Origin of the sequence: Paenibacillus sp. MB22_1 (assembly GCF_047200555.1) — a bacterium.
Taxonomy (GTDB): domain Bacteria; phylum Bacillota; class Bacilli; order Paenibacillales; family Paenibacillaceae; genus Fontibacillus; species Fontibacillus phoenicis.
Genome location: NZ_JBLADV010000002.1, coordinates 1,886,200 through 1,942,856, shown reverse-complemented (window position 1 = coordinate 1,942,856; position 56,657 = coordinate 1,886,200). Strand labels below are relative to the sequence as shown.

Here is a 56,657-nt window from a genome sequence, read left to right as displayed (position 1 = left end):
TCACTGCCGGTCAGCTTCGTTTTCTCCTCCGTAATGTTGGAAGAGATCACAAAGGCGAACAGCCCCAAGGCCAACATCGGCACGATCATGGACCCTGCAACAACCACCGACAGCTTGCGCTGAAGCGACGTAGTCAACCATTTATGCACCATCTTGCGCTCCCCCTTTGCTTCGGTGTAGGATGTTCCTCCCTTATCCTTTCACCGCGCCGGCCGTCATCCCCTTCATCATTTGTTCCTGAAACAGCAAATAGAGGACGATCGTTGGGATAACCGACAGCGTCATCCCCGCGAACGACAAGCCATAATCCGTCTGATAACCGTCAGCGAAGTTGGCGATAGCCAGCGGCAACGTTTTGAGCGCCGTCTTGTTGATGAACACCAGCGCGAAGGAGAAATCGTTCCAGGAATGCAGGAAGCTAAGAATCGTCACCGTCGCCAAAGCCGGAACCGACATCGGCAGCATGATGCGGAAAAATAACCCCCACAGACCGGTCCCATCGATAAACGCCGCCTCCTCCAGCTCACGCGGTACACTCGTCAGGTAGGCCGTCAACACGAACACGGCTGTAGGCAACGCAAAGGCGGTATAAGGCAGAATCAACGCCCAATACGTGTTCAGCAACGACATCTGCTTCATGAGAATAAACAACGGAACCAACGTACTATGAATCGGAATCAGCATCCCGATCACAAAAAAGGTCAGTACCCCGCCTTTCCATCGGAACTGGAAGCGGGCAAGAATAAACGAGGTTAGTGCGGCGATAAACAACGTCAGCACTAGCGAGCCGATCGCCACGAGCACCGAATTGCCAAACGCTGTGCCCAGCCGCGAGCTTTCCCAGGCCCGCGTGAAATTGTCGCCATGCCACACCTGCGGGAGTCCAAAGGGCCGGACGTAGAAATCTTCATTTGTCTTAAACGCACTGATGACCAGCCATAAGAACGGGTACAGCGTGATCACGCCATAAAGCGTCAACAGCCCCCAAAACAAAGTGCGGCCTGTCTTCCTTAACACCCGTCCGCCGCCGCCAACCCCTGTATTTTTCGCGGATAACGTTGTGGTTGTATTGATGTTCAAGTTCATGGTTCCTCCTTTCCTTAAGCGGCATCCTTTTTACGATTGGTCAGCCACTGGCTGGTTCCGATCAACAACAAACTAATGATCATGATGCTGGTGGAAATGGCACTCCCGAACCCGTACCGGTAGGTCGAGAACGTGGAGTTATACATATACGTCGCCAGCAGCTCCGTCGCATGCGCCGGTCCACCCTTCGTCATGATGTACACCAGGTCGAAGGACTTCAAGCTGCCCGAAATACATAGAATAACCGCCACCTGCACCGTGTTCTTAATCATCGGCAGCGAGATGGTTAGCAGCTTGCGGACGCCGGAGACGCCGTCGATTTTAGCCGCATCGTGAATCTCGCCCGGAATGTTCTGGAGCGCGGACATAAAGATGATGAGATACAATCCAACGTAGCTCCAGATCAGCGGCGGCAGCAGCGAATAGATCGCAATCTTGCCGTCCGAGAGCCAATCCAGCTTCCAACTGGACAATCCCAATGCATCCAGCAAAAAGTTCAGAATCCCAATCTGCGGGTGATAAATGTACTGCCAAATCATCCCGATGACCACCGTGGACAACACCATCGGCAAAAATACCGCTGAGCGCAGGAAGCGCTGCAGCAGGTTGCTCTTGTGCAGCAGCACGGCCAACACGAGAGCGAGTGGAATTTGTCCGAACACCGAGGCCAGCACGAACACGATGTTATTTTTCAGCGCCCGCCAGAATATGGGATCTCGCAGGATTTCCGCATAATTGCTGAGGCCGGTGTATTTCGCTTCGCCGATGCCCGACCAGTTGAAGAAGCCGTAGTAGGCCGACCAGATCACCGGCACGAAGACGAACAGCGAGTAAATCACCAGCGCGGGCAGCAGTCCGGTGATGATAAAGCTCTTGCTGCGCAATGCGTTCATGCTTTCTCACATCCTTAAGAGGAAAAATAATCCCCCTCCCCTGAGGGGAAGGGGTTCGCTTTAATTGGCGGCTACTGATGCAGCCTGTGCATCCTGGATTTTGCGGGCGATATCCTCTGCCTTGCCGCCCATCAGCAGCTCCTGCAGCCCGTTGTTCACCACTTCAACCGTGGCCGAGCCCAGCTTGGAGTCGTAAACCGGAACAATCTTCACACGTTGGATCAGATCGTACAGTTCAACAAACAGCGGATGCGCTTTGCTCTTGTCGAGCTCGATATTGTAGCTGACGAGCGTACTGCTCTCCAAGGTTGCCTTTTGTCCATCTGGACCTGCCAAGGCGTAGAACAGCTTCATCGCCGCTTCTTTCCGGGCTCCGGTCAGCTTCTTGCTAACCCCGAGACCGGTACCTACGACGCCCGAGGTGGTGTCTGGCGCACCTTTGCCTCCCGGGATTGTCGGAACGATGGTGATATGCGTGTTATCCAGCACTTCCGCCGGTGCGTTGTTCACCAGGTTTGCTAATGCCCAGCCGCCGTTTACAACCATTGCGGCATTCCCTTGGAAGTACAGCTGCATCATTTGCGTTTCATCGATACTGTTGAAGCCGTCTTGGAACGCCTTGATTTCACCCAGCTTCTGGAATGTAGTCAGCGCTTCGACAAACTCAGGATCCGTAAACTTCGCGCCGTCTTGATCAACTGCCTTCAAGAACCAGTCGGTACCGGTAATCCGGTCCGCCACGGTGCTAAAGAACGTCGACTGTGCGACCCAGTTCGCTTTGTTGCCCAGCGCGATCGGTATGACGCCGTTGTCGTTAAACGTTTTGACCGCCGTCTCCAGCTCTTCCCACGTTTCCGGTACTTTGACGTTATATTTCTTAAACAGGGCATCGTTGTAGAAAATAAACGAGCTTGGCGCCAGGTTCATCGGCACGGAGTAGATTTTTCCGTCCACGGTGTAGCCGTCCAGCGCATTCGGAATGAAATTGTTCTTCCAATCCGGATTGGCATCCAGCTCGTCATTGATCGGCTGCAGCAAATCGCCCTTCACGAATTCCTTCGTCATGGCGTCCGGCCACATGACGAACAAGTCCGGCATTTCGTCGGCCGCAGCTACCGTCCGCAGCCGAGTCTTTAACCCGTCAGTCGGAAGCCCTTCGTCGATGACTTCAATCTCGGGATGCTGGGCCCGAAAGTCCTCGATAATTTTTCGCATGGCCACCGCTTTCGCGTCTTGGCCTGTCCAGTTATGCCAGATGGAGATGCTTACCTTCTCTCCACCATTATCTCCGCTGCCGGAAGCTTCATTCCCCCCGCCGCAACCAGCTAGCAATACCATCAGCATGGCGGCGCTGCACAATAGTGATATCCATTTTTTCATCTTGTTTGATTCCCCCCTTGCTTTGATTAAACCCATTGTAATGTTAGCGCTCTCAAAACATAAGGAGAAGAATCGCGGCACCAGGGGTGAAAAATTTCGGCACTCCACACTCTCTTATGCTCTTAAATGTTAGCCCCTCATTCGACCTACAATTTCCTCCAGCGCTTTCTCCAGCGTATCGTAATGGAAGGTAAATCCCGCCCGTTGCAGCCGTTCCGGCAACACCCAGCGGCTCTTCAGCACCAGCTCGGTTTCCGTGCGAATGAAACGTGCGCCCAGCTCCAGCAACCAGCGCGGTGCGGGCAGGCCGATCGGAACGCCCATCGCCCGGCGCAGGCTGGCCATCAACTCCCGGTTCGTGACCGGGTTCGGAGCGGATGCGTTAAACACGCCGTCCAGCTCAGGGTGCTCCTGCAGGAACCTGACGATTCGGAACAGGTCCTCCATATGAATCCAGCTAAACTGCTGACGGCCGGATCCTTGAGCACCGCCCAGTCCAAAGCGAACCAGGTTCCGCAAGGGGGCCATGACCCCGCCGTCGTCCAGCACGATGGCGATCCGCAAGGCGATTTGCCTTGTAGCCGGGAGGTCAAAGGCAAAAAAAGCCTCCTCCCACGCCTTCGCAACGTCCACCGAAAATCCCGTGCCGATTTCTCCGCCCTCCTCCGTCATCGGGCGGTCTTCTGCATGCCGGTAAATCGTTGCCGTGCTGGAGTTGATCCATAACGCCGGCGGACGGCGGCAAGCCAGGACGCACTCCCCAAGCTGGCGTGTCGTTTCCGTCCGGGAGTTTAAGATCAGACGCCGGTTCTCCGGCGTATAACGGCAATTTACCGATCTGCCGGCCAAATTGATCAGCAGGTCTGCCCCTTCTAACGCCTCCACAATGGCGCTTTGATCCTCCCAAGGGATATGGGGAGCCTGTCTGGAAATGATCTTTACCTCCGCCCCCAGTTCCCGAAACCGCCTCGCAAACGCCTGTCCAACAAACCCCGTCCCCCCGGCCAATACCACTTTTGGCATGCGTTCCACTCCTTCGCCCTGATATTTTATTTAATTATATCATGGAGGGTAAGGAGGGGATTCCGCCTGGGAGTTGCAAACCGAGTAGGGGTAGGAGATAATTCTTCTAACTAAAGATGAGGAGGATGGCCGGTGGACAAGTTCGGCATGTACGCCAAATTCAAGGCGCAACCCGGGACGCGCGACCAGTTGGTCGACATCTTGTTGGAAGCCGCTGCGGGTGCGGGGGCAGCTCCGGACTGTGAGCTGTATGTAGTAAACGTTTCGGAGACGGAGCCCGAGACCGTGTGGGTCACCGAGGTCTGGAGCAGCAAGGAAGCCCACGACGCCTCACTGCAAGATGAAGCCACGCGGGCAATGATTCAGCGGGCCATGCCGTTGATCGCCGGCGTGGAGTCGATTCCGCTCCGCCCGATGGGCGGGAAAGGCATTAAGTAGCTGTAGAGTTGCAGAGTTTTGTATAGACGCAAAGTCGAATATTCGCAAAGTCACAGAGTTGCAAAATCGCATAGATGCAAAGCCACATACTCGCTTAATGGCATGGCCGCTAGTAGCAGAGTCGCATAGTTGCTGAGTCGTATATTCACATAGCCGAAGTGTCTCAATGTCGCATACCCTGCTAGTCGCAGAGTGACTACTCGCATAATCGCATTGCCAAATCCCCTGCTAGTCGCAGGTGGAATGTAAAAGTGCAGTTCATTTTCGTTATTTTGGCTCGATTTAGGGCGTTCAAATGTAAAAGTGCAGCTTAAATCCGGTAAAAACTCCTCTTTCCACGGATTTGATCCTGAATGAAATGCACTTTTACATTTCAGCCGCTAAAAATAGCCGGTTTCGCGGAAAATCAACTGCACTTTTGCAGTTGACCCGCCGGCGTCAGCTCCAATGGGAAAGCCGCTGAACGCAAAAAATCCCTGCTCCACTCCCGGAACAGGGATTTTCGTCATTAGGCTTGCAGTTCTTTTACGATGCCGCGAATGGCGTCCACGACCGGAGTTACCGGCCGGCCCAGCAAAGCTTCCAGGTCGCCGCTCGGAACGTCCAGCGCACCTTCGCGAATCGCGCTTTGGATGGAGACGAGGAACGGAACCACCGGTTCCGGCACTCCCGCACCGCGCATCGTTTCCGCATAGGCCGCATCGTCAACATGCTGGACGGGAACTTCACGGCCCAGAACTTCACCGATCTTTTTCGCCAGTTCATCATGCGTCAGCACGGGTCCCGACAGCTCATAAATCTTGTTCTCATGGCCGCTGCCAGCCAACACCGTTGCTGCGGCTTGCGCGTAATCCTCACGCGTCGCCCAGCCAACTTTGCCGTCTCCAGCGGAAGTTACAAGCGGGGCTCCTGCCAAAATGCCTTGGATCGTCCCTGTTTCATTTTCGATGTACCAGTTGTTCCGTAAGAAGGCGTACGGAATGCCCGTTTTCGCAATCGCTTCCTCGGTCGCTTTATGGACGGGAGCTAACGCCAACGGGTTCGCTGCAGCATTCACCACACTCGTATAGGCGATGAACTTAACGCCTTCACGTTCTGCTGCCGCGACAGCCGCCAAGTGCTGGCGAGTCCGCGTATCGTTGTCACCCTGCGTGGATACGATAAGCAGCCGTTCCACACCGGCAAAAGCCGTGTCCAGCGAAGCCGGATCATCAAAATCCCCCTGTCGCACGTCCACGCCGCGCTCGCTTAACGCACTAGCTTTCTGGGGATCGCGTACGCTCACTGCCAGCTGTTCTGCTGGCACCGAAGCCAGCAGCGCTTCAACCACCTTGGCGCCGAGTTGCCCCGTCGCCCCTGTCACCAAAATCTTCATCCAAGACTCCTCCTATCAAATGGATTGCCATGCAGTCTACATTCTCACCTGTAACTATTATAGTTACACACCATCGATAAGTCAAAAATATCTTACATGATGAATGGTGCCGGGAACGCGGGATGGGTAGACGAAACGGCCGGCTGCTCGATAACCCTTTACTTACTCCTCTCGCAGCAGCTCCCTTAGCATACCCTCCCGACGATTGACGAACTCCTTCATGATGATATAATGGTCGGTCTCCTCCAGCGTGGTTTTCTTGATCCCGTCCGGCGTGAGCTGATACATGAGACTGTCCGGATAGGCCATAAGGATGGGCGAATGCGTGGAAATGATAAATTGGGAGCGACGTCCGACCAACTCATGGATCCGCGACAACATCGCCATCTGCCGGAACGGAGACAACGCCGCCTCCGGTTCGTCCAAGATGTACAGACCGTACCCGCTGAAGCGGTTCATAAACGCAGCGAAAAATGATTCGCCATGCGACATCGCATGCAGCGATTTCCCGCCATAGGAGTTGCGTATAGGTGGGCCAAAACTGTGTTCCCGGTCCAACCGATCGATTTCCGAAGCCAAGTTATAATAGCTCTCCGCCCGGAAAAAGAAGCCGTCCCGCGGCCGCATCGGCCCCCTTACGGTTCGAAGATACCGATGCAGATCAGAGTGGGTCTCAGCCGTCGCGAAGCTGAAGTTCATCGTGCCGCCTTCCGGGTTAAATCCCAGAGCAACAGCGATGCCCTCCAGCAGCGTGGACTTGCCCATGCCGTTTTCGCCGACGATGTACGTGACTTTCGGGTGGAACTCCAACTGCCCCAGCGACGAGACCGCCGGTAAATGGAAAGGATAGTCGTCAAACGTCGGCACCTCGTCCCGCTGCAACATGATCCGCCGCAGATAGGCGTTCCACTCCATTAGGCGTCGCCCTCCTCTTGTTCTGCGTCCAAGCCGCCGTGGTACAAGCTGTAATAGAATCCGCGCCGCCGCAGCAACTCTTCATGCGAGCCCTGCTCGATCAAACGGCCTTCCTTCAGGACCAGAATCTTGTCAGCCTGACGAATGGTATTCAAACGGTGAGCAATCACGAAGCTGGTTCTTCCTTGCATCAGGCGTTGCAGGCCCTCTTGGATTTTGATCTCCGTTACGGTATCGATGCTGCTGGTCGCCTCGTCCAGCACAAGGATCGAAGGATCCGCCAAAATCGCCCGCGCGATGGCCAGCAGCTGCCGTTGCCCTTGGCTGATGCCGCCGCCGTCTGCGCCAAGCACCTTGTCGTAGCCGCCCGGCATCCGCACGATGAAGGAATGCGCATTCGCCAGCTTGGCGGCCTCCTCCACCTCCGCATCGGTCGCATCGAGACGGCCAAAGCGGATATTCTCGCGGATCGTGCCCTGGAACAGGAACGAATCCTGCAGCACAAACGCCATCTGCGATCGCAGGCTGTCGCGCCGGATCGTGCGGATATCGCGTCCGTCGACCGTGATCGTCCCCCGGGACGGTTCGTAGAAGCGCGAGAGCAGCTGGATCAGCGTCGTTTTGCCGGCCCCCGTCGGCCCGACCAAAGCGATCGTCTCGCCCGGATTCGCGGTAAAGCTGATTCCCTCCAGCGTATCGCCGCCCTCGTTTTTATTTTCTTCATAGGAGAAGTACACATTGGAAAAGACCACCTCGCCCCGAACGGACGACAGCTCCACGGCCCCTTGTTCATCACTGGCTTCGATCTCCTCATCCAGCACCTCAAACACCCGCTCCGCACCGGCGATCGCCGACAGCAGCGTGTTCCACTGGTTCGCGAGGTCGTTCAGCGGTCGGGTAAATTGCCGCGCATACTCAACGAACACAACGATCACCCCAACCGTCACTCCGGCGCTCCCGCGCACGGCCAGTACCCCGCCGATCCCTGCCACGATCGCAAAGCTAAGGTTGTTCAGCCCGTTCATCAGCTTTGGAATGAAGCCGGAAATCGTCTGCGCCCAGAAGCTGGAGCTGCGGATCGCACCGTTACGCTCGCGGAAGCCTTGCAGCACCCGCTGCTCTTGTGAGAACGCCTTGATGATCCGCTGCCCCGACAACGTCTCCTCGATGTAGCCGTTCAGGTTGCCGAGATCCTGCTGGCGCCGCTTGTACAGCGGCCCCGTCCGCTTCGTGATCCAACGCATCCCGGCCATCATCAGCGGCACGACGAGGAACGTCAGCAGCGTCAACAGCGGGCTGAGGTACAGCATGACCGTCAGCGTTCCGACCAGCGTCAGCACGCTGGAGAAAATTTGGATCGCCGAGCTGTTTAGCGTTGAGCTGACGTTGTCCATATCATTGGTCAACCGGCTCATAATCTCGCCCTGTTGGCGCTTGCCGAAGTACGGAATCGGCAGCCGGTGCAGCTGGGCGAACAGCTCGGAACGCATGCGGTACACCGTCTCCTGGGCAATGGTGATCATCCAGATATTTTGTAACCAGGAGGTGAGCGACGACCCTGCAAAGACCAGCGTTAGTCCGATGAGAAACAGCACCCACGGCCGGCCGCTGCCGGCCTCTAAGTACTCATCGATTGCCGCCCCAACCAGATAAGGACCCAACAGCGCTAATCCTGAGCTGAATACAACCATCAGCAGGACCGCGGCCAGCCGGGCTTTGTGAGCAGATAGATAACTCCAAATTCGGCTTAGCGTGCCGGACCAATTCTTCGCTCGCAGTTTGGGCCGTACGCTGCCGGGTCCACCGCCATGGCCGGGCCGGCGAGGCGCAGTCGCCGCAGGAGTTGGATCCTGCCGGGAGCCTCCGCCCTGCTGTGCAACCTGTGATAGTGGATCCAGCTTCGGGTACGGATGCCGGAACGGTTCAGTGAAGGTCTTGAACGGCATGAGCTTCCGCCTCCTTTCCTAGCTGGGATTCGCAAATCCGCCGGTATAATTCCGAATGCTGCAGCAATTCCTCGTGTTTGCCGCTGGCGATCAACCGCCCGTCATCCAGGAGCAGGATCAGATCCGCCGTCATTGTGGAGCTGATCTTCTGCGTCACCAGCAGCGTCGTGCAGGACAAGCGCGAGATCTCCTTCAACAAGGCCGCCTCCGTTCGGACGTCCAGCGCGCTCGTGCTGTCGTCTAGGATGAGGATGGCTGGGCGGCGGACCAAGGCCCGGGCGATCGACAGGCGCTGCTTCTGTCCGCCGGACAGATTCACGCCGCGTTGCCCAAGCCGCGTCTCATAACCCTGCGGCTGCCGCTCGATCGTGTCATGGATCTGCGCCTGCCGGGCTGCAGTCTGGATTTGCTCCAGCGTAGCGTCCTCGCGCCCCCAGGCGATATTTTCCCGGATCGTACCAGAGAATAACATCACTTCCTGCGGCACATAACCGATGGAACGGCGCAGCCGTTTCCGATCCAGCTCGCGAATGTCCGTTCCATCGATGAGGATCGTACCTTCCGTGGGCTCATACATGCCTGGAATCAACTGGACAAGCGATGATTTCCCTGAGCCGGTGGCCCCCAGGATGGCGATTCGCTGTCCCGGCTCCGCCGTAAACGAAATCCGCTCCAGCGCCATCACATCGCGACCCGGGTAGCGGAACGAGACCTCGAGAAATTCAATGCGGCCTTGGATCGGCGCCGCCTCTCCTTCCGCATCTGCACCGCTTGCCCCTCCTGCGCGGCTTTCCCGTTCGCCTACCGGATCGCTCTCCTCCAGCACCTCGCGCACCCGACCGGCGGATGCCGCTCCCCGCGACAAGGAGCTCATGATCCAGGACAACGCGGACAACGCGCCAATCGTACGCAGCGAATAGTTGATCACGGCGACGACTTCACCAACGCTGGCGCCCCCGTCCGCAATCTCGATTCGGCCAAACCACAGCACCGCGATGATCCCGGCGTTCATGATAAACAGCAGGAACGGCATTGTCGTCTCCGTCAGCTTCAAAGCGGCGACCGTGCCCTCCCGCAGCTCGCGGTTGCGCTGCTCAAAGCGCCCAATCTCGTGCGACATCCGGACGAACACGCGGATCAGCCGCATGCCGGTCAAATTTTCCTGGATCAGGCCGTTCACATTATCCGTTCGCCGCTGCACCGTACGAAATAAAGCGGACGCTTTACGGATCATCCACAGGACGAACGCCAGCAAGACGGGAACGGTCAACGTCAGCAGCAGCCCCAGCTTCACATGCACGACCAGCGCCATCACCACACTCCCGACAACAATCAGCGGCACCCGTGACGCAAAGCGCAGGCACATGAAGATCACGTCCTGCAACACCGTAATATCCCCGGTCAGCCGGGTGATCAACGACGAAGCAGCAAATCGGTTAAACACCTCGTACGAAAAAGACTGCACCTTCTCGTACAGCTTGTCGCGCAGATCGTACCCGAAGCCTTGGCTCACATGCGAGGCGAAAAAGGAACTGGCGATCCCGGCGAGAAATGCCGCCAACGCGCTTCCCATCAGCACCCCGCCCCAAATCCAGGCGACGGACACTGCGTGCTGCCGAATCCCGTGGTCGATGATCCGCGAGATGATCAGCGGTTGAACCAGTTCCACTGCCAGCTCAATCAGCAGCATCACTATCGCGGAGATGGCGGCGATGCGGTATTTTTTGAAAATAGCGGTCATGACGGACATCCTGATACCTCCAGTGCGGGTGATTCCGTAAGAATCGCCAATTTGGTGAACTATGTTGTTTTATTATAAATCAGTTGGGAGGGCTTGTGTATTTTTCCAGCGGAAAACAAGCGTACAACACGCTATAGCAAAAAAGCCCTTCCTGTCCGGAATCAACCGGATCTCAGGAAGGGCATGATGTATGCCTTTAGCTTAATTTTGTTCCCCAACGATAAATTGGTAAATGCCGTCCACTTTCTCCTCCGTCAGCTCGCCGCTGTTGTCGAACACAAGAATCGATGAAGACGGGATGTCCCAATTAATCTCCGGCACGAATTGCACGCGGTGCTTAAAATCGTCCCAATGCTCCAGCTTCCACGTATCGCGGTCCGTACAGCGCTCGATAATCCGTTCCTTTTGGGTTTCCATGTCCTTGAGCGTCACGACAACCACCTTCACGTCCACTTCCTTCTTGGTGAGACCCGCCTCTTGAAGCAGCGTTTCGATCCAGTCTTTGTTCTTCAGTTCCGCCGTGAACGGGGAAATCATAAATACGTTTTGGCCGGCCGCCAAATTTTCGATGCAGATGTCCCGCGTCGTATCGTATTCCAGATCACGCAGGTGCTGCTTGTAAAAATCGGAATCCCGGTCGTTCACGTCCAGACCGTTCATCGCCAGAATCTTCTCGACACAGCGGCCGCCCACCGTATCCCGATCCAAAAAAGCCGCCGGCATCCGTCTTGCCAGCTTGCGAGCCACCGTCGTTTTCCCCGTTCCAGCGACTCCTACGAAAAAGACCAATTTCAACATGATGTCCAAAAATCCCCCTTCGACAATTGCGAGCAGATATACCTTTTGTCCTATTGTACGATATTGGATTCTCCGCAATCCAAACATGTGTTGCCGTGATTCTTTTGGTTTGGCTTAAGACTGTTGGCGCAGGCGCGTTTCCCGGGCGAGCTCCTTCACGTTCTCCTCCAGCCGGGTGCGCAGCTCCCCGGCAATATCGAAGCCGCCGGATTCGGTGCGTGCTACCTGGGCGTCCACCGTATACACACCGCCCAAAATATAACGTGCGCCCAACGCGGACAAAACCGGCTTCAGCGCATAATCGATCGTCAGCAGATGCGCCAGACTGCCTCCAATAAAGAGCGGCAGCACGACTTTGCCGGCCAGGCCTTTTTGCGGCACGAGATCAAGGAACGTCTTCAGCACGCCGGTATACGACGCCTGATAGACGGGGCTGGCGACAACCACCGCGTCCGCCGCGGCGACCAGCGCATTCGCTTTGACGATCGCTTCACTTTCAAATTTCGTATGGATCAAATCCTCCGGCGGCAGCTCCACCACGTTCACATGGCTGACTTCGAAGCCCTCACCGCGCAGCAATTCCTCCGTCAACGCAATGACGGCCCCTAGCCGGGAGCCTGGTGTTGGACTGCCGTTAATAATCGTCACTTTCATATCGGATTCTCCCCTTATCTGCGACGGAGGTTCGTTTTCTCGCGAACCCCGGCCATTTGCCTAAATTTTAAAACGATGCTATCAATATTTGCTTGAAAAGTCAATGCAAACCGCGCCGCCGAAGGGCAATCCGGCGGCGGGCGGCATAAAGGCGCAGCGGGTTACAGCGCCTCGATGATATCCCCGGCGATGAGCGACGCCGGGTTACCCTTCCGGGCCGCGGCCGCGCGCTCGCCGGCCTGGCCGTGGAGGTACACGCCGAACGCCGCCGCTTGCACGGCGTCCAGGCCCTGGGCGAGCAGCCCGGCGATCAGGCCGGTCAACACGTCCCCCGAGCCCCCGGTCGCCATGCCGGGGTGCCCGGTGACGTTGACGAACACGCGGCCGTCCGGGGCCGCTACCACGGTGCGCGCGCCTTTCAGCACGAGCGTTACGCCGTGCTGAACCGCATAGCGCCGCGCCAGCCCGATGCGGTCCCGCTGCACCTCGGCCGTGGAGAGGCCGGCCAGCCGGGCCATTTCGCCGGGATGCGGCGTCAGGATCGCCGCCGCGTCCCGGCGAGGCCACGCCGCCGGCGCGCCCGCGGCGGCGAGGATGTTCAGGGCGTCCGCGTCCACAACGAGAGGACGCGGGGCGCCCTCCCAGACGGCGCGCAGGAAGCCGTCCTCGCCCGGGAAGCGGCCCAGCCCCGGGCCGATGGCGAGCACGTCGCGCGCCTCCAGCAGCCGCAGCAGCTCGGACGCCGCTGCGGCGTTCCAGGCGCCGGCTTCGCCGCCGGCCGGCGCCAGCATCAGCTCGGGCACGGCCCCGAGCACCTGCGGCAGCAGCGCCTCCGGCATCGCCCACGTGACGAGGCCGCTGCCGGCGCGGAGCGCGGCTTTGGCGGCCAGCAAGCCGGCGCCGCTCATCGTGAGGCTGCCCGCCGCCAGCAGCACGTGCCCGTACGTGCCCTTGTGGCCGTCGGCCTCGCGCCGCCGCCCCGGGTCCACCCTGAGCTCGCCGCGCAGCGACTCCTCGGTGAGCAGCACCCCGGCTTCCGCCATCCCCGGCGGAAGCGCGCGGGGAATGCCGATATAGCGGACGATCACGTCCCCCGCCGCCTTCGCGCCCGGATACTGCGTCAGCCCCGCCTTCAAGAAGGCGAGACAGACGGTGATCCGGGCCTCTATGCACGGGTCGTGTACCGCGCCGGTATCGGCATCCAGCCCGCTGGGGATGTCGGCTGCCACGATCGGCAGCCGGCTCTCATTCGCCTCCCGAATCAGGGAGGCGTAGGCCCCCCGGGGCGCTCCTTTCGCCCCGGTGCCCAGCAAGGCGTCCACGATCCCCGTCACCCCGCGGGATCGGGCCGCCGCCACCGCGCCGGGCGTGTACACCTCGCCCGGCAGCCCCAGCGCTGCAGCGATCGCATGCTGCAGCGCAGCTTCGCCGCCGAGTCGCTCCGGCTCCTCGGCGTACAGCAGGCTCACCCGAACGCCCGCATCCACCAAATGGCGGGCGCACACCAGGCCGTCGCCACCGTTATTTCCCTTGCCGATGAGAATCAGCCAATGCTCTTCCGGCCACGCTGGCGGGCTGCCCAGATCCCGGTCCAAGCTGTCCGCACCAGCTGGACGCTCGCGGATCGTCTCCTCGGGGCGCTCCGGCAGCCGCCCTTCCCGCCGTTGCCGGCAAAAAAGCAGCACCTCCTCGGCAATCGCCCGCCCGGCGTTCTCCATTAACGCGACCGCCGGAATGCCGATCTGCTCAATCGCATAGCGGTCGACGGCACGCATTTGCTCGGATGTCACGAATTTCACTGGTTCTCCTCCCCCATCTAACCTAGTACCCTACGGTAAAACGGGTGCCGATATAATACGGGTCCTCCGCTTCGTCCAGGAGGGCTGCTGCGTAATCCTCCGCCGTAATCCGGCTGTGATCCCGTTCGTCGACGACCAGACGGTCTAACCCTAAGCGGAACATCCCTGTGCGCTTCCCGGGCTCGATGAGCGCCGGCGGACTTAACACCGTCCACTCCAGGTCCGACGCCCGGTAGAGGTTCAGCGCTTCTTCATGGGCCCGGGCCAACGGCCGCACCTCCTCCGGAAACTCGGGCGTGTCCATGAGCCGCACACCTGGAGCAACTTCCAAGCCGCCTGCTCCGCCCACAGCGATCAGACGGCGGACACCGCCGCGCTTTACGCCTTCAATCAGCGAACGCGTGGCTTCCAGGAGCTCGTCCTCCTCCCCCAAGCGCGGCCCATACGCGCTGATCACAAGGTCTTGTCCTTGAACCAGCCGGGCGATGGAATCGGGGACCAAAATATCCCCTTCCTTCCGTATCAAATGCCCGGCCCTTTTGGAATCCGTCGGAACGAGATCAGTCACCCCCGTTTCGGCCGCCCGCGCCGGATCTCTGACCACTGCCGTCACTTCATGCCCGCGTTGCAGCGCCTCCACCGCGATTCTTTTTCCAATCATGCCCGTTGCGCCAAATAATACGATCTTCATCTATCGGTACGCCCTTTCTTCGCTGTTGGATGCGATTCCCAAGTTTTGCTGCTTACATTATAATCATCCTGCCCCCGCAAGTCCAAAAACAAAAGGGCTTCCCCCGCCGCGCGGTCAGAAAGCCCCAGATTCCCGCTGATTCCCTTAGCCCGCCTTCCCCAAAGCGAAGCTCAGGATCAAGATGATAAACACAATGGCAGTAATAACTACGTACCGGTAGTCCTTCTCCGCCCAGAACAAAAAGAGCGAGACGAACACCCGAAATACCGGCGTCAAAATGAGCAGCAGCAAACCGGTCTGGATGACCGCAACCGACTTCAAGGCCAGCAAGCCGGACATGATCGCGCCAAAGCTGGTAGGGTACGTATCCCCCGGGTATCCGCTGTCGCCCGTGACCAAAAACTGGATGAGCCCAATTACGATCACAGCGGCAGCGAGGATCACGCCAACCCGGAGCATTTTGCTGATGGCCGTCTCAATCTCAAAGGTGCGGTTTTGCGTTGTCTCGTTACGGTCGCCCATGTCAGCCCCTCCATCCTTGATAGATCATTTGAAACGCCACGTACACCATGACCGGGATAAACAGCTTGCGGATCGTTTTACTCTTCATGCGCTGCATCAGGCGTGAACCGACGGTGGCTCCGATCAAAACGCCCAGGGCAACGGGAGCCGAAATCACCGGAATTATGTCCCCGCGGAGCAAATAGATCCCCGCACTGGCCGCCGCCGTAACGCCCATCATAAAATTGCTGGTGGCACTCGACACTTTCAGCGGCATTTTCATAAACACGTCCATCGCCATCACCTTAAAACTCCCGCTGCCAATGCCCAATAGCCCGGAAATGACGCCCGCACCGTACATGACTCCAAAGCCTTCGTACACACGGTCTACGTTATAGGCGACGGTCTTGCCCAGCGCCTTGTCGTAATACTCCCCTTGCAGCCCCAGCTTTTCGGCCACCGGATGCAGCGGAACGTTTTCCGGAACCTCTTGTTTGCTTTTTTTGATCATGGCATAGGCCGAGTAGAGCAGCAGCAAGGCAAAAATAAAATACAAAAACTGCGGGGCTATCCAAGCCCCGATAAATGCTCCGGTAATCGCCCCGACCGTCGTGGCGATCTCCAGAAACATGCCGACCCGCAAATTGGTGATCCGGTCGCGAATGTACGCCACCGCCGATCCGCTTGAAGTGGCGATGACGGAAATGATGCTCGCCCCGATGGCATGGTTGATGTCCACGCCAAACAGCAGCGTCAGCGCAGGGGTCACGATAATTCCGCCGCCCAATCCGAGAATCGAGCCCACGATCCCCGCCAGAATCGCGATCATAAAAATTTCAATTACTGTCGTAGTCAATCCGATGGCATCTCCTTTGCCCTTTACTCACCGGAGGGCTTCACTTGCTGCAAGCCTTCCCCTTGCTCACGCTATCGTTGTCTCCAATACATCCCCAGTCCGCCAGGAGCGGTATATTCGAAGCCGAAACGCCGGTACAACTTGTCTGCCGGCACATCCGCGATCAGGCTGACATAAGTTAAAGGCGGCGCATGTTGCTCCAGGAACCCCATAATTTCGCTCATGATCAATGTGCCTAAGCCCTTTCCCTGAAGATCCGGGCGCACAGCGATGTCCACCACCTGCAAAAAGCAGCCTCCATCTCCCACGACTCTTCCCATCCCCGCTAATCCCGCATCATCGTACAACGAGACGGCGAAGATGGAGTTGCTTAGGCCAATCTCTGCTCCTTCTGCGCTGCGCGGACTCATTCCCGCTAGTTCACGAAGCCTCAGGTAATCCGTAACTTCGGGCGCTTCGTATCTGATCTTCACATCGGCCCCCGATTGTTGTTCATTCATGCCGTTCCCTCCGCCTGCCGTTTTTTTGTGTAAGTTTTCACCAATTTCAAGTATATCATATTTACAAAACTCCTGACTCAAGCTTGAATCCGAACGGCACCTGTGCAATAGTGAAAGGAGGAATATGGAAAGGGTGATCGCCGTGTCACTTTCGGAATGGGTTTCTTGGCTACAGAGCCCTGATCATGCCGCGCTGGCTGCCTTTCTGGCATTGTCTGCGTTCCTTGCACTTTATGTCGCATCGCGCAACAAACTCATTCGGGACGAGCGAATCCGGCTGGATTACATTAACTCGACCTTGGAACGCTATGCGGCAGCTGCGGGGTCGTTGATGTCTGCAACGGAATCATCTTCGTCAACGCTCCCGGACCCCAGCGCCCTGCGGGACAAGCTGCTGGCTTGCCGGGCCGCGCCTTATGTCAGCGAAAATGTGCTCGCGCAAATCTCCGCGTTTACCGAGGATGATGACGCCTCTCGCCTGCCTCTGCTGCTGAGAACCATCGAGCGGGAAAGCGAGACGCTGATCGCCGAACGGGACAAGCTGCTCCGCCAAATGGAAGGTCCTGGCTGGGGAAGCTGGCTATGGCGCATTTTTCGGCCCGTTTTGCCGGGAGTGCTCGCCGCCGCCTTCTTTATCTCACTGCTCTGGTTGTGGCACCTGCTGGACACAAGCCTCTCCAGCGGTGCGGGAAGCGAAAGCGCGCGGGAATTGGCGCTCGACTGGATGCAACTGGCCTCGACCTGGTTTGCGCTGCTCATGCTTTCCTTGGCCGTGATGGGCGGGCGGAACCGGCACGTTAACGCGGTACCGGCCCGGCTGCTAGCGGCCTTGATCGCCGTGCTGGCCGTAGGACATTGGGCCGGTTCTTGGCTTGCCCCATATCTACTCGGGGCACAGCTGCTGCTGTTTCTCGGCGGTTTCCGCCTCAACAGCCGCAAACCGCGGAGGGCGCGTCCGTACGTTGGCCATGATCCGCTGCCGATGACACCCAAGGCTTCAGACGCCGTCTCCTCCGAAGCCGTGCAAGCGCTAAGCCATAAGGGCGACGAAGGCGAAACGACGCAATAAGAAAAAAATCTGAAACGCAAACAACCCCGATTCCTTGAGGCGGACAGGCCTTCTGCCTGACTGCCCGGAATCGGGGTTGTTTTTTGCCTTGGATGATGTTTTCGATGTTATTCGGCTTGTTGTTTTCGTGTTGCTCCTCGTTCTCCATTTTGGATTCAGTCTTTGTGCTCGTTCTGGTTCTGGTTCTTGTGGAGCCTGGCAGCCGCTTAACGCTGTCTAGATTCACGCAAAGGTTTGGCCGTATGACGGGAAGCTCCGGTAGCCCTGGAGGCATTGCCCGGGTTCAACTCGTAACGTCTGCGCTCCGTACGTTCCATTTGCACGATTTGGCCTTCATGGACAACGATGTTCAATGAACCGAATTCCATGCCGCCCAGCAGCTCAGCAATCCGTTCCAGCCAAATTTCATCAACTTGCAATGGTTTCGCCATCCCCCTACCCCTCCCCTGATTTAGGTATATAGGTAAATCAATAGTTCTCGCTGGATCCCAGGCACTTTCGCTAAACAGCCCAGTCAGCGCCCAATCTTGAATTCAGCCGAGCCTTCCGACCACTTGCAACATCCCTACGCCAAGCTCATGCTCAAACGACTGCATGTTTCCACGTTCGTCACACACTTCTAACGGAACCTAGCGCCGCTAATTGTGCTTTTCGCGGGTGTTTCCAATTCTAACGGAACGAGGAGACCTTATTTCGGACGATCTCTGTTCTTTCTCTACTTTTTCTGCCCAATAAGGTCTCTTGGTTCCGTTACAGCGGGAAATGTCCGGGAAATAGGCCAATAAGGGCTTTACGTTCCGTTAGATGCTGAGCCCCACAGGATCTGGCGTGCGCTTGCACAGAATCCAGCCTTCACCCTTCGCGGAACCGCCTCCCCGGAAGCTATCCCCGGCTTCACCCAGAAGGCTCTCCCCGTGCTTCCCCGCTCCATCTCTTCCCAAGGCCAGCCTGCGCAACTGGCGCACCCCTTGTCCCTGGTCTCAACCCTCCCTAATGACGGCTTTGGCGAGTGAACCAGCCTTTGAGCAGCAGGGTCACAAGCGCCAGCAGAAGCAAGAGAGAGGCTACCGCAAAGGACGCGGAAAATTGGTATTCGTTATACAAAATCTCCACGTGCAGCGGCAATGTGTTGGTTTCTCCACGGATGTGGCCCGAGACGACGGAGACAGCGCCGAATTCTCCCATCGCTCGCGCATTACAAAGAACAATTCCGTACAATAAACCCCATTTGATGTTCGGGAGCGTGACCTTCCAGAAGATCCGGAAGCCCCGCGCTCCCAGCGTGATTGCAGCTTCCTCCTCCTGCTGCCCCTGGTCCTCCATCAGCGGAATGAGCTCACGGGCTACAAACGGGAAGGTCACGAACAACGTCGCCAAGATGATGCCTGGCAGAGCAAAAATAATCGAGATATGATGCTCCTCCAGCCACGGTCCGAACCACCCGTGCGAGCCATAGACCAGCACGTAGATCAGACCGCCGATCACCGGCGATACGGCAAACGGCAAGTCGATTAACGTGACCAGCACCTGCTTGCCGCGAAATTTAAATTTGGTGACGGCCCAAGCGGCAGCCACTCCAAAGATGGTATTCAGCGGGACGGTAATCAAAGCGACGAGCAGCGTCAGCCGCAGTGCGGATAATGCATCCGGGTCACGGATGGCTGCTACGTAGACGTCCCAGCCTTTCTTGAGCGCCTCCGTCAGGACGACGGCAAGCGGCAACACGATGAGCCACAGCAGGACCAGTGCGGCCGCCGTGATCAGCACCCACTTGATTACGCCAGAACCCTGCCCCGCCTGCTTCCGCGGAGCCGTTGGCTTGCTTGCTGCTAATGGCACAGAACCGGCCATCCTCTTCCCTCCCTATCGATTGGTGTTCCCGAGCTTGCCTATGCTCACCGGGCAGATAGCATCTCGTGATCGTCAGCTCTCCCCATCGGCAACACTCGTTATCGTGAGTCCGCGCTCTCAATCTCCTACCGCGCGGTCTTGCGAATCCGGCGCTGCAGCGTGTTGATGAGCAGCAGCAGCACAAACGAGATCAGCAGCAGCATCAGCGCAACCGCCGTCGCCCCGGCGTAGTCGAATTGCTCCAGCCTCGACATGATGAGCAACGGGGCGATCTCCGTCTTCATCGGCATGTTGCCGGAGATGAAGACAACGGAGCCGTATTCGCCGATGCCGCGGGCAAACGCGAGCGCAAACCCCGTTAACATCGGGGGCAGCAGCTCCGGCAGCACCACTTGGCGGAAGGTGCGGAAGCGGCTAGCGCCAAGCGTGGCCGCCGCCTCCTCCACTTCGGCATCCAGGTCCTGCAGCACTGGCTGTACGGTGCGCACAACAAACGGGATGCCGATAAACATCAGCGCAAGCGTGATGCCCGCCGGCGTAAACGCGATGCGAATCCCCAGCGGTTCGAACAAGGAACCGATCCAGCCGTTGGCCGAATAGATCGCGGTGAGGGAAACCCCGGCCACCGCCGTCGGAAGGGCAAAAGGAAGGTCGATCATGGCATCAAAAATGTTTTTGCCGGGAAAATCGTACCGGACCAGCACCCAGGCCAGCAGCAGCCCAAGCACCGCATCGATCAATCCGGCCACCGCCGCGGTCACAAAGCTCACTCTGTATGAAGCAAGCACGCGCGGGTCGGTTGCGATATCCCAAAATTTCTCCCAGGTTAGTCCTGTAGAATTCAGCAGCAAGGCGGAAAGCGGGATCAGCACGATCAAGCTGAGGTACAGCACGCTAAATCCCATCGTCAGCCCGAAGCCGGGCAGAACGCCGCGCTTTGCGGTGCTACTGTGCATATTCTTCGCCTCCGATTCGTTACGGTCGGTTCGTATTATTGCGGTACGTAAATTTGGTTAAAGATGCCGCCGTCATTGAAATGCTTCGTTTGGGCTTCTGCCCAGCCGCCAAATTCCTCAATCGTAAACAGCTTGATCTCCGGGAATTTGTCGGCATACTCCGCCTTGACGCTGTCGAGCGTTGGGCGATAGTAATTCTCCGCAGCGATCTTCTGTCCTTCTTCCGAATACAGGTATTTCAAATAAGCCTCGGCGACTTCGCGGTTGCCGTTGGCATCTACGTTTTTGTCGACCACGGCAACCGGCGGTTCAGCCAGTATGCTCTCCGACGGATAGACGATATCGAATTTATCCGGCCCCAGCTCCTGCACGGACAACCAGGCCTCGTTCTCCCAAGCCAGCAGCACGTCGCCGAGTCCACGTTCTACGAACGTCGTAGTAGCGCCGCGCGCCCCGCTGTCGAGAACCGGAACATGCTTGAACAGCTCTTGCACGAACTCCCGTGCTTTAGTTTCATCGTTATTGTTTTGATGCAGGGCATATCCCCATGCCGCCAGGTAATTCCACCGCGCCCCGCCAGAGGTTTGCGGGTTTGGCGTGATCACCTCAACGCCATCCTTGATCAGATCGTTCCAATCCTTGATGTCTTTGGGATTGCCTTTACGAACCAGAAATACGATCGTGGAGGTATAGGGCGAGCTGTTATGCTCGAACTTTTGCTGCCAGCCTTCATTGATCAGCCCGGTTTCCGCAATGGCGTCAATGTCGTATCCCAGCGCCAGGGTAACCACATCGGCTTTCAACCCGTCAATGACAGCCCGGCTTTGCTTGCCCGATCCGCCATGCGACTGTTTAATGGTGACCTTCTGTCCTTTTTCTTTCTCCCAATATGCCGCAAAAGCTTTGTTATAATTTTCGTATAATTCCCGGGTCGGGTCGTAGGATACGTTCAGCAATTCCACCGCTTTGGGCTTCTCCCCGCCGCCGGAATTCCCGGCTGCCGCGCTGGCCGCATCGTTGCCGCCGCTCGTGTTGGACGAGCAAGCCGCCAGGACCCCAACCAATATCAATGCCAGACTCATCAGAACCCCTTGCTTCAACCTTCTGTTCATCGTATCACTCCCCATACTCTTTTCTCGCTTTACTAGGGCAGGGCAGGCATCCACCGTATCAACCACTTGACAACGGAAAACGGAGAAACGCCCCACCCCCTACGGTCAAACCGAGCCACTACCCGTGTCTGCCAAGGCAAGTAGAGCGTTCCTCCGTCCGTACGGTGAGAACATTTTTAATTATTCCTACCTGTTTAGTATGCTATGGTGTTATTTTATATGCGGCAGCCCAGAAATGTCAAACCTTTTTATGCAAAAAAATCAATTTTTTTATAAGCCTCCCTTATAGCCGGTACAGGCTGCGGCATGGGTTGCGGACCTCCCTTCCAGACAATGCAAAACACCCGAAGACCGGCAAAATGCAGGCCTTCGGGTGTCTGGATCGGATCCTTCGTCCGCTTGGATATGAGATGAAGCTTCTGATTCACATGGAACCTGCCGGCTGCTTACCCACGGCAAAGTCTGCCGGCAGCGGTTCAATGCAGGAGGGTTTGCTGATACTCAAGCTATGCTCCGCAGGCGTCAGACTGCCGCTCTCGGGATCACGCCGCAAGGCGGCGATATTGCCGCTGTACTGATTCGCCACCAGCACATAGTCGTCCAGGACGGCGAAGTTCCGCGGCCAGCTGCCCCCCACACTCGTCCATTCCGGGTCCTCGAGGCGACCGGTGTGCCGATCGATGCGGAAACGGACAATGCTGTCATGTCCGCGGTTGGAGCCGTATACGTAACGTCCGTCCGGCGAGAAGTGAATATCGGCCGGATAGTTTTCCCCGCGGAAATCATCCGGCAGGGAGCTGACGTGCTGGATCGCCTCAAGCCGCCCCTCCACCGGATCGAAAGTATATGCCGTCATCGTATTGTTCAACTCGTTCATGCCGTAAGCAAACCGTTCCGACGGATGGAGCACGAAATGCCGTGGACCTGTCCCCGGCGGCAAATGGGTTACCCTGTGCTTTACTAGCCGTCCGCACTCCAACCGATAGATCACTATCTGGTCGGTTCCCAGGTCGGAGACGAAGGCGAACCGTCCATCATGGCTAGGCACAATGCTGTGAGCATGAGCCGATTCCTGGCGCTCCTGGTTTACACTACTTCCCTCATGGCGGATCAGGGCCGTCATTTCCCCTAACGACCCATCCGCTTCCAGTGCAAAGGCATTCACATGCCCGCTGGAATAGTTGGCGACCAGCAAAAACGGATCCCGCCCACATTTCAAAGCCAGATGGCACGGGTCGGCCCCATGCGTTGCCCGTTCGCTGTGCAACATCGTCAGCTTCCCATCCTTAGGATCAACCGCAAATCCAGCAACCTGCCCTTCGGTCTGTTCACTTACCGCATACAATCGCATACCCTTCGCATCGAAGGTCACAAAGGAAGGGTTGGTGAGGCCCGCAGTCTCGTGGATAACCCGCATCTCGCCGGTATCCCTCTGCAGCTCGCAGAGATAAATTCCGGGCTCCCCGCGATCAGCATAAGAACCCACAAAAAAGTGCCAATTCGGTCCAGCTTCCTTGCTCACCGATTTCTCTTCCTTCTCTTTCTCAAATTCATCCAGCATCTGCTTCACTTCAGACAACGGAAGCCGATCAAAAAACATCTCCACCTGTTTCTCTGCCCCGCTGTAGATCTGGTTCATCACGGCAGGGATGTTCGAGGAGATATTACAGGAAGAGTGTTCGCTGCCGGAACACCAGTTGGGATGCAGCGATCCTTGAGCGAAGATGCGGTACAAATCGCCGAGAGTAACCTGCGAAAGCTCGCACTTTAGCAAGTACCCGCCGCGGGCCCCTTCCTTCGTCGTCACCAGGTCGTGGCGGCGAAGCAGGCTGAGCACCTTACGTACACGGGCCGGATGGGTCGCGACGCTGCAGGCGATCTGTTCGCTATTGGCCATGCGATCCTCCTTGGAATCTAAATACAACAAGCAATGGACGGCGACCGTTAATTCGCTATTCATCTTCCTTCTTCCCCTTCCCTTACCAAGTTTGAAACAAGTGCAGACGAGTATGTTATAATGTTCTCGCGAATCGCTATTCGCTAGTCACTTTATTCCATTTCGCTAAATACTCAATATATACATACTATATACTTACAGAAAGGGAACCTCTATGAACCTAATGAATCCCTCTTATATGCAAGCCGCCTTTACCGTTGGTGCGATGGCCATGGCCGTCGCTGTTCTGTTTATCCGTCTGAAAGCCAGTCGTCGGCCTGTCACGGTGAAGAAAATCATCATTCCCCCGCTAGGAATGACAACCGGCCTCTTCATGTTTGTTGTGCCGGAAACGCACATTCCTCTCCTGTGGGGCGTAATCGCCTTCGCTTTCGGTTGGCTCCTGTTCTCCTATCCGTTGATTCGGACAACCAAGTTCGAGAACATCGGCGGCGAAATTTACGCGGAACGTTCCCGCAGCTTTATCTTTATCCTGATTGGACTGCTGGTCGTCCGTCTCTTGCTGCATGAGGCCGTAGAACAATACGTCTCCGTCATGCAAACCGCGGCGCTGTTCTTCCTGCTCGCTTACGGCATGATTATTCGCTGGCGGCTGTATATGCTCAAGCAATACCGGGCAATGACCGGGAATACCGCCTCCTCATGATTCACGAAACCGTTGCAGCACCTCAAACATATTAAATTTTCTATATAGATGCAATCCTTTTATGGAGATTTTATTTTTGCATCACTTTCCAATCTATCACCCGGATGAATACAACAACAGCCGTACTCGCATGAAGCGAATACGGCTGTTGTTGCTCACCGCGCTCTCCGATTCCGGCAGCAGCTTTCGCCTATGCCTTCTTGGACGACGATCTTTGATCGGAGCTTGGATTGCTCAGTTGAGGGAGCATGCGCATCCCCATGACCATCTCGGACGAGCAGAGCGGACATACGGGGCTATATTCAAAGGTGAAATTGTCCCGCATCCACCCGTTGCAGTCATCGCTAGTGCAGGTCCATACCGGCGTATTTTCCTCAGGAATTTCCTCTAACGTCTTTTTACGGTAGTTCATAAATTCCCCTCCTCTTCAAGGTGAACGTTCCAACCAGGTGAATCGATGTAATTGTTGCAGCTTTATATGTACCATCAGAAGCGGACTTCTGAAAAATTAACCTCATGAATGATCTTCGCGAAGAAAAACTGCCCTTAATGCGAGCACGCATTAAGAGCAGTTCCTAACTAGTTTCCCCTGAAAAAGTCAGGGTGTTTTGAGCATAATTAAAAGGAATTCAGCACCTCAAAATGGAAATTGTTATTGACGAGATAACAAAGTTCCACACCCCGAGGGAAGAATTCCTTTGCTATAGGAGTTCAACAGAAGCCCTCGGGAATCCTTCCAAGAGGTGAAGAAAATGTTGAAACTTCGAGACGAGCAATTGACCATCTGGGATGCCATTCTCCCGGAATCTGTTAGAAAGTTGCCGGTCGAGCTTGCAATCATAGATCAATTACTGGACGACGACCGTTTTCTTCAACCGTTTACTGAGTTGCACCCGAAAGGCAAGAAAAGCGGCCGTCCTACGCTTGCAATTGAAAAGTACATCCGTCTTATGGTCCTGAAGCATAAATACAATTTGGGCTACGAGTCACTCGTGAAGGAAGTCGGTGACAGCATCACATGGCGAATGTTCTGCCGGTTTGCCATCGACGAACCGATGCCCGACCCGTCTACGCTCATCTATGCCCGCAAACGCTACGGCGACAAGATCGTCGAAGACATCAATGCCGCACTCGTAAAGCAGTGTGAGGAAAAAGCCGTTCTGAAAACCCGCAAATTGCGCACGGATACGACGGTTGTGGAATCCGACATCCATCACCCGACAGACGCTACGCTGTTGCAAGATGGCGTAAAAGTCATCACTCGAACGATTCAGAAAATCCGGAAAGTCGCCTCCCACACTGTTCAAGGCTTTGAAGATCGTACGGCAGAAATCAAGGAAAAGATTCTGTCCATCGCGAAAGTTCTACGTCGCCGCACCCGTGAATCTTGGGAAGAAGTTGACCGGATCACTGGGAGCGTAATCGAAGTAGCCGAGAACGTTGTGAACAAGGCGCAAGCCGTTATCGAGAAACTGCAAGACAAGGGCAAAGCTGCTCTTCGACAAAGTAAAACCAAACTGACCGAGGCGGTCACGCTAACCGGCAAGTTGTTGGAACAAGCCAAACAGGTCGTTTCCGGCAATCGAATCATCGCAGATCGGATCGTCAGTTTCTTTGACCCGGAAGCAAGACCGATTAAGAAAGGTAAGCTGGCCAAAGGAACTGAGTTCGGCTACAAGGTGCGAATCGACGAGACGGAAAGTGGCTTTGTGACCGGCTACGCTGTCTACGAGGGGAACCCCTCGGATGATGAACTGCTCGTTCCCGCTGTACAGGCGCATATCAAGCAATTCGGCAAAGCGCCGCAAGCTGTAGCGACCGACCGCGGTTTCTCAAGCAAGAAGAACGAAACGGCCATTACCGAACTTGGTGTGAAGCGAGCTAGCTTGCCGCGAAAGGGCAAAAAAGGCATTGCCCGATCCGAGTACGAAAACGAATTATGGTTCAAAGACTTGCAGCGTTACCGTGCAGCTGGAGAAGCGAAGATTAGTCTTCTCAAGCGGAAGTACGGTTTGAACCGCAGCAGGTATCGGGGCTTTGTCGGCTCAAAATGCTGGGTCGGCTTCGGGATTCTGACCCACAACCTGCAAAGAGCGGCAAAAATGCTCCAAAACTAACATGGAAACCGATCATTAGGGAAAGTTCTCCCTCACAACCCAGCCAGCAACCCGAAACTATTTTTGAAAATCGACTTTTTCAGGAGCAACTAACTAACTTACAGTTTTACAACGTTCTCGGCTTGCGGGCCGCGGTTGCCTTGAACCACGTTGAATTGTACGCGTTGGCCTTCGTCGAGGGTTTTGAAGCCTTCGCCGGTGATTGCGCTGAAATGAACGAATACGTCATTTCCGCCTTCCACTTCGATGAAGCCAAAACCTTTCTCAGCGTTAAACCATTTCACTGTTCCGGTTTCCATGGGGAATACCTCCTGTTTCAAGATTAACATGATTCATTTTTTTAACAGAAGTCGCTCAATAAAGGCTGACCCTTATTGAACATGCACCACTTGTATAAAAAAAATTCACACATTGAAAAAAGTTCCAGTTTTATAAAGTGACACCCTTTTCAATGCGTGAATGATATCCTCTTTCAAAACCATGATTTGAACTCATTATATCCTTTTGCCAGATAAAAAGCAAATCCCCTGGTTTTTGCAAGCTGGTCCGGAAAGACTGGACAAATCCAGTTGGCGAAAACTATAATGACAGATGTAATCTGCAGTCATATTGTTCAGGGGTGCTGGAATTGGCCGGCTGAGAGTGTATCCCTCCAAGATACTGACCCTTCAACCTGATCTGGATAATGCCAGCGTAGGGAGCCATACCATGGTGATGAACTTATTTTACATGTCATTTCCATTGCCTATTGCGTCCCGGATCCGGGACGTTTTTTTGTATCCGGAAGTTGGAAGTTACGCTTAAGGACGCACATCCAGGGTTATACCAAGAACAAGCTGCGGAAATCTACACCAACGAAGGAGAGTAGAAGTCGTGAAAGTTCAAGTACGTACCGCACTGGCCATGTTTCTCGGTTGCTTGCTGCTGATATTGTCCGCCTGCGGCGGAGCGAATGGGAACAGCGCCGGGAAGGCGAAAGCCGGAAACCCAAGCGGGCAAAATACCGAAGCCGCCGCACCAAATCAAGGTTCTAACACAGAGCTGCAAGATGTTAAAGTCGTGCTCGACTGGAGCCCGAATACGAACCACACCGGGCTTTACGTCGCCAAGGATCAAGGCTATTTCGCCGAGGAAGGGCTGAATGTGGACATCCTCCTGCCCGGTTCCGGCGGTGCTGAGGCGATGGTTGCCTCCGGAGAGGTGCCGTTTGGCGTCAGCGTGCAGGAGAACGTAACGCAAAGCCGGATCCAAGGCGTCCCGCTCGTCTCGATTGCCGCGATCATTCAGCACAATACGTCCGGCTTCGCTGCCCCCGTAGACAAGAATATTAAATCGCCTAAAGACTTCGAAGGCAAAGCCTACGGCGGCTGGGGCTCTCCGGTGGAACAAGCGGTGATCCAATCGATCATGGACCTGCAAGGCGCTGATGTCAACAAGGTGAAATTCGTTAATATCGGGGATGCCGATTATTTTACGGCAGTGAAGCGGGATATTGATTTTGCCTGGATTTTCTACGCCTGGACAGGCATTGAGGCCGAGCTGCGGGGCGAGCCGATCGACATGCTGTATGTCAAGGATTTCTCCGAGAAGCTGGACTACTACACCCCGGTACTCGTGACAAACGAGAAGACGATCAAGGACAACCCCGAGCTGGTAAAGGCTTTTATGCGGGCCGTGTCTAAAGGTTACAATTATGCGATCGACCATCCGGAAGAAGCGGCGCAAATCCTGTTGAAAGCCGTACCGGATCTCGACAAGGACCTGGTGGTGGCCAGTCAAAAATGGCTGAGCCCGAAATACAAGGACGATGCTCCGCGCTGGGGCGAGCAGAAGAAAGAAGTGTGGCAGAACTACTCCGATTGGATGTTTGAGCGCAAGCTGCTGGAAAAACCGCTTGACGTAGATGCCGCTTTTACCAACGAGTTTTTGCCAAGCGAATAATTTACTATACTTTAACCCAATGATGCCAAATCCCTATTCGAAAGGATGAACCCACCCATGCCAAACGCGTTATTAAGCATTCAGATCATTCCGAAGACACCCAACGGCGAAGACGTCATTCCCTATGTAGACCGGGCCATTGAAGTGATTCAAGCATCCGGGGTCAAATATCAGGTGAACCCCCTGGAGACGACCATGGAGGGGGATCTCGACGAGCTGCTGGCCATCGTGAAGAAAATGAACGAAGCCGTCATTGAGTTCGGCAGTACGGGCATCATTTCGCAAATTAAAATTTCGTACAATCCCAAAGGCGTCAGCATGGATAAGCTGATTGAAAAATATCGGCCATGAATCTCCGCAGCCTTTGGCACAACATCTGGCCGCCCCTCGTGGCGGTCATCTTGTTTTTGCTGATCTGGCAGGGCGCTACCGCCTGGTTCCACATCGAGAAGTGGATTCTCCCCAGCCCGGTGGATATCGGTCGTGAAGCGGCTGCCGGTGCGGCCAGCTTAGGGGAACACACGGCGGCGACGCTGCGGCTGATGTTTATCGGCTTTGCCATCGGGACGCTCGTAGGCTTGCTGACGGCGTTTGTCCTGCATTATGTCCCGTTTCTGAAGGCGTCGCTATATCCGCTGATCATCCTAAGTCAAAACGTGCCAACCATTGCGCTGGCGCCGCTGCTGATGATCTGGTTTGGATTTGGCATCCTGCCGAAGATTATCGTCATTACGCTCGTCTGCTTCTTCCCTGTCACCGTGGCGGCCATGGACGGACTGAGCCGCACGGATCGGGCGATGCTCGATTATATGCGAATGATCGGTGCGTCCAAGGCGGATATTTTCCGCAAGCTGGAGGTGCCCTACGCGATCCCTTCGATCATGTCCGGGGTGAAAATCGCCGCAACGTACAGCGTCATGGGGGCGGTCATTGCCGAGTGGATCGGCGCGGACAAGGGCATCGGCTACTATATGATGCTGCAGAAGGCGTCGTTCCGCACGGATAAGATCTTTGTCGCCATCGCCATCATCGTGGCGATCAGCCTCGCGATGTTCGCCTGCGTCGCTTTGTTGGAAAAATGGCTTGTCCGCTATAAACCGGCGAACGACCGGAGATAGGGCAGCTTACGGAAAGGAAGGCTTGGTTCATGAGCGAAGCATCAACGCATAGAGATAACGCCATCCCCGCGCTGGAGGTCCGGCAGATCCATAAAACGTTCCGCGACCGACGCCGGGAGGTCCCGGTCCTTCAAGACATTTCGCTGCGGGTGCCGGCCGGCGAATTCGTGTCGATCATCGGCCCATCCGGCTGCGGCAAAAGCACGCTGTTTCACGTCATCGGCGGCCTGACTGCGCCGGATCAAGGCGAAGTGCTCCTTCAGGGACGCCCAGTCACCGGCCAGCGCGGACATATCAGTTACGTGCCGCAGCAGCCGGCGTTATTCCCTTGGCGGACGATCGAGGAGAACGTCGTGCTGGCGCAGGAAATCGCCGAGGCCGGAAGCCGGAGCTCCCGTGCGGACATCCAGCACTGGCTCCAAAAAGCCGGGTTAAGCGGGTTTGAACGGGCTTATCCCCATATGTTATCCGGCGGCATGCAGCAGCGAGCTTCGTTCCTGCGGGGCCTGCTCGCCCCCCAGGAAGTGATGTGCCTGGACGAGCCGTTTAGTGCGCTGGACGCCTTAACGCGCAGCGAAATGCAGCGCTGGCTGCTGGACATTTGGGAAGAGAATAAGCGCTCCGTCCTGATGATTACGCACAGCATCGAGGAGGCACTGATGCTCTCGGACACGATTGTTTTATTTTCAAACCGGCCAGCCCGTGTGCTGCATACCATTCAGGTGCCGTTTCCCCGGCCGCGGCGCGAAGAAATGACGGAGGATCCCGATTTTATGCGATTAAAACGGGAGATTGCGGCCATGATGGCGGCGGAACAACGCAAAACAGCAGCAGGAGGAGTCTGAATCAGACTTCCTCCTGCTGCTAGAAATCCATCGCAACCTCAGTAACCTCCACCTGATCCACATCCAGCATCAGTTCGACCCATCGTTGCAGATGCTTGGCTTCCCCTGCAAAGGCGATCAGCCAGGTCACCGATTCGATGGATTCTAAAGGTTCCGCCGGATCTGAGAGATTCGGCGTCCGGTCCAGCACCTGCTCATAGGCGCTTAACTTCATGTCAATCAGCCGGAATCGCTCCAGCTTCTGTGTGCAATCGGGAATTAAGGTCACGCGCAGGTAGAGCAAAGTCCTCCCTATCCGGTTGGCTTCCTCCAGTTCCTCCGGAGTAACGGGACGGCTCCAGGACCTTTTTTCCATGTCCATTCCCCCTGATATCCGCTGATTACATAATGGAGTAAATATTCAGCATTTCATCGGAAAGCTCCATTAACGCATCCACTACTTCCGGATCGAATTGGGTCTCACGATGTTGGTGCAATTCCAGCTTGGCTTCAGCCATAGTCAGCTTCCGTTCCCGGTAATGCCGGTCCGATGTCATCGAATCGAAGGCGTCAACCACCGCGCAAATTCTCGCCTTATAGGGGATTTGCTTCCCCTTCAGCCCATCCGGGTACCCCGCCCCGTCCCAACGCTCATGATGCCAGCGGACGATATCCGCAATGCCCGGTCCAAACGCAGGATCCGCTTCTACCAGCTCTGCCCCGATGACCGGATGCAGCTTAATGATCCTCCACTGTATCTCCGTCAGCGGCTCCTGCTGCTCAATGATCGCGCGGGGGATCATCGTTTTGCCGATATCATGCATAAAGCACCCGCGGACCAGCATGTCCTTCTCAGCTCCGGTGATCTTCAGCGGCTCGGCGATTTTCTCTGCCAGCATAGCAACCCGTATACTATGGTGATAGGTTTCCGGATGTTTGCGCACCAGCAGGTTAAACCACTTCACGGCTTCCGGGCTATAGTCCATGTACCAATCGTCGACGAACTCATTAAAAACAGTCAACCGTTCTGCCCCCTAAAAAACCTGTGTCGTCATTTGTCTCTCCCGTCTCGGAGTCGACGTTCCTTATTTCCCGAAAGAAAAAAGTTATTTTGGCTAATAATTTGCTTAATCCCCGTTAAATTTTAACGCTTTTTACCCGATGATGATTCAGAGCAAACGGATGAAAAACAGACCATGTCGTACAATAACAATTATGCGACAACCCTAGGTAAAAACTGGTCGAAATTTGGCAAGGTTTGTAATTAACCCTTGTTACATTATAGGACAAAAGAGCGATTTTTGCATTATTTTCGACACAAAAAATAGATAAATAGCACTAAAAAAATAGAAAAATCACATAAATTCCATCAAACAGTCCTGTACGAAGTCAGGAGCCGCCTTCTTCATTTGCTCGACGGTGTGCAGATAGCGCTGGGTCGTGTTGATATGGGAGTGCCCCAAGGTTTCCTGAACCTGCTGCAGCGAGGCGCCCTGCAACAATGCCAGCGTCGCGTTGGTATGTCTTAACCAGTGGGGGGTCGGCTGCTTCTGAATTCCGCTCGCAATGCCTGCTTGTTTAATGATTCGTTCGATTTGCCGCGGCGTAATTGCAAACAGCTTCAACTCCGGATCCGGTTCATGCCCCTTCGCCAATCTGCGTGCATGCTCCTGGTACATGTTCCAGAGCTCTCGCGGAATTTTGACCTCGCGTGTTTTTCCGCGTTTTGCGTGGGATACGGTGAGCCATATGGATGTCTCCAGCATATCGGCATGAAAGTCCTTCCACTTGATGCCGCATAACTCGGACACGCGAAGGCCCAACAGCACCAGAGACAGGCCGATCAAGTAATTTCTCAGGCTCTGGCGCCGCAACGCCTCCAGCAGCTTGCCGACCTCGTTGCGGGTAAGATAATGTCTGCGGCTCGTTACGGCAATGGCCGGGATACGGACATTTTGCGCCGGATTATGATCGAAAAAGCCGATGCTGCTGTCGCTTCCCCATTTATAAAACGACTTCAGAGGCGCGATAAATGCAGCCACACTGGCCGGAGCAAGCGGTTTTTGGCCATCGCGGTAGAAGCCCTTCGTGAGGTAGATTTTATAAGCTTCGATTTCCCTCCAAGTCACATCCCGAAAACGCATTCCCGAAAGGAATTGCCTGAAATGCTCCAGGGCCCTAAAATAGTTTCTGCGGGTATTTGGCGCTTTGGCGCATGCCGTCAGGAACATTTGAATGATCTGTTCGTCCTGATAATCCTGTGTGACAGATAAATGGAACGGAAATTGCTGGGCTACAGCGGACAAATAATTAGTACCCATATTATGTAGTGGACCTCCTGTTGACTTTAATTTTTGTCGCATAATTGTTATTGTACGACATGCCCGGTTTCGCAGTAAGATTTAACCTTTTACATGATGGGCATTCTCTAACCAAAAAACGAAGAAACCCCGTGGCATCCGCTGAAACCTACCTAAAAACAGGTATAATGAGTACAAGCGGTTAACCTGTTTCTGGAAAGGGTCTGGTGAGATGTCCAACAATCTTTTTCGCGGTTTACCGAAGGGAATCCAACTCCCGTTCATTGATGCCCATATTCATATAGACCTTTACGACGAAGATACCCGTGAACGCCTGCTGCAGGAACTGCCGGGCTGCGGAGTGGAAGCCGTCATTGCCGTTTCGATGCATTTAGCCTCCTGCAAGCTGAACAACGCTTTGGCGGAGCGCTATCCGAACCTGGTGCGCCCGGCATTCGGATTCCACCCCGAGCAGCCTATCCCTGAGGATCGGGAGATCGATCTCCTGCTGAATTGGATCAAGCAGCATGCCGAGGATATGATTGCCGTTGGTGAAGTCGGGCTTCCATATTATGCGCGGCAAGAAGCTCTCCAGCAAGGAAAGGGCTTTGAGCTTGAGCCCTACGTGGACCTGCTGGAGAAGTTTGTGATGCTTGCCAAGGCGTTAGACAAACCGATTGTGATGCATGCGGTATACGAGGACGCCGAGCTTGCCTGCGACCTGCTGGAACGCCACGGCGTCACCAAAGCACATTTCCACTGGTTCAAGGGAGCCGAATCCACAGTGCGCCGCATGGCGGATCGCGGTTATGCGATCTCTTTTACGCCGGATATCGTCTACGAATCGAAAATCCAAGACCTCGCCCGGCGCTATCCTCCCGAGCAGGTGATGGCCGAAACGGACGGGCCTTGGCCGTTTGAAGGACCGTTTGCCGGTCAGATCACCCACCCGCGCATGACCCGTCACGTCGCCTTGGCCTGGGCGAATCTTCTGGGCATCTCTCCGGAAGAGGCCGCAGCGACGTTGTACCGGAACACGCGAAGTTTTTACGGATTATAACTTAACGACGAAAAACCAGCTAATGTTTGTCAACCCCAAGTGATTGGATTATGGCAAAGATACTGTTATACTATTTTTGTGCAGCACAAAGAAGCCTCCGTTGGCGCGGATGCTTCTGGGTAAATTTGATATTATGCTTTGTAGGGCTTGCCCTCTTTCCTTACACCATTTCCACCATACTCAGCAAAGCCGTCTGTTGTGCTTTGCTTGACTTGCTTAGAGACGGTAACGCCTGAATCTTCTCTTGAATCTTCTCTGCCTTTGTCTGAATCCAAGCCTTGCTGTGTGACGATCCTGCCGTTTCCCGAATCGTTTCTACCGTGATACTGTTTCCATACGGCTTATTTCGATCTGTAAACGCTTGGAGCACACTTGTCCCTTTCGACACATCCAATCCAATAACCGGTCTCATGTCATCTCCTCCTGAATAATAGCCGGCACTCCCACGATGGTTCGAATCTCACAGCTTCGCTTGTGATTCGAGGTCCGATGCCTCAACCAGCTCAAACATGGTCATTGGGGGTAGTGGGAGAACAGTTTTTGTGACGGGATCATTGCCCCTAAAAGCCGCACGTTCTCCCGGCTACCGCCATCTGACAGCGCCTAAGAAAAAAGGCCAACCAGAAATTCTGGTTGACCTAATAATACGAAAAAGCTGTCCCCGGGTACGACCCGATTAGGACAGCTTTTTTTGCCATTATTTCAAGGTAAAGCCGCGCTTCTCTAAAAATTCGCGCATATGCAGCCGCGCCGGCTGTGCCAGCTTCTCGGCCATGAGCTCCGACCAAGGGGTATCCTTCGCCCCTCCGGTCCGTTCACGCAGATACTTGGACATAACCTCGTCATAGGCCGCCACCTGTTCCTCTTGCCCGGCGGTATCATACTGGTTCCAGTGCAGAACTGCCGGCAGCGGAAGCCGTGGACGCACCCCTGGATTTTGATCCGGATAGCCGAGACACATCCCGAATACAGGATACGAAAGGTGGGGCAGGTCCAAGAGATCCGCCACCTCCTCGCTATGGTTGCGGATACCGCCGATATACACGATGCCAAGGCCCAGCGATTCTGCGGCTATGGCGGCATTTTGCGCTGCCAGCGCCGTATCGACCGTAGCTACAATAAAGTTCTCCGTCGTGCCTTCATAAGTCGTTTCCGAAGGAAGATGCCGCTCCGCTGCCCGTTTGAGTCTTGACAAATCTGCGCACCAGACTAGGAAAACAGGACACTCCGCCACATAAGCCTGATTCCCGCAAAGCTCGGCCAGCTTTGCTTTCCGATCCGCGTCCGTCACGGCAATCACGGTATAGGCTTGTACATTGCTGGAACTGGAGGCCATTTGGCCTGCGGATATGATTTGTTCCACCAGCTCTCGGGTCACTGGACGATCGCTGTATTTACGAATGGAACGGTGCTCCAGCATTTTGGATATCGTCTCGTTCATCTCCTCACTCCTATCCCTTGCTTTATGTTATTCCTAATTATGGAACTTCCCCCAACAGGAAGCAAGCCGCTTGCATCCCAGTGTCATACTGAGCTTCAAGGCTCCCCGCCGCCCTACTTCAAGTGATCAGCGACCACGGAACCGATCATATATAACGCCATCCCCCAGACGATAAGCGCAGACAATCGATTGATCCCCTGGAGCAGTTGACCTCCCCGGTCCAAGCTTCCGAGTGTTTTGCCTGCCCATGCCAATCCGAAAAACCAGACCCACGACACCAGAATCGCAGCCAGCGTAAACGCCCCTTTCGCCCCGCCGGTATAATCCAGAGAGCTTGTCCCGATCACGCCAACCGTATCCAGAATCGCATGGGGATTCAAAAAAGTCACCGACAATGCAAAAACCACCTGCTGTTTAGCTGGCAGCCCGGATGGCCCGGCGGAAGACGGTTTGGACACGTCCCTCCAGATGGTCCAGCCAATGTATAGCATAAAGACAGCGCCTGCCGCAAAGAGTACGGTTTTCAGCCAAGTCCATGACAAGACCAGCACCGAGACCCCCAACACAGCTAGCAAAATCAATATCGTATCGCCCAAAGCGGCGGTCAGAACAGCCGGCAAGGCCCGGCGCAGCTTTCGTCCGGCAGCCCCCTGGTTAAACACAAACACATTCTGCACGCCTAATGGCAAAATAAGTCCAACCGCCAGAAAGAACCCATGAATCGCAGCACTAAACATCTCTCTCCCCCTCTGATCTCTGTCTCGAACCCTATTGTACCCGCCCCCTCCCGATTTAGCTCCATCCATTTGGATGGATCAGAAACCAACCAAACGATATAATAGGGGAAAATAACGTCGTTCGCGCAAAAAATCTACAGTTCTGCAGATAGGGGGTATTCCGCATGAATCATTCGACCTGGCGTCCCAGCCGAAATTCGCCCATTCCGCTCCATCGCCAAATCATGGAGCATCTTTGTGATCGAATCGCCAGCGGCGAATGGCCGGTGGGGACACGTATCCCGTCCCAGCGGGAGCTGTCCGCGCGGTTTGGCGTCAACCGCAGCACAGTCGTCGCCGCGCTGGACGAGCTGATCGCAGCCGGGCTGCTTCAGGGCGACCGGGGCGGCGGCACCCGCGTCGTTAACCGGACCTGGGGCGTGCTGACCGCCTCCCCGCCGCCCGATTGGAACGAATACGTCAGCTCCGGCGTGCAGTACCCTAATTTGCCTGCCGTGCAGGAGATTAACCGGGCTGAGTTCCAGCCCGGCATTTTGCGACTCGGCACCGGCGAGATGGGCCCGGACCTGCTGCCGCAATCCGAAATGGCCGAGCTGTTGGGTCGGATGGCCACCAATGTCCCAAACCTGGGCTATGGCGAGCCCAACGGGGACCTGCGGCTCCGGGAGGCCATCGCCGCCCGGCTGAGCCTCCAAGGCATCACCGTATCGCCGGCTTCGCTGCTGATAATCTCCGGCGCCTTGCAGGCGCTCCAGCTCATTGTCGTCGGCCTGCTCCCCCAGGGCTCGACGGTACTGACCGAACGACCGTCGTATCTGTATTCGGTTCCCGTTTTTCAGAGCGCCGGAATGAAGCTGCGCGGTGTCCCGATGGATGAACAAGGCCTGCGCGCCGACCTGGTTTCTGTGTACGCCAAGCAATATGCGGGCGCATTGCTGTATACCATTCCGACCTTCCATAATCCAAGCGGAACGGTTATGAGCGAAGCGCGGCGACGTCAGCTGCTGGACGTCTGCGAGGCAGCCCGTTTACCCCTCGTTGAAGATGATGTCTACCGCGAGTTGTGGCTGGACGCCCCGCCGCCCCTGCCGCTGAAGGCTCATGACGCCAGCGGCAGCGTACTGTATCTGGGCAGCTTGTCCAAATCCCTCAGCCCCGGCCTGCGGATTGGCTGGATTGCCGGACCGCAGCCCGTCATCGAGCGGCTTGCAGACATCAAGATGCAAAGCGATTACGGCTCTAGCGCCCTCTCGCAACAGATGGCAGCGGAATGGCTGGAAAGCGGCAGCTACGACCGCCATCTTGAACGGCTGCGGGCGGCGCTCCGCCTGCGGCGAGAGGCGGCGGTGGACGCGTTGGAGCGGTATTTTCGCGATATCGCGGACTGGAAGGTGCCGCAGGGAGGGTTTTACATCTGGCTGAACCTGCACAACTCCCCCTCCCCGCGCAAAATATTTGACGCCGCCCTAAAAGCCGGCCTTCTGATCAACCCCGGCCACCTGTACAACCGCGCCTCCGGCAGCCACCTGCGCCTCTCCTACGCCTACGCCACCGCCGAAGAACTGACGGAAGGCATCGCCCGTCTAAGCGAAATCGTACGCTCCTTGGATTAAGCCCATGAAACATCGCACTACGGTACAGGCGCCCCCTTCTAGGCAGGAGGTGGATCACAGACGTTCGGGGACGTCTACACTATATCCAGAGCTACGCTGGGGACGAAGCTAATGGTGCGGGCAGCCTGGACTGCCTGGATAGCCCGCACCTGGCGGCGGTACCGTCAGCCCCTATTGCGAGTACGACGGGACGGGCTAAACCTGCCGGTCGTGCTCTGATCAGCTAAGGCCCGGCTGTCCCTGTCTGTTGCACCCCGACTGCTACGGTACGGGCGTTCCTGTCTGTCGCACCCTGACAGCTAAGATACGGCCGTCCCCGTCTATCTTGCCCTGGATCAGCAGCGATTCCAGTTGTCCACGCATAATCCCGTTTGATCAGCCGCGGTTCCACTTGCACACGCCTATCCCGTTCGATCAGCCGCGAGGCCGTCTCCGCTTCCAACCTCATTCCCTCCCCATTCCATCCCATAAGACACCATCCTCATCCTCATCTCCATCCTCATCTTCACTCCCATCCAAGCTTCAATTGGTTCACACAGTTCTGCTCCATCGATAACTATTCTATCTGAGCGAAGGGGATAATCATGTAAAAGCCCCCGGCAGAGAATATCGCCGTCTCATATTTACATTATTTTGCAAAAGTGATATCATATAAATATCAATTTAATATGTGAAGGAGTGTCACTTTATATGAAAGAAAAAGAAATTTCGTGCCTAAACGGTTTTGTTGCCCTGTTGTTCATTTTCGGATTTATTGCGTTGGGGACATTTCTCGTCACGTTAAACGATGTCGTTCCCGTGGCCGGCGGTGTGCTCTCCTTCGTCATCGCCTTCGTGCTCTTGACCGGGCTGACGATCGTACAGCCAAACCAATCGGCTGTCGTCACCTTCTTCGGCCGTTACCTCGGCGTGATCCGCAAGAGCGGCTTCTATCTTGCCATCCCGTTCTCAACTCGCAAAAAAGTTTCGCTGCGCGTTCGCAACTTCAACAGCGCCAAACTGAAAGTCAATGATGTCAAAGGGAACCCGATCGAAATCGCCACTGTTGTCGTGTTTTCGGTGGTCGACTCCGCCAAAGCGCTATTTGAAGTGGATGAATACGAAACCTTCGTGGAAATTCAGAGCGAAGCTGCACTGCGCCACGTCGCCAGCAAATATCCGTACGACCAATTGGACGATTCCGACACCGGCTTCTCCCTGCGCGCCAATACGGAAGAGATTGCGTTGGAGCTCACCAGCGAATTGCAGAACCGTCTGGCCATCGCCGGCGTTAAGGTCATTGAGTCGCGTTTGACGCATCTGGCCTACTCGACCGAAATCGCAAGCGCGATGCTGCAACGCCAACAAGCCGAAGCGATCATTGCGGCTCGCGAGAAAATCGTCGACGGCGCCGTCACCATGGTTCAAATGGCGATCGAACGGCTGCAGGCCGGTCAAGTTGTCGAGCTGGATGACGAACGTAAAGCCGCGATGATTAACAACCTGCTCGTCGCTGTCGTATCCGACCGTTCCGCCCAGCCGGTCATCAATACTAGCACGTTGTATTAATTAGGGGCATCCATTCACGATGGCCAGCAAGAAGAGCTTCCCACTTCGCCTTGACCCGACTCTTTATCAGGCTTTGGAACGCTGGGCAGCGGATGAATTCCGAAGCGTGAATGGGCATATCGAATACCTGCTGCGAGAAGCATTGCGCCGCGAGGGAAGACTGCCTTCCACCCGGGCGCCGGGCAAGGAGGAAGAGAAGCATGACGCAGACGACAGTAAAAAGTAAACCGTGGTGGGAACCGAAGTCGACAGCCCTGCTGAAAGAGTATGCCAGAACCTCTGGAGGGACTTACGCCGCAGGAACGTTCAGGAACTGGAAGTATAAGGGGCAGCATGTCCGTCTGCCGCTTTCCCCACGCTTCGGATCCTGTAAGGTGACGATCACCGACCCGAATAACGACACCTCCGGTAACGAGTACGCGATCACCGTGAAATACAGCTACCGGCCGCGCCGTAAGCTGGAGTTCGTGTTATTTTCGGCCAAACGACATGTCTTGGCCTGGTTTACCAGGGGGCTCCGGGAAGCCTCACTCCCAAACTCCGCAATGAATAAGAAGTTTCAAGCAAAAGCTTCCCATCCCAGTCTGCTGCGATCGGTATTGAAGTACGAAGGGATCGAAGAGTTGCTGAACCTTCATTCCAAGATCCATGTACGGCTGCGGATCAAGAACGGACATGCCACTTTGACCTGTACGGAGAAATTAAAGAAGCCCGACGTGCCAGCCATTACGGCAACCGTCGAACTCATGAAGAAGCTGCTTCTCGCCTTGGAGGATCAAGGCATTATCGGTGATCCCCTCACCCATCCAAAAAAATAGAATCTACATCAAAAAAACGAGCCTTCCCTCGCAAGACCGGAACAAAATCCGGAACCTTACGGCCTGGAAGGCTCGTTTCGTTTGGCATTGTATAGTTACAACTTCACCCGCTGCAAACGCAGCGCGTTCAGCACAACGGAGACAGAACTAAGCGCCATCGCAGCCCCGGCCAGCCACGGAGCCAGAAAGCCCGCAGCGGCTACAGGAATGCCGATCGTATTGTAGGCGAGCGCCCAGAACAAGTTCTGCTTGATATTGCCCATCGTGCGCTTGCTCATAGCGATCGCATCCGGCACGCCCTCCAGGTCGCCGCGCATCAGCGTGACGTCGGCGGCCTCCATGGCCACGTCGGTGCCCGTGCCGATGGCGATGCCTACGTCGGCCACGGCAAGTGCCGGAGCGTCGTTAATGCCGTCTCCAACCATCGCCGTCTTCAGGCCGCGGGCCTGGAGCTTTTTCACCTCGGCGGCTTTGCCTTCCGGGAGCACCTCGGCCAGCACCTCGTCGATCCCGACCTCGGCGGCGATCGCCTGGGCGGTGCGCACGTTGTCGCCGGTGATCATCACCACGTGAAGGCCCATCTCCTTCAGCCGCGCTACTGCGGCCTTGGACGTCTCCTTCACGGTGTCGCTCACGGCGACCATGCCGGCGTAGACGCCGTCGACCGCCACGAGCAGCACGGTTTGGCCGGCCGCTTCCAGCGCGGCCATGCCGGCCTCCGCGGCGGAGACGTCGACGCCTTCACGCGCCATCAGGCGGCGCGTGCCGGCGAGCACCCGGCGGTCCTCGACGACCGCCGTAATCCCGTGCCCGGGCACCGCCTCAAAGGCGGTTGCCTCGGGCAGATCCAGGGCGCGCGCCCGCGCCCCGGCCACCAGAGCATCCGCCAGCGGATGCTCGGAGCCGCGCTCGGCGGCGCCGACGAGCCGGAGCAATGCCGCGTCGTCCCAGCCTTCGGCCGGGACGACTTCCCGCAGCTCCGGCTGCCCCCGCGTGATCGTGCCGGTCTTATCCAGCACGATCGCTTGCAGCCCTTGGGCGGCCTCGAGGTGCTCGCCGCCCTTAAACAGGATGCCGTACTCCGCGGCCCGTCCGGACCCGGCCATAATTGACGTTGGCGTCGCCAGCCCCAACGCGCAAGGGCACGCGATGACCAGCACGGCAATCGCCTTTTCCAGCGCCACGGCGAAGCTGCCCGGCGCCACGAAGAAAAACCACACCAAGAACGTAACTACAGCGATCCCAACCACGATCGGGACAAAAATCCCGGAAATCACATCCGCTACCCGCTGAATTGGCGCTTTCGAGCCTTGTGCTTCTTCTACAACGCGGATGATTTGCGCCAGCGCGGTTTCGCTGCCAACCTTGGCCGCTTGCACGCGCAGCACGCCATGTTTGTTGACGGTCGCGCCGATGACCGTGTCGCCTTCCTTCTTCTCCACCGGGATACTCTCCCCAGTTAACATCGATTCATCGACGGACGAGACGCCGCCGATGACTACCCCATCAACCGGGATCTTTTCGCCCGGTTTGACGATCAATACGTCCCCCGGGACAACCGCTTCGATCGGTACCACCGTTTCAACGCCGTCTTTGAGAATCAGCGCCGTTTTGGCCTGCAGCCCCATCAACGTTTTGATCGCTTGGGAGGAGCGGCCTTTGGCTAACGCCTCAAACCATTTGCCGAGCAGGATCAACGTAATCAGGATCGAGCTCGTTTCATAATACAGCTGGGGGGTATGCCCGTGAGGCATCGACAAAGACTCCAAGCTCAAATACAGACTGTAAAAATACGCCGCCGACGTACCGAGCGCGACCAATACGTCCATGTTAGCGCTGCGGCTGCGCAGCGCTTTGTACGCCCCGACGTAAAAGCCCCAGCCGATCATAAATTGCACCGGCGTCGCCAGCACGAGCTGGAACCACGGGTTCATAAACAGCTCCGGCGTCCAGATCCATGAGGTGAAGGAAAAATGCCCGGCCATCGCCCACAGCAGCGGGAACGCGAGCACTGCCGACACGATCAGCTTATTTCTTTGCTTCCGGATTTCCCGCGCGCGGATATCCCCGGACTCCTTCTCCGACGGCTTCAACACCGCACCGTAGCCCAACTGGCTTACCTTATCGATGATCTGCTCGATCGAGACCGTCCCCGGCTCATACCGCACTTGCGCCGTTTCAAGCGCCAGATTGACGTTGGCTTGTTTCACGCCGGGCAGCCGGTTTAACCCCTTCTCGATCCGTGCCGCACAGGCAGCGCAGGTCATCCCGGTAATTTGCAACGTCGTTTGGTCGTGATTCGCGCTGGCGGCAGGCAATGCTTTTTCCATGACAATCCTCCATCTCAAAACCCGCATATTTCATACCCCATAGGGGTATATCAAGGGCAAATAAAAATACTTCCACATCCCACTCCCCGTCCCTTAAGACGCACGGCTAATTCGCTCGCACGTCTTATAGGTCCGTGAAAAAGGCTTCGGATCAAACGACGTCGTATCCTTGATCCTCAATCGCTTCTTTGATTTGTTCAACCGTCACTTTCGTTTCGTCGAAAGTCACTTCCACCTTCTTCGCGGCCAGATCCACTTTCCCTGTAGCGCCCAGCCCGGCGACGGCTCCTTCTACCGATTTGACACAATGATTGCAGGACATACCTTCAACGTTTAACGTAATATTTTGCATGAACAATTCCTCCCATGAGTTTAATAATGGCTTCATCTTGCAGCGTACCCCCAGGGGTTCCGCCGTTATTTCATCAGCTTGTTGACCGTGACTAGCAACTCGTCGAGCACTTCGGTCTCACCTGCTTGAATTCGCTCGATCACGCAGCTCTTCATGTGTCCCTCCAGCAGCAGCCGGCCCACGCTGTTCAGCGCAGATTGCACGGCGGCGATCTGGTTCAGCACATCGTCACAGTAAGTATCTCTCTCGATCAGCCCTTTGATTCCGCGGATTTGCCCTTCAATCCGGTTCAATCGGCTGATCAGGTTGCTCTTCATCGCTTCAGAATGGTGGCTGCGCCGTACCGGCTTGCCATTCTCCGTTTCCGATACGCTATGATGCCCGCCATGCTCCTCGCAGTGTGCGGACGCCAAATGTTCCTGTCCCTCGACCTTCGCCATACATGACTCCTTTCCAAACCAACGTGGTTTGCTGTGGTACGCTCATTATAATATACCCCCATGGGGTATGTAAAGAGTCTCCGTTCAACTTTTTTCTAACATAACGGACCTCAAAGACCTTATCTGTCATTTCCCGGCTCATTTCCCGCACTAACGGACCCTGTGGACCTTATTGACACGTAAGAGGGCCCACCCTTCGCAAAATCCGCAAAATAACGGCCGTGAAGTCCGTTAGCCCTCCGTCAACGCCAACCAACATCATTTAACGGCGCTACGGTCCGTTAGCGTTAACGACTCTTCTATCCTAGCTTCCCCCGCTAACGCCAAAAAACCCGTTGCCACATACGTGACAACGGGTTTCTTTTTCTGATATTCGACTGTGCTCTTATTGGTAACCCCAAATCATCGTCAGCAAGGTACCAAACACGGTCACTAGCCCGACGAACAGGGCGTATACGAGGTTAGCATACAATGCACCTTTACTGCGGTTCTCGCCGATGTGCATGAACATGAACAGCTGCACCGACATCTGTACGGCCGCGCAGACAAGCAGGATCGTCATGCCAACGGCAAACGACATATCCCAGAATACCACCGACAGCGCTACAGCAGAAAGGATCAGTGAGAACACATATCCCATGACGTGTTGAATCGGGAACAGTTTTTTCATGTCACATCAGTCCTTTCAAGTATACAAAGCTGAAGATGAAGATCCAGACCACGTCCAGGAAGTGCCAGTACAGCGAGAAAATAAACGATTTGTTCGCCGTATCATGGGTAAACCCTTCGCGTTTCACCTGAATCATCAGCCCGCTGCCCCACAGCAGCCCCAGCGTTACGTGGGCGCCGTGCGTCCCCAGCAGGACGAACAAGCTCGACAGGAACGCACTGGTTTGCATCGTTGCGCCTTCATGAACGTACGTAACGAATTCGGTAATCTCGATACCAAGGAACCCGAGGCCCAGCAGTAGCGTGATGGCGAAGAACGCCATAAACGGTTTTCTCAGCCCCAGACGCATACTGTGTACCGCCAAGCCGCAGGTAAAGCTGCTGGTCAACAGCAAGAACGTTTCGCCCAGCACCGGTCCGATTTCGAAGATTTCCGCTCCGTTCGGGCCGCTGCCGGTCCGGTTCCACAGCGTCAGATACACCGAGAACAGCGTGGCGAAGAGCACGATTTCCGCGCCCAGGAACAGCCAGAACCCAAGAACCCGGTTACTGTTCTCTTCCGTTTGATATTCCAAAGGCAAAGTATGATCTACCTTCATGCGTGTTCACCCCGCAATCCTGCATCCGTGTCCAACCGATTGGCCAAAGCCTGCTCGGTTTTGATGATTTCGCTGACCGGAATATGTCGGCCGTGGTCGCGTTCGAACGAACGTACCGCCAGCATGACGAGAATCCCCAGGCCGGCGATTATCGCCGGTACCCACCAGCTAAAGACCATAAAGAATCCGAAGAAAAAGAAAATCACACCCAGGATAAACGGTTGACCGCTGTTGTTCGGCATATGAATCTCTTCGATTTTATCCGTATACAGCGATTTACCCGTTTTCTTCGCTTTCCAGAACGGATCGAGCGAATCCACTTTAGGCACAACCGCAAAGTTGTACTCCGGCACCGGAGAATGCGTGCTCCATTCCAGCGTACGTGCGTTCCAAGGATCGCCGGTTTTGTCCCGCTCCGCATAACGGAAGCTCCAGTAAATGTTGTACACCAGCACGATAAACCCGATGGCGAGCCCCACCGCACCGATCGAAGCGATCAGGTTCAGCGGACCAAAGCCTGTGCTTTCCGAATAGGTATACATCCGCCGGGTCATCCCTTTCAAACCAAGGAAGAACAACGGCATGAAGGTCACGTTAAAGCTAATGGCAATAATCCAGAAGGCCAGCTTGCCTTGACGCTCGTTGAGCCGGAAACCGAACAATTTCGGGAACCAGTAATAGAACCCTGCGATCACCGCGAATACGGTACCTGGAATCAGCACATAGTGGAAATGCGCCACCAGGAACATCGTATTATGGTATTGATAGTCGGCGCTCGCCATCGCCAGCATGACCCCGGTCACCCCACCGATCGTAAAGATCGGAATAAAGGCGAGGGAATACAGCATTGGCGTTGTAAATTCGATGCGCCCTTTTTGCAGCGTAAACAGCCAGTTGAAGATTTTAACCCCGGTTGGAACGGCGATCGCCATCGTCGTAATCGAGAAGATCCCGTTGACCATGACGCCGTGACCCATCGTATAGAAGTGGTGCGCCCATACGATAAAAGATAGCAGCGAAATAACGATCATACTCCATACCATGGATTTATAGCCGTACAAGTTTTTGCGTGAGAACGTCGAAATGACTTCACTGTAAATCCCGAAGGCCGGCAAAATAACGATATAAACCTCCGGATGGCCCCATACCCAGAACAGGTTGGCCCAGAGCATATCCATCCCGCCGTTGGCCATCGTAAAGAACTGCGTACCAAACAGGCGGTCGAACATCATCAGTGCCAGCGCCACGGTTAATACCGGGAACGCAAACAAAATAATGATGTTCGTAATGAGGATCGACCAGGTAAACATCGGCATTTTCATCAACGTCATACCTGGTGCGCGCATTTTCAGGATCGTTACCAGGAAGTTCACTGCGGTCATCAGTGTCCCAATCCCTGCAATTTGAATCGCAATCGAGTAATAGTTGTTACCTACGCTCGGGCTGAACTCAACGCTGGCCAGCGGGAAATACGCCGTCCAACCGGCATCCGGGGAACCCCCGATGACGAAAGAGATATTAAACAACATCGCCCCAGCGAAAAACAGCCAGAAGCTGACGGCATTCAAACGCGGGAATGCTACGTCACGCGCGCCGATTTGCAGCGGGATTACGACGTTCATCAACCCGACAACAAACGGCATCGCCATAAACAGGATCATGATGACCCCGTGTGTCGTAAAAATTTCGTTATAGTGCTGCGCATCCAGCAGTCCGTTCTCCGGTACCGCCAGCTGCGCCCGCATGAGCAGCGCATCCACGCCGCCGCGGAAGAGCATCAGCAGTGCGGAGATGATATACATGATGCCGATCCGCTTGTGGTCGACGGTCGTTAACCATTCGCGCCACAGCCAGCCCCATTTCTTAAAATAGGTTAATCCGATGACGATCGCCAGCGATACAACAACGATGCTGACCATCGCGCCATAGATCATCGGCTCACCCGTGACGAAAAATTCGTCCCATTTCATGTTCAGGTACTCCCTTCCCGTTGATTAGTTATGCGCTTCGTGTCCGCTAGATTCTTCCGTCATGTCCATGTCGGAGTGGTCCATCGTCGAGTGGTCCATCTCCTCGCTTCCGTTCTCGCCGCCATGATTATGGCCGGCGTTCTCCCCTTCCGGTGCAGGACGGAAGTCCAGATGGGTCGAGCTGTACGTTTGGCGGCCAACATGCGCGGTCTCCAGCAACTTGTCGAACTCCGACTCGGTCAGCTCAGGAGCGGTGTCCTTCACTTCTTTGACCCATTTGTCATATTCCGAAGGCGCCATGGCCAGCGCTTCAAATTCCATGTGTGCGAAGCCCTCACCGGAGAAGTTGGAGTTCTTGCCCATATACGAGCCTTCATGCTCGGCAACGATGTTCAGCGTATTCACCATATCGCTCATCGCGTATTTCTGTCCCGCCAGCTGCGGAATCCAGAAGCTCGTAATCGGTCCGTACGAATACAACCGGAACTCCACTGGACGGTTCGTTGGGAAGTTCACATAGTTAACGGTCTCGATCCCTTCCTCCGGATAGCTAAAATGCCATTTCCAGTTGGAGGAAGCGGCGTAAATCACGAGCGGCTTTTGATCCTCATAGCCTTTCGGCACTTTTTCTACAGCCGATGTACTGCGGACGGTCACAACCGACAGCACCGCTACGATAATGATCGGAATCGTAATCCAAGTGATTTCCAGCCATTTGCTGCCTTCCACATGCGGCGGTTCGTAGTCCGGCGCTGCTTTGGAAGCACGATATTTCGTTAACATATAGATGTACAGCGTGTAAACGACCAGCAAAATAAAGGCCATCGTTACAATCGAAAAAATGATGACTTGTGATTGGGTCTTGGCCACCGGACCTTTCGGGTCTAACACCGTCAACTGATTACACCCGGTCAGGAGGACAAGAAGGGCTGAAAATAAAGCTAACAGCAACCCTTTCCTTTTCATAGGATACCGATACCCCTTTCTTCATTGTGAACACCATCCCCCAAGGCTTCGGGAATGGCTTCGTTCGATCAGCTACTTTTATGTTAGGAAAGGGGGGATTGAATAACAATTCATATAGAATGTTAATTATGTAAAATTATTACATTATATAGTGTGACTTTTATCCTTTACATCGCATGAAAAGTTGATTTAAGACGATTTTCGGCCATTATACGGAAAAATCGGCGATTTTGATAATTGTTCACAATGCGGTCTCAGCCTACCAAAGTTCGCAGAATTGTCATAGATAATCCGTATTTTGTGATTCGGTTCACAATATTTCGTGTTACGTTTTGCTTCACACCCCCACATCTCCCCTTGATATCAAGGGAGAATGTGACGTTTTCGTGACATTTTTGATTGAGACCAAACAAAGAGGCTGCCCCTAAGCAAAACTTCCCTTGCCTTCAGGACAACCTCTTACCTCAATATTTATGCTATTTATCGCATAGATAGACGAAACAAATGAAGCCGCGCCCGCTGTATGCGGAGTCTTCTGCCTACAACAGCTCTTTACGCAGTTGCTCCGGCGATTTCGGCGACAACAGGCCGAACGGAATATCGAAGACTGTTTTCGCCCCCGACTCTCCAGCTTGCGATAGCTTGTACGCTGCGCGGGCGTATGCAACCAGCACGCTAGCCGTAAATTCCGGATTGCTGTCCAGCTTCAGGCTGAACTCGATCAGCTGCGTGCTGTTTGCGCCGGTCCGGCCGCTGCGCAGCACCATACCGCCGTGCGGCATCGCGGAGTGGTTCGCCTTCAATTCTTCCTCACTAATGAAGTGAACAATTGTGTCGTAATCCGCAAAATAGTTTGGCATCGACTTGATCTCCTGCTCAATCTTCGCCAGATCCGCCCCTTCCTCCGCAACGACGAAGCATTCGCGTAGGTGTTTTTCGCGAGTGGACAATTCTGGATTTTCGCCTTGACGCACACGCTCAACCGCCGCCTCAACCGGAATCGTATACTGAACGCCGTTCTTCACGCCCGCCACGCGGCGAATCGCATCGGAGTGCCCTTGGCTGACGCCTTTGCCCCAGAACGTGTAGTCTTTTCCTTCCGGCAGCACTGATTCGGCCAGAAGCCGGTTCAGCGAGAACAAGCCAGGATCCCATCCGGTCGAAATGACGCTGACCGTTCCTGCTTTCTCCGCTGCTTCATTGACTTTTGCAAAGTATTCCGGAATTCTCGCATGCGTATCAAAGCTATCGACAGTATTAAACATCGCCGCCAATTGCGGCCCTTGCTCCGGCAGATCTGTAGCCGACCCGCCGCACAGGATCATTACGTCGATTTCACCTTTATATTTTTCAATTTCGGAAATATGAACCACGCCGCTAGCGGCTGCCACCTCGTCCGGTTGTCTGCGCGAAAAAATCGCTTTCAGTTGAAAATCGGGATTCTGTTTCAGCGCCATTTCCACGCCCCGTCCCAAATTTCCGTAACCTACGATACCGACATTAATTGTTGCCACTGAATATCCCCCTTCATGATGGTTAAACTCGTCATAACCCATAGACTAACCCCCATTGTAATGGACGCTCCTCATTTTTTGAATAGTTTACATGCAAGGTTAGCGTTTTTGTTTAAACATTCTGCATATTTGTGCAAATCTTTTTACGTTTTATGCAAATCTTGGCTAGCCGAGCTTCACAAATCAGACACAATTAGACAGAGATTAGGGCGCGATATGGCCCATTCTAGTCATACTCAGGCGTAATTAATCCATGTAAAATGGTAATCATTGTGAGGAAGCTCATAGACTATCTGAATTGAGGATGAATTCGATTGAAAATATTTCTTCGTAAATGGACATGTTTCGCGGTTGCCGCTTGCATCATCCTTCTCGTACTAGCACCAACTTCTGCTTTTGCCCACGCGTATGTCGTTTCTTCCAATCCGGCGGCAAACGAGACATTATATACGTCCCCTGAGATGATCGTCATCGAGTTTAATGAACCTATTGAGGCAGGCTTCCATAAACTCGAGGTCATCGGTCCAAACGGAGATGACGTAACGGATGGAGAAGCGGAAATCGATCCCCAGAAGCCGTCCCGGCTGACCGTCTCCTTGCAGCCGAATTTGCCGGAGGGGCTGTATACGGCAAAATGGAACGTGGTTTCCGGCGATGGACACACCATCTCCGGTACGATTCCGTTTCAGATCGGGCGCGGCGATCAGGGCATGGAGAGCGGGCCCCCGGTCCATCCAACGACGGATAGTGGCAGCTCGTTCCCGGGCTGGAGCCTGCTGATTGTCCGCTGGTTATTTTATGGCGGAATGGCGGGCTATCTTGGGGCGGTCGTCTTTCATGCGTGGCTTCTTCCCCGTCTGGACAATGCCTGGCCCGAACGTTTGAAGCGGCGCAGCCGAGTCATGTGGCTGAGCGGGCTGATCGCTTCCTCCGCCGGCATTCTGCTTAGTTTGCCGCAGCAAACCGCTGACGATGCAGGAGGGGGATGGAGAGAAGCGTTTGATCCGGCGCTTTGGCGGCAAACGCTGGTGTATACCACCTTCGGGGAGGTCTGGAAGGTTCAGCTCTTGTTGCTGGGAGGCTTGCTCTTGTGGACGCTGTACCTGCTGCACGCCAGCAGAAGCACCCGGCCGCCTCAGCTTCCGTTGCTTGGAGCCATGCTGTTTGGCTTGGGGCTGCTGCTCTCCAAGGCATTCATCGGACATGCTGCCACGGCAGACCTGCGAGGACCTGCCATAACGGCGGACTTCCTGCACTTGGCCTCATCGTTGATCTGGTTGGGCGGTGTTGGCGCTTTAGCGTTTTTGCTTCCGGCAGCAACTCAGCCATCCGCTAAAAAAGAAGAGGCCCGGCATTCTGCACCGTCGCAACTTCCCCTGTCTTGGCAGACGGTTCGGCGTTTTTCCATACTCGCCTTCATTATGGTAGCCATCCTGTTACTCTCTGGCGTGTATGGGAGCTTGCTGCACGTGCCAACGCTGTACTCGCTTACGCATACGACGTATGGTCTTGTACTGTTGGCCAAAATTGCCCTGACCCTGATCTGCCTGCTGCTCGGAGGTTGGTCCTTCCTGCGCGGAAGACAGGCAAGAAAGCCGCTGAGCACCGCCGGCGTATGGACCGAATTGGGGACTGGACTGGCTGTCCTTCTATTAGCTGCTGTCCTGGCGAACTTGCCCACGGCTGCTGCATTCCCTGGTCCCGCTGCTCTGACCCATCAACTGGATGACGGGACAAAGGTCACGATCCGCGTAACTCCAAACGTCGCAGGCACCAACACCTTTCAGGTGAACGTGCTGGGTCCGGATGGACAACCCCGCAACGATGTGGACCAAGTGACGCTGGAGTTGACGTCAAAGGAGATGGATATGGGCACAATAGAAATCCTCTTCCCCGGCGGCTCCCCTCCCGAGGTGAGCGAATTGATTACGATGGGCGGCCGTTGGAACGTACACGTCCATATTTTGACGAGTTCACTGGACAGTTACGATTACGATACAGAGCTGGTAATAGGAAATCCGTAGAGAGGTTATCAAACTACGATCAAAGGAGATTTAGCCATGTTGAATCCAATATTTAATTTGAAAAAAACGTTTTGGCGTTACGCAGCCGGTTCCGCTATTGTGTGGGTCCTGACTTTCGCTTTCTTCACCGCCACGGCCGGAGCACACGTAACGGTTAAGCCAAGCCAATCCGCCCCGGGAGCCTGGGAAACCTACAGCCTTAAAGTACCTGTTGAAAAAGACGTCAACACGGTGAAAGTCGCGCTAAAGATCCCAGAAGGCGTCGCCTTCAAACAGTACCGTCCCTTACCGGACTGGAGCGTAGAACTGACGATCGCGGAAGATGGAACGGTCACGGCCGTCACCTGGACGGCCGAAGGCGCTGGCATCGGCCCCGGCGAGTTCCAGCAGTTTGAATTCGTCGCGCAAAATCCCGGCGAACCCGCGGAACTGGCCTGGGACGCCTTCCAATATTACAGCGACGGCAGCGTCGTGGAATGGACCGGCGCGGAAGGTACCGATCGGCCCCATTCGCTGACGGTGGTGAGCGCCGCGGAAGGTGCCGCGGATAGTGCCGGTTCCCACACCGGAGTGGACGCCGGGGCGGGCATCACGGAGGACGCCGGGCATGATCACGGCAGCGCCAATGAAGGTGCTGCAGCCGACAATACGGAGATGAGCGGTTCAGACAGCGAGGTCTCATCCGCATCCCCGTCCAATGAGAGTGGCAGTGGTTCACCAGTTGGCACGACGGCTCTTGTACTTTCGGCCTGCGCGCTGCTCGTATCGTTGGTTGCTTTAGGGCTGGCTCTACGCGCTAGACGCAAGTAAGCCTAATTCAAAAAAACAGCGAGTCTCCCCCACGCTTCATCGCGCTGGAAGACCCGCTGTTTTTTTTTCATAACGGATATATCAATTTATTTCATGCCGATGGGTGCCTGGTCGAACGGCTCCTTCCCGGAGCGCTGTTGTTCCCGGGGGATACCGAACAGGCAGCATAACGCCAGCAGCATCCCAACGGACGCGCTGATGAACAGCGCCGGATAACCAAACGCATCGATCACCCAGCCAAGAAGCGGAGGCGATGTAATTGCGGCCAGGGACGATACAAAGTAATAAATCCCTGTACGCGTCCCGATGCTCTCCTCCCGCCCGGTGGAGACAACCCACGGGTAAGAGTTGATGTTGATGCACGCCCAGAAAATGCCCCCGACAATAAGCAGCAGTCGCAGCCACAGGACGGAATCAACGAAAATCATGACGCCGAAGACAACAAACAATCCGGCAACTCCGGTGGAGATGATCGCTTTTTTCCCATAACGAGCTCCCAGCCAACCGCTTGGCAAAGCAAATAACAGGAACGCAAGCGAGAAGAACGTCAACGAAAAAGAAGCTTCAGCATCGCTCATCCCAATCTGCTTGGTACCATACAACGTGAACAATGCCTCAACGCCTTGATAGGCCACAAACCAGAAGAAGATGGCCCCCAAAATCAGTACCGTCGTCTTGTCAAGCTGGTCCTTGATGCGAATCTGCGGTTTCGGGTTCTCTCCGGCCGCGTTGTTCCCAGCGAACCCCGTCACGAACGCTGCCGCTGGTTCACGGATAACCGTCTTCAGTACGAACAAACAAATTAACATAACAACTCCGGCAAACAGAAACGGCATATACGAGCCGATCCCGTAGAGCTGAGAGCCGATGCCAAAGGCCAGCACTGAGCCGATGCCGCCCATGAAGTTGATAATGCCGTTTGCTTTGGTCCGCTGCGGCTCCGGCGTAATGTCAGGCATAAGTGCAACCGTCGGCGCGCGGAACAAGCTCATCGACAAATTCATTAACACCATGAACAAAACAAGCGTCACAAACCCGGTATGCCAAGGGATCAAAGCCGCAAACACAGCACCTAACGGCATGCCGATCAGCAGATAAGGCATCCGCCGTCCGTATCGGGTATTCGTCTTATCACTGCGGTGTCCAATCCATGGCTGCAATACAATGGCGAAATAATTATCGATCGTCATCATAAACCCGATCATCGCGGCGCTCTTCAAATAATCGTCCAAAAACAGCGGAACAAACGCATTGTACAGCGCCCAGGTCAAGCTAATGCTAAAAAAACCGAGACCCAGCAGCCATGTTTTTCTCATCCGTTCACTCTCCTTATTTGGCCAGCAGTTCTGCCAAGCGGTCCGGGTAATCGGTAATGATACCGGCCACGCCTGCCGCGATCAGCGCCTGCATCAGCTTCGAATCGTTTACCGTAAACGGATGATAAACCACTCCGTTTGCCTTAGCTTCCGCCACCAGCTCCGGCGTCAGCGCATATTGGTAAGCGTGGAGCGCCTCCGCGCCCACCCGCTTCGCATAACCCCACGGTTCATACAAGCCTTCCATGTACAAAATGCCGGTACGGATGTCTGGAGCCAGTTTTTTGCATTCGACCAGAGAATAGTGATTAAAGCTGGAAATGATGATCCGTTCGCTTAAGCCAAAGCGGCGTACCGTATCCAGTACCTTTTGCTCAATGCCGGGGTACAAGACGACGCCGGTTTTCAGCTCGAGGTTGACGATCGTGTCCGTGTTCCGAACTAGGTCCAGCAGCTCCTCCAGCGTCGGAATGCGTTCGCCCGCAAAATCCTCGTGGAACCAGGAGCCCGCCTCCCGTTGCTTGATTTCGGCCAAGGTCAAATCCTTCACCCACTCCGGCGTTCCTGCCGTCCGCTGCAACGTCTCGTCATGGATCAAGACCAGCTCCCCGTCGCGCGTCATCTGCACGTCCGTTTCGATACCGGTCGCCCCGAGCTCCAGCGCTTTGGCAAAAGCCAGCATCGTGTTCTCCGGGTAATACCCCGCAGCTCCGCGATGCGCAAAATTAATAATATCGCTCAAAAGGATCATCCTCCCAGGCATTTATTTAAAATTAATATTAAACATTCCCCTACTATAATCCTGCATTGTTAGGCCTGTATAAAAAAGCACCCCATAGAGAGATCGATAAAGGGATCCTCTCGCTACGCCTCTTTGCACGATTATCCCCTTTGCTCAGAATTGGGGGATCTAGGAAGAGAGTCTTCTAGCTACCTCTTTGCACCATTATCCCTTTTAATCAGAATGGGGATCGAGAAAAGGGATCCTCTTACTGCACCTCATTGCACGAATATCCCTTTTGTTCAGAATGCGGGATCTCTTCTAGTCTCATTGCACGAATATCCCCTTTGCTCAGAATTGGGAAATCCATGAACGGGATTGAAATGAGGTGGCCCGTGGAGCTGATCATTCCGATTTTTACGAAGATAAGATGGTTATCTGGGATTTTTTTCTTGATTAACGAACATATGTTTGATATAATGACAAAAAAAGAGAACGTACGTGCGCATTTAGTGAACTAGAGGAATTTGAATTGGAGGGATCGGACTTGGAATTAGTTACGAGTATGGAGCTTCAATCTATCAGCAGCCGTTTTCAAAGTGAGGCCGACTGCATCGAGGCGATCATCGCTATGAAGTGGCCAAACGGCTTCGTCTGCCCGCGCTGCGCTTTTACCGAATGGACCCGCGTGTCCTCCCATCGCCTTCCTTTATTTGAATGTGGAAGATGCAGCTATCAAGCCTCGCCTTTGGTTGGCACCATATTTGAAAGAACTCATCTGCCCCTGGTGAAGTGGTTTCAAGCCTTGGAGCTGTTCCTGCTTCCCGACGGCATCTCGGCGCTCCGTTTGAGTCAGGTAATCCAAGTTACCTACAAGACCGCTTGGCTCATGCTGCACAAAATCCGCTATACCCTCGGTGAATGTGATGCCCGGGAGCTGCTCTCTGGAGAGGTGAAGGTGAACCGCGATCAGTATGGGACGGATCCCAACCGTTTTCATCCAGTTTCTCAACCTTATGCCACCGCAGTCGTCGCCGGTTGCACTATAACTGAGTCTGGTGAACCCGGGCGAGTGAAGATCCAACTGGTATCACATAAAAGAGGACGCGAGCAATGGGCTACCCGGTGCGATCTCGTCGCGTTCATCAACAAACATGTAGACGTCCATACCTCAACCAAGCGGTGGTTCCCTTTCGTTTATCGGATGTATCTGCCCTTACGGAGAGTCGTGAGACAAGCAAGGGACTCGATCAGACGCACGTATGTCGCCTTGGGGTTAACACATTTGCAGGCGTATTTGAATGAGTACACCGTCCGCCGTCACCTGCGCATGTCCTGTTCCGAGGAAGAGATGCGCCAGAACCTGCTACAGATGTGCTTGTCCATTCCTGCGATCCCTTATCGCCAGTTAATCGCACGCCACCAGAACGCACGCCATCGGAAGCCGTTCCTTGCAACAGCGGCGTAAATTGAAACGCTCGGGGCATTAAACTTGTCTTTATAATCTGGACTTGAACTTCTTGTCCTCTTCAATCTGAATTTCACTTTCAATTCTGGACGATCTATTACTTCCTTTAACTTTTGTAACTTGCCTTCTTGCCTCAGCTTCAATCTGCCATATTGGTCATACTCCTAGGTCGTATTCCTAGGGCTATCTTAGGTTTTTTACGATTAAGTAAGGACTTAGCTCTCGACTGCTTCAAAGCAGGCTATTCTCCTCAGACAAAGCGCTTTTTCGTAACAACGATTTCTCTTTCTCTACTGCCTGATTCAGCGGGATAATCATGAAAAAGAGGGCGGCTGCATAGGTTCCTACCTATCTTCGACAAAGGGAGCATAAGAAAAACGTGCCGCTGCAAATGCAACCGCACGTCGGTCTTCCATCTGTCTATGAAAGTAAAGATTAGGAACGATTCACCGCCAACGGCTCGGCTTTTCGCAGCTCGGCGTTTAGCGCCGCAGCCTCGCGGATCGCCCGGGCGTCCTTGAAGATCTCGCCCGGTCTGCTGGCTTTGCCGATCACATAACCGGCAAACGGTAACCCCACGAAATCAAACGTGTACTGCAGCTGTTGAATGAGCGGCAGCGCTTTGATCCGCGGATTATCGCCGCCGACCACGACGGCATAGGCTGTTTTGGCCGCCATCCGCTCTTTAAACTTGAAACGGACATCGCGCAAGCTTTGCGACCAGCGATCGATGAAGTTCTTCATCAAGCCGGATGGCCCGTACCAATATACCGGCGTGGCGAAGATCAAAATATCATGCTCCAGCACCTGCAGGATCAGCTCGTCGTAATCATCGTCCACGGGATCGAAGCCGCCTTCGTCGTGCCGTTGATCGTGGATCGGTTTGATTTCTTTCTCCCGCAGGATGATATTCGTATAGGGTAACCCCTCTAAAACCAGCCGCGTCAGTTCCTCCGTGTTCCCTCCATTCCTTGCACTTCCCTGAATGACAGCAATGCGCATTCCCTGCACTCCCCTCCGAATTCTCAAGCGAAACTTCCCGAAGTTGCGCCTGCTTTACGCCTATTTATTGTTATGCGACAGGCATCTGAAATATATGCAATCTCCATAAGTTTATGGCGTTTTTTCGGGAAATGTGCAAAGGGTTGTCTAGTAATATGTTGGTAGAGCGACATCGGGACCTGCCAAAGCTTCAGCAGAAGCTGACTTTGGCCCTGATCCGGGACTAGAAACCGCGCTATCCCGATTCAATCGCCAAACCTCGTTCCCGCCGAGGTTTACCGGATAAGCTCGGCCCCCAAATTCCAGCAGACCCTCCACCGTCCGAACGCTCATCCCGATGAGCGCTTTAGGCTCACCGCGTCGATCGGTGACGAGACGGGTCCCGTAGGGAAACCGGCAGTACGGCTCCCCGTCCCGGTATACGGTGCTGCCTTCACGCGTATTGACCAGCTCGAATACCGTGCCGTCCACTTTCCGGGCATACGCGGTTTCCTCGGCCGGTACTTCCCCGTGATCCATCGGATAAGGCAGCAGCCCGGTGAACCACAGCTCTTCCTCCGGCATCGGCAGGATGCCGCACAACCGCTCCACATAGTCGAGCAGACACAAAATCGCAGGGGAGTAGGTCTCGGTGAAGCCTTCCTCTCCCGTCCAAGGGCTGAGGCACTGGGCGAAACGCTCCATGCGGGCCATCGCCGACAGAATCGGCTGCAGTACCCAGGTTAGCTCCACATGCCGCCCGTGGTACTCAAACGCATGCGGAGCACGGATT

General features: G+C 55.1%; 59 protein-coding genes and 1 riboswitch (2 of these 60 only partly in view). Of the genes, 16 read left to right on the top strand and 43 right to left on the bottom strand.

Annotated features, from left to right (window positions below):
• From ACL02P_RS20750 to ACL02P_RS20730, 5 genes are all read right to left on the bottom strand, one after another.
• Positions 1-152 carry the beginning of a sensor histidine kinase gene (locus ACL02P_RS20750; RefSeq protein WP_009224019.1) on the bottom strand. Its footprint begins 1,795 nt before the window's first position, so 152 of the gene's 1,947 nt are visible here — the first part of the coding sequence; the start codon lies at positions 150-152; its stop codon lies off the left edge, out of view.
• A gap of 40 nt (positions 153-192) precedes the next feature.
• Positions 193-1,086, bottom strand: coding sequence for a carbohydrate ABC transporter permease (locus ACL02P_RS20745; RefSeq protein WP_009224018.1), 894 nt, complete (start codon positions 1,084-1,086; stop codon positions 193-195).
• Positions 1,087-1,100: 14 nt separating this feature from the next.
• Positions 1,101-1,979 (bottom strand): carbohydrate ABC transporter permease, encoded by an 879-nt coding sequence (locus ACL02P_RS20740; RefSeq protein WP_009224017.1) that lies wholly within the window; start codon positions 1,977-1,979, stop codon positions 1,101-1,103.
• 60 nt (positions 1,980-2,039) lie between these two features.
• On the bottom strand, positions 2,040-3,359 hold the full coding sequence (locus ACL02P_RS20735) for an extracellular solute-binding protein (protein WP_036644455.1): 1,320 nt from the start codon (positions 3,357-3,359) through the stop codon (positions 2,040-2,042).
• A gap of 129 nt (positions 3,360-3,488) precedes the next feature.
• The gene (locus ACL02P_RS20730; RefSeq protein ID WP_260071368.1) at positions 3,489-4,382 is read right to left on the bottom strand and encodes a TIGR01777 family oxidoreductase; all 894 of its coding nucleotides are present in this window, start codon (positions 4,380-4,382) and stop codon (positions 3,489-3,491) included.
• A gap of 132 nt (positions 4,383-4,514) precedes the next feature.
• On the opposite strand from ACL02P_RS20730, the gene ACL02P_RS20725 reads away from it, so the two are divergent.
• Positions 4,515-4,820: a putative quinol monooxygenase gene (locus ACL02P_RS20725; RefSeq protein WP_009224014.1), complete on the top strand. Its 306-nt coding sequence runs from the start codon at positions 4,515-4,517 to the stop codon at positions 4,818-4,820.
• 508 nt (positions 4,821-5,328) lie between these two features.
• Here the strand turns inward: ACL02P_RS20725 and ACL02P_RS20720 are convergent.
• The 11 genes from ACL02P_RS20720 to ACL02P_RS20670 form a co-directional block, all read right to left on the bottom strand.
• Complete coding sequence (locus ACL02P_RS20720; RefSeq protein WP_412838007.1) at positions 5,329-6,195, bottom strand: SDR family oxidoreductase; 867 nt, start codon at positions 6,193-6,195, stop codon at positions 5,329-5,331.
• Between the two features lie 162 nt (positions 6,196-6,357).
• Complete coding sequence (locus tag ACL02P_RS20715) at positions 6,358-7,110, bottom strand: AAA family ATPase (RefSeq protein WP_412838006.1); 753 nt, start codon at positions 7,108-7,110, stop codon at positions 6,358-6,360.
• The gene (locus ACL02P_RS20710; protein ID WP_412838005.1) at positions 7,110-9,056 is read right to left on the bottom strand and encodes an ABC transporter ATP-binding protein; all 1,947 of its coding nucleotides are present in this window, start codon (positions 9,054-9,056) and stop codon (positions 7,110-7,112) included. The genes ACL02P_RS20715 and ACL02P_RS20710 overlap by 1 nt, the downstream gene beginning before the upstream one ends.
• Complete coding sequence (locus ACL02P_RS20705; RefSeq protein ID WP_323078913.1) at positions 9,034-10,806, bottom strand: ABC transporter ATP-binding protein; 1,773 nt, start codon at positions 10,804-10,806, stop codon at positions 9,034-9,036. Before ACL02P_RS20705 ends, ACL02P_RS20710 begins: the two co-directional genes overlap by 23 nt.
• Positions 10,807-10,998: 192 nt before the next feature.
• Positions 10,999-11,595, bottom strand: a complete 597-nt coding sequence (locus ACL02P_RS20700; RefSeq protein ID WP_036644450.1) for an AAA family ATPase — start codon at positions 11,593-11,595, stop codon at positions 10,999-11,001.
• Between the two features lie 114 nt (positions 11,596-11,709).
• Entirely contained in the window at positions 11,710-12,249 is a 540-nt protein-coding gene (gene ssuE / locus ACL02P_RS20695) for an NADPH-dependent FMN reductase (protein ID WP_009224008.1), read from the bottom strand.
• Between the two features lie 161 nt (positions 12,250-12,410).
• Positions 12,411-14,048: an NAD(P)H-hydrate dehydratase gene (locus ACL02P_RS20690; RefSeq protein ID WP_412838004.1), complete on the bottom strand. Its 1,638-nt coding sequence runs from the start codon at positions 14,046-14,048 to the stop codon at positions 12,411-12,413.
• A gap of 22 nt (positions 14,049-14,070) precedes the next feature.
• On the bottom strand, positions 14,071-14,739 hold the full coding sequence (locus ACL02P_RS20685) for an NAD(P)-dependent oxidoreductase (protein ID WP_009224006.1): 669 nt from the start codon (positions 14,737-14,739) through the stop codon (positions 14,071-14,073).
• A 144-nt stretch (positions 14,740-14,883) separates the two neighbouring features.
• Entirely contained in the window at positions 14,884-15,261 is a 378-nt protein-coding gene (locus tag ACL02P_RS20680) for a DUF1634 domain-containing protein (RefSeq protein ID WP_009224005.1), read from the bottom strand.
• Between the two features lies 1 nt (position 15,262).
• Positions 15,263-16,069 carry a sulfite exporter TauE/SafE family protein gene (locus ACL02P_RS20675; RefSeq protein ID WP_412838271.1) on the bottom strand — a complete coding sequence of 269 codons (807 nt, stop codon included), beginning with the start codon at positions 16,067-16,069 and terminating at the stop codon, positions 15,263-15,265.
• A 98-nt stretch (positions 16,070-16,167) separates the two neighbouring features.
• Entirely contained in the window at positions 16,168-16,596 is a 429-nt protein-coding gene (locus ACL02P_RS20670; protein WP_009224003.1) for a GNAT family N-acetyltransferase, read from the bottom strand.
• Positions 16,597-16,720: 124 nt separating this feature from the next.
• On the opposite strand from ACL02P_RS20670, the gene ACL02P_RS20665 reads away from it, so the two are divergent.
• Positions 16,721-17,665, top strand: a complete 945-nt coding sequence (locus ACL02P_RS20665) for a hypothetical protein (RefSeq protein ID WP_009224002.1) — start codon at positions 16,721-16,723, stop codon at positions 17,663-17,665.
• A gap of 206 nt (positions 17,666-17,871) precedes the next feature.
• Here the strand turns inward: ACL02P_RS20665 and ACL02P_RS20660 are convergent, their stop codons facing one another.
• The 6 genes from ACL02P_RS20660 to ACL02P_RS20635 all read right to left on the bottom strand — a co-directional run bounded on the left by ACL02P_RS20660 (position 17,872) and on the right by ACL02P_RS20635 (position 23,544).
• The gene (locus ACL02P_RS20660) at positions 17,872-18,096 is read right to left on the bottom strand and encodes a YezD family protein (RefSeq protein ID WP_009224001.1); all 225 of its coding nucleotides are present in this window, start codon (positions 18,094-18,096) and stop codon (positions 17,872-17,874) included.
• Positions 18,097-18,465: 369 nt separating this feature from the next.
• Positions 18,466-18,621, bottom strand: coding sequence for a hypothetical protein (locus ACL02P_RS20655; RefSeq protein ID WP_157273334.1), 156 nt, complete (start codon positions 18,619-18,621; stop codon positions 18,466-18,468).
• 34 nt (positions 18,622-18,655) lie between these two features.
• Positions 18,656-19,516, bottom strand: coding sequence for a sulfate ABC transporter permease subunit CysW (gene cysW / locus ACL02P_RS20650; RefSeq protein ID WP_009224000.1), 861 nt, complete (start codon positions 19,514-19,516; stop codon positions 18,656-18,658).
• Positions 19,517-19,641: 125 nt separating this feature from the next.
• Positions 19,642-20,472, bottom strand: coding sequence for a sulfate ABC transporter permease subunit CysT (cysT, locus tag ACL02P_RS20645; protein ID WP_009223999.1), 831 nt, complete (start codon positions 20,470-20,472; stop codon positions 19,642-19,644).
• 35 nt (positions 20,473-20,507) lie between these two features.
• Complete coding sequence (locus ACL02P_RS20640) at positions 20,508-21,584, bottom strand: sulfate ABC transporter substrate-binding protein (protein WP_412838003.1); 1,077 nt, start codon at positions 21,582-21,584, stop codon at positions 20,508-20,510.
• Positions 21,585-22,008: 424 nt separating this feature from the next.
• Complete coding sequence (locus ACL02P_RS20635) at positions 22,009-23,544, bottom strand: beta-propeller fold lactonase family protein (RefSeq protein WP_412838002.1); 1,536 nt, start codon at positions 23,542-23,544, stop codon at positions 22,009-22,011.
• Positions 23,545-23,695: 151 nt separating this feature from the next.
• Between ACL02P_RS20635 and ACL02P_RS20630 the strand changes: the two genes are divergently transcribed.
• Entirely contained in the window at positions 23,696-24,187 is a 492-nt protein-coding gene (locus ACL02P_RS20630; protein ID WP_009223995.1) for a CcdC family protein, read from the top strand.
• Positions 24,188-24,377: 190 nt separating this feature from the next.
• Here the strand turns inward: ACL02P_RS20630 and ACL02P_RS20625 are convergent, their stop codons facing one another.
• Positions 24,378-24,599, bottom strand: coding sequence for a cold-shock protein (locus tag ACL02P_RS20625; RefSeq protein WP_009223994.1), 222 nt, complete (start codon positions 24,597-24,599; stop codon positions 24,378-24,380).
• A gap of 340 nt (positions 24,600-24,939) precedes the next feature.
• On the opposite strand from ACL02P_RS20625, the gene ACL02P_RS20620 reads away from it, so the two are divergent.
• Positions 24,940-26,304 carry an ISNCY family transposase gene (locus ACL02P_RS20620; RefSeq protein ID WP_019007868.1) on the top strand — a complete coding sequence of 455 codons (1,365 nt, stop codon included), beginning with the start codon at positions 24,940-24,942 and terminating at the stop codon, positions 26,302-26,304.
• A gap of 98 nt (positions 26,305-26,402) precedes the next feature.
• Here ACL02P_RS20620 and ACL02P_RS20615 read toward each other — a convergent pair whose 3' ends face one another.
• Positions 26,403-26,603 (bottom strand): cold-shock protein, encoded by a 201-nt coding sequence (locus ACL02P_RS20615; RefSeq protein WP_009223993.1) that lies wholly within the window; start codon positions 26,601-26,603, stop codon positions 26,403-26,405.
• Positions 26,604-26,909: 306 nt separating this feature from the next.
• Positions 26,910-27,019, top strand: a riboswitch (TPP riboswitch).
• 188 nt (positions 27,020-27,207) lie between these two features.
• Between ACL02P_RS20615 and ACL02P_RS20610 the strand changes: the two genes are divergently transcribed.
• The 4 genes from ACL02P_RS20610 to ACL02P_RS20595 are packed head-to-tail and all read left to right on the top strand — an operon-like array spanning position 27,208 to position 30,208.
• Positions 27,208-28,245, top strand: a complete 1,038-nt coding sequence (locus ACL02P_RS20610) for an ABC transporter substrate-binding protein (RefSeq protein WP_397376631.1) — start codon at positions 27,208-27,210, stop codon at positions 28,243-28,245.
• 57 nt (positions 28,246-28,302) lie between these two features.
• The gene (locus tag ACL02P_RS20605) at positions 28,303-28,596 is read left to right on the top strand and encodes an MTH1187 family thiamine-binding protein (RefSeq protein WP_009223991.1); all 294 of its coding nucleotides are present in this window, start codon (positions 28,303-28,305) and stop codon (positions 28,594-28,596) included.
• Entirely contained in the window at positions 28,593-29,363 is a 771-nt protein-coding gene (locus tag ACL02P_RS20600; protein WP_009223990.1) for an ABC transporter permease, read from the top strand. The genes ACL02P_RS20605 and ACL02P_RS20600 overlap by 4 nt, the downstream gene beginning before the upstream one ends.
• Positions 29,364-29,392: 29 nt before the next feature.
• Positions 29,393-30,208 carry an ABC transporter ATP-binding protein gene (locus ACL02P_RS20595; protein WP_009223989.1) on the top strand — a complete coding sequence of 272 codons (816 nt, stop codon included), beginning with the start codon at positions 29,393-29,395 and terminating at the stop codon, positions 30,206-30,208.
• A gap of 19 nt (positions 30,209-30,227) precedes the next feature.
• On the opposite strand, the gene ACL02P_RS20590 is transcribed toward ACL02P_RS20595, so the two are convergent.
• The 3 genes from ACL02P_RS20590 to ACL02P_RS20580 form a co-directional block, all read right to left on the bottom strand.
• Complete coding sequence (locus tag ACL02P_RS20590) at positions 30,228-30,563, bottom strand: hypothetical protein (protein WP_036644447.1); 336 nt, start codon at positions 30,561-30,563, stop codon at positions 30,228-30,230.
• A 25-nt stretch (positions 30,564-30,588) separates the two neighbouring features.
• The gene (locus tag ACL02P_RS20585; RefSeq protein WP_009223987.1) at positions 30,589-31,209 is read right to left on the bottom strand and encodes an HD-GYP domain-containing protein; all 621 of its coding nucleotides are present in this window, start codon (positions 31,207-31,209) and stop codon (positions 30,589-30,591) included.
• Positions 31,210-31,542: 333 nt separating this feature from the next.
• Positions 31,543-32,508, bottom strand: coding sequence for a tyrosine-type recombinase/integrase (locus tag ACL02P_RS20580; RefSeq protein ID WP_412838001.1), 966 nt, complete (start codon positions 32,506-32,508; stop codon positions 31,543-31,545).
• Between the two features lie 211 nt (positions 32,509-32,719).
• Here ACL02P_RS20580 and ACL02P_RS20575 point away from each other — a divergent pair, with 211 nt between their 5' ends.
• Complete coding sequence (locus ACL02P_RS20575) at positions 32,720-33,547, top strand: TatD family hydrolase (RefSeq protein ID WP_009223986.1); 828 nt, start codon at positions 32,720-32,722, stop codon at positions 33,545-33,547.
• 160 nt (positions 33,548-33,707) lie between these two features.
• Here the strand turns inward: ACL02P_RS20575 and ACL02P_RS20570 are convergent, their stop codons facing one another.
• From ACL02P_RS20570 to ACL02P_RS20560, 3 genes are all read right to left on the bottom strand, one after another.
• A complete protein-coding gene (locus ACL02P_RS20570) occupies positions 33,708-33,959 on the bottom strand; it encodes a hypothetical protein (RefSeq protein WP_323079186.1) in 252 nt (83 codons plus the stop codon).
• 285 nt (positions 33,960-34,244) lie between these two features.
• Positions 34,245-34,988, bottom strand: a complete 744-nt coding sequence (gene nfsA / locus ACL02P_RS20565; RefSeq protein WP_260071787.1) for an oxygen-insensitive NADPH nitroreductase — start codon at positions 34,986-34,988, stop codon at positions 34,245-34,247.
• 113 nt (positions 34,989-35,101) lie between these two features.
• Complete coding sequence (locus ACL02P_RS20560; protein ID WP_260071788.1) at positions 35,102-35,725, bottom strand: LysE/ArgO family amino acid transporter; 624 nt, start codon at positions 35,723-35,725, stop codon at positions 35,102-35,104.
• Between the two features lie 164 nt (positions 35,726-35,889).
• Between ACL02P_RS20560 and ACL02P_RS20555 the strand changes: the two genes are divergently transcribed.
• Positions 35,890-37,338 (top strand): PLP-dependent aminotransferase family protein, encoded by a 1,449-nt coding sequence (locus ACL02P_RS20555; RefSeq protein WP_412838000.1) that lies wholly within the window; start codon positions 35,890-35,892, stop codon positions 37,336-37,338.
• 223 nt (positions 37,339-37,561) lie between these two features.
• On the opposite strand, the gene ACL02P_RS20550 is transcribed toward ACL02P_RS20555, so the two are convergent.
• Positions 37,562-37,780 (bottom strand): hypothetical protein, encoded by a 219-nt coding sequence (locus ACL02P_RS20550; RefSeq protein ID WP_157273333.1) that lies wholly within the window; start codon positions 37,778-37,780, stop codon positions 37,562-37,564.
• A gap of 248 nt (positions 37,781-38,028) precedes the next feature.
• Between ACL02P_RS20550 and ACL02P_RS20545 the strand changes: the two genes are divergently transcribed.
• From ACL02P_RS20545 to ACL02P_RS20535, 3 genes are read left to right on the top strand one after another with little or no spacing between them, the layout of a single operon-like run.
• The gene (locus tag ACL02P_RS20545) at positions 38,029-38,886 is read left to right on the top strand and encodes an SPFH domain-containing protein (RefSeq protein ID WP_009223981.1); all 858 of its coding nucleotides are present in this window, start codon (positions 38,029-38,031) and stop codon (positions 38,884-38,886) included.
• Positions 38,887-38,905: 19 nt separating this feature from the next.
• Positions 38,906-39,112, top strand: a complete 207-nt coding sequence (locus ACL02P_RS20540) for a hypothetical protein (RefSeq protein WP_009223980.1) — start codon at positions 38,906-38,908, stop codon at positions 39,110-39,112.
• Positions 39,087-39,704: a hypothetical protein gene (locus ACL02P_RS20535; RefSeq protein WP_009223979.1), complete on the top strand. Its 618-nt coding sequence runs from the start codon at positions 39,087-39,089 to the stop codon at positions 39,702-39,704. Before ACL02P_RS20540 ends, ACL02P_RS20535 begins: the two co-directional genes overlap by 26 nt.
• Before the next feature lie 95 nt (positions 39,705-39,799).
• Here the strand turns inward: ACL02P_RS20535 and ACL02P_RS20530 are convergent, their stop codons facing one another.
• The 8 genes from ACL02P_RS20530 to ACL02P_RS20495 all read right to left on the bottom strand — a co-directional run bounded on the left by ACL02P_RS20530 (position 39,800) and on the right by ACL02P_RS20495 (position 48,544).
• Complete coding sequence (locus ACL02P_RS20530; protein WP_412837999.1) at positions 39,800-42,034, bottom strand: heavy metal translocating P-type ATPase; 2,235 nt, start codon at positions 42,032-42,034, stop codon at positions 39,800-39,802.
• A gap of 151 nt (positions 42,035-42,185) precedes the next feature.
• Positions 42,186-42,386 (bottom strand): copper chaperone CopZ, encoded by a 201-nt coding sequence (gene copZ / locus ACL02P_RS20525; RefSeq protein ID WP_412837998.1) that lies wholly within the window; start codon positions 42,384-42,386, stop codon positions 42,186-42,188.
• A gap of 65 nt (positions 42,387-42,451) precedes the next feature.
• Complete coding sequence (locus ACL02P_RS20520; RefSeq protein ID WP_009223975.1) at positions 42,452-42,826, bottom strand: metal-sensitive transcriptional regulator; 375 nt, start codon at positions 42,824-42,826, stop codon at positions 42,452-42,454.
• Positions 42,827-43,211: 385 nt separating this feature from the next.
• On the bottom strand, positions 43,212-43,496 hold the full coding sequence (qoxD, locus tag ACL02P_RS20515) for a cytochrome aa3 quinol oxidase subunit IV (RefSeq protein WP_009223974.1): 285 nt from the start codon (positions 43,494-43,496) through the stop codon (positions 43,212-43,214).
• A gap of 1 nt (position 43,497) precedes the next feature.
• Positions 43,498-44,094: a cytochrome aa3 quinol oxidase subunit III gene (gene qoxC, locus ACL02P_RS20510; protein ID WP_009223973.1), complete on the bottom strand. Its 597-nt coding sequence runs from the start codon at positions 44,092-44,094 to the stop codon at positions 43,498-43,500.
• Positions 44,091-46,064, bottom strand: a complete 1,974-nt coding sequence (gene qoxB / locus ACL02P_RS20505; RefSeq protein WP_009223972.1) for a cytochrome aa3 quinol oxidase subunit I — start codon at positions 46,062-46,064, stop codon at positions 44,091-44,093. Before qoxB ends, qoxC begins: the two co-directional genes overlap by 4 nt.
• Before the next feature lie 24 nt (positions 46,065-46,088).
• Positions 46,089-47,030 carry a cytochrome aa3 quinol oxidase subunit II gene (qoxA, locus tag ACL02P_RS20500; RefSeq protein WP_323078889.1) on the bottom strand — a complete coding sequence of 314 codons (942 nt, stop codon included), beginning with the start codon at positions 47,028-47,030 and terminating at the stop codon, positions 46,089-46,091.
• Positions 47,031-47,569: 539 nt separating this feature from the next.
• On the bottom strand, positions 47,570-48,544 hold the full coding sequence (locus tag ACL02P_RS20495) for a diaminopimelate dehydrogenase (protein ID WP_009223970.1): 975 nt from the start codon (positions 48,542-48,544) through the stop codon (positions 47,570-47,572).
• Between the two features lie 314 nt (positions 48,545-48,858).
• On the opposite strand from ACL02P_RS20495, the gene ACL02P_RS20490 reads away from it, so the two are divergent.
• The gene (locus tag ACL02P_RS20490; protein ID WP_412837997.1) at positions 48,859-50,568 is read left to right on the top strand and encodes a copper resistance protein CopC; all 1,710 of its coding nucleotides are present in this window, start codon (positions 48,859-48,861) and stop codon (positions 50,566-50,568) included.
• Between the two features lie 36 nt (positions 50,569-50,604).
• Complete coding sequence (locus ACL02P_RS20485) at positions 50,605-51,378, top strand: YcnI family protein (protein ID WP_412837996.1); 774 nt, start codon at positions 50,605-50,607, stop codon at positions 51,376-51,378.
• An 86-nt stretch (positions 51,379-51,464) separates the two neighbouring features.
• Here ACL02P_RS20485 and ACL02P_RS20480 read toward each other — a convergent pair whose 3' ends face one another.
• Both ACL02P_RS20480 and ACL02P_RS20475 read right to left on the bottom strand, forming a co-directional pair.
• On the bottom strand, positions 51,465-52,694 hold the full coding sequence (locus tag ACL02P_RS20480; protein ID WP_412837995.1) for an SLC45 family MFS transporter: 1,230 nt from the start codon (positions 52,692-52,694) through the stop codon (positions 51,465-51,467).
• A gap of 13 nt (positions 52,695-52,707) precedes the next feature.
• Positions 52,708-53,436, bottom strand: coding sequence for a glycerophosphodiester phosphodiesterase (locus ACL02P_RS20475; protein ID WP_036644434.1), 729 nt, complete (start codon positions 53,434-53,436; stop codon positions 52,708-52,710).
• 526 nt (positions 53,437-53,962) lie between these two features.
• Between ACL02P_RS20475 and ACL02P_RS20470 the strand changes: the two genes are divergently transcribed.
• Positions 53,963-54,883, top strand: a complete 921-nt coding sequence (locus ACL02P_RS20470; protein ID WP_412837994.1) for a transposase — start codon at positions 53,963-53,965, stop codon at positions 54,881-54,883.
• Positions 54,884-55,318: 435 nt separating this feature from the next.
• On the opposite strand, the gene ACL02P_RS20465 is transcribed toward ACL02P_RS20470, so the two are convergent.
• Positions 55,319-55,885, bottom strand: coding sequence for a flavodoxin family protein (locus tag ACL02P_RS20465; RefSeq protein ID WP_412837993.1), 567 nt, complete (start codon positions 55,883-55,885; stop codon positions 55,319-55,321).
• Positions 55,886-56,032: 147 nt separating this feature from the next.
• A protein-coding gene (locus tag ACL02P_RS20460) for an MGH1-like glycoside hydrolase domain-containing protein (protein ID WP_412837992.1) crosses the window boundary here: on the bottom strand, positions 56,033-56,657 show its 3' portion. It continues 1,091 nt past the right edge of the window; the window shows 625 of its 1,716 coding nt (coding positions 1,092-1,716); its start codon lies off the right edge, out of view; its stop codon occupies positions 56,033-56,035.

Coding starts and splice junctions, on each gene's coding strand:
- ACL02P_RS20520 (WP_009223975.1), bottom strand. CDS start 42,826: ATGGCGAAGGTCGAGGGACAGGAACATTTGGCGTCCGCACACTGCGAG.
- ACL02P_RS20545 (WP_009223981.1), top strand. CDS start 38,029: ATGAAAGAAAAAGAAATTTCGTGCCTAAACGGTTTTGTTGCCCTGTTG.
- ACL02P_RS20675 (WP_412838271.1), bottom strand. CDS start 16,069: ATGATCGCGATTCTGGCGGGGATCGTGGGCTCGATTCTCGGATTGGGC.
- ACL02P_RS20745 (WP_009224018.1), bottom strand. CDS start 1,086: ATGAACTTGAACATCAATACAACCACAACGTTATCCGCGAAAAATACA.
- nfsA (WP_260071787.1), bottom strand. CDS start 34,988: ATGAACGAGACGATATCCAAAATGCTGGAGCACCGTTCCATTCGTAAA.
- ACL02P_RS20555 (WP_412838000.1), top strand. CDS start 35,890: ATGAATCATTCGACCTGGCGTCCCAGCCGAAATTCGCCCATTCCGCTC.
- ssuE (WP_009224008.1), bottom strand. CDS start 12,249: ATGAAAGTGACGATTATTAACGGCAGTCCAACACCAGGCTCCCGGCTA.
- ACL02P_RS20700 (WP_036644450.1), bottom strand. CDS start 11,595: ATGTTGAAATTGGTCTTTTTCGTAGGAGTCGCTGGAACGGGGAAAACG.
- ACL02P_RS20580 (WP_412838001.1), bottom strand. CDS start 32,508: ATGGGTACTAATTATTTGTCCGCTGTAGCCCAGCAATTTCCGTTCCAT.
- ACL02P_RS20480 (WP_412837995.1), bottom strand. CDS start 52,694: ATGAGAAAAACATGGCTGCTGGGTCTCGGTTTTTTTAGCATTAGCTTG.
- ACL02P_RS20535 (WP_009223979.1), top strand. CDS start 39,087: ATGACGCAGACGACAGTAAAAAGTAAACCGTGGTGGGAACCGAAGTCG.
- ACL02P_RS20665 (WP_009224002.1), top strand. CDS start 16,721: ATGGAAAGGGTGATCGCCGTGTCACTTTCGGAATGGGTTTCTTGGCTA.
- ACL02P_RS20715 (WP_412838006.1), bottom strand. CDS start 7,110: ATGGAGTGGAACGCCTATCTGCGGCGGATCATGTTGCAGCGGGACGAG.
- ACL02P_RS20590 (WP_036644447.1), bottom strand. CDS start 30,563: ATGGAAAAAAGGTCCTGGAGCCGTCCCGTTACTCCGGAGGAACTGGAG.
- ACL02P_RS20560 (WP_260071788.1), bottom strand. CDS start 35,725: ATGTTTAGTGCTGCGATTCATGGGTTCTTTCTGGCGGTTGGACTTATT.
- ACL02P_RS20625 (WP_009223994.1), bottom strand. CDS start 24,599: ATGAACTACCGTAAAAAGACGTTAGAGGAAATTCCTGAGGAAAATACG.
- copZ (WP_412837998.1), bottom strand. CDS start 42,386: ATGCAAAATATTACGTTAAACGTTGAAGGTATGTCCTGCAATCATTGT.
- ACL02P_RS20620 (WP_019007868.1), top strand. CDS start 24,940: ATGTTGAAACTTCGAGACGAGCAATTGACCATCTGGGATGCCATTCTC.
- cysT (WP_009223999.1), bottom strand. CDS start 20,472: ATGCACAGTAGCACCGCAAAGCGCGGCGTTCTGCCCGGCTTCGGGCTG.
- ACL02P_RS20465 (WP_412837993.1), bottom strand. CDS start 55,885: ATGCGCATTGCTGTCATTCAGGGAAGTGCAAGGAATGGAGGGAACACG.
- ACL02P_RS20660 (WP_009224001.1), bottom strand. CDS start 18,096: ATGGCGAAACCATTGCAAGTTGATGAAATTTGGCTGGAACGGATTGCT.
- ACL02P_RS20575 (WP_009223986.1), top strand. CDS start 32,720: ATGTCCAACAATCTTTTTCGCGGTTTACCGAAGGGAATCCAACTCCCG.
- ACL02P_RS20615 (WP_009223993.1), bottom strand. CDS start 26,603: ATGGAAACCGGAACAGTGAAATGGTTTAACGCTGAGAAAGGTTTTGGC.
- ACL02P_RS20635 (WP_412838002.1), bottom strand. CDS start 23,544: ATGAATAGCGAATTAACGGTCGCCGTCCATTGCTTGTTGTATTTAGAT.
- ACL02P_RS20735 (WP_036644455.1), bottom strand. CDS start 3,359: ATGAAAAAATGGATATCACTATTGTGCAGCGCCGCCATGCTGATGGTA.
- qoxD (WP_009223974.1), bottom strand. CDS start 43,496: ATGAAAAAACTGTTCCCGATTCAACACGTCATGGGATATGTGTTCTCA.
- qoxB (WP_009223972.1), bottom strand. CDS start 46,064: ATGAAATGGGACGAATTTTTCGTCACGGGTGAGCCGATGATCTATGGC.
- ACL02P_RS20640 (WP_412838003.1), bottom strand. CDS start 21,584: ATGAACAGAAGGTTGAAGCAAGGGGTTCTGATGAGTCTGGCATTGATA.
- qoxA (WP_323078889.1), bottom strand. CDS start 47,030: ATGAAAAGGAAAGGGTTGCTGTTAGCTTTATTTTCAGCCCTTCTTGTC.
- ACL02P_RS20630 (WP_009223995.1), top strand. CDS start 23,696: ATGAACCTAATGAATCCCTCTTATATGCAAGCCGCCTTTACCGTTGGT.
- ACL02P_RS20605 (WP_009223991.1), top strand. CDS start 28,303: ATGCCAAACGCGTTATTAAGCATTCAGATCATTCCGAAGACACCCAAC.
- ACL02P_RS20680 (WP_009224005.1), bottom strand. CDS start 15,261: ATGGGCGACCGTAACGAGACAACGCAAAACCGCACCTTTGAGATTGAG.
- ACL02P_RS20570 (WP_323079186.1), bottom strand. CDS start 33,959: ATGAGACCGGTTATTGGATTGGATGTGTCGAAAGGGACAAGTGTGCTC.
- ACL02P_RS20610 (WP_397376631.1), top strand. CDS start 27,208: ATGTTTCTCGGTTGCTTGCTGCTGATATTGTCCGCCTGCGGCGGAGCG.
- ACL02P_RS20600 (WP_009223990.1), top strand. CDS start 28,593: ATGAATCTCCGCAGCCTTTGGCACAACATCTGGCCGCCCCTCGTGGCG.
- ACL02P_RS20530 (WP_412837999.1), bottom strand. CDS start 42,034: ATGGAAAAAGCATTGCCTGCCGCCAGCGCGAATCACGACCAAACGACG.
- ACL02P_RS20740 (WP_009224017.1), bottom strand. CDS start 1,979: ATGAACGCATTGCGCAGCAAGAGCTTTATCATCACCGGACTGCTGCCC.
- ACL02P_RS20710 (WP_412838005.1), bottom strand. CDS start 9,056: ATGCCGTTCAAGACCTTCACTGAACCGTTCCGGCATCCGTACCCGAAG.
- ACL02P_RS20730 (WP_260071368.1), bottom strand. CDS start 4,382: ATGCCAAAAGTGGTATTGGCCGGGGGGACGGGGTTTGTTGGACAGGCG.
- ACL02P_RS20705 (WP_323078913.1), bottom strand. CDS start 10,806: ATGTCCGTCATGACCGCTATTTTCAAAAAATACCGCATCGCCGCCATC.
- ACL02P_RS20670 (WP_009224003.1), bottom strand. CDS start 16,596: ATGAATGAACAACAATCGGGGGCCGATGTGAAGATCAGATACGAAGCG.
- cysW (WP_009224000.1), bottom strand. CDS start 19,516: ATGGCCGGTTCTGTGCCATTAGCAGCAAGCAAGCCAACGGCTCCGCGG.
- ACL02P_RS20485 (WP_412837996.1), top strand. CDS start 50,605: ATGTTGAATCCAATATTTAATTTGAAAAAAACGTTTTGGCGTTACGCA.
- ACL02P_RS20685 (WP_009224006.1), bottom strand. CDS start 14,739: ATGAAGATCGTATTATTTGGCGCAACGGGCATGATTGGAAAAAGAATC.
- ACL02P_RS20540 (WP_009223980.1), top strand. CDS start 38,906: ATGGCCAGCAAGAAGAGCTTCCCACTTCGCCTTGACCCGACTCTTTAT.
- qoxC (WP_009223973.1), bottom strand. CDS start 44,094: ATGAAGGTAGATCATACTTTGCCTTTGGAATATCAAACGGAAGAGAAC.
- ACL02P_RS20720 (WP_412838007.1), bottom strand. CDS start 6,195: ATGAAGATTTTGGTGACAGGGGCGACGGGGCAACTCGGCGCCAAGGTG.
- ACL02P_RS20595 (WP_009223989.1), top strand. CDS start 29,393: ATGAGCGAAGCATCAACGCATAGAGATAACGCCATCCCCGCGCTGGAG.